This is a genomic window from Hylemonella gracilis ATCC 19624 (genome assembly GCF_000211835.1).
Lineage (GTDB): Bacteria > Pseudomonadota > Gammaproteobacteria > Burkholderiales > Burkholderiaceae_C > Hylemonella > Hylemonella gracilis.
On the sequence record NZ_AEGR01000018.1, the window covers coordinates 1 to 55,184 of the forward strand.

The following is a 55,184-nucleotide window of genomic DNA, read 5'->3' on the forward strand; positions in this document are numbered from 1 at the left end:
GTGCCCGCCAGTGGCTGGCGTGACACGATGCGCCAGCTCCAAGGCATGCCGTCCTTGGCCGGGAGGTCCACCATGCTGGTCAGATAGTCCTGACCGTCGTTCCAGCGCAGCACCTCGAAGGGCGCGGTGGGGTCCTGGCGCTGTGGCACTTGCAAGCTGCCGACGTGCTTGCGCGGGTAGACGATGTTGCCAGACAGGTCGGCCAACAGCACCTCGGCCTGGCGCTGCGCCATGTTCTGCGTGACCATTGTCTCCAGAGCGCGCGTCGCTTGGCTCCAGTCCGCGGATGTGGCCAGAACGCCTCGCACCCGGCCGCGTTCATCCAGGATGGGCATGGCCAGGTCCACGGAGTTCAGGTGTTCCTCGGGTTCGCGTCGTTCCGTCTGCTTGGCTCGCAGCACGGCCTTGTGCATGTCGCCAACGTAAGGGCCTTTGAGCGCGGCCTGGAACCAGGGTTGCTGAGCCACCTTGGCGCCCACCAGCATGCCCTGGCTGGCCTGCCGCACCGTGCCACTGGGGTCGACCACGCCGACCCAGGCGTACTCATCGTAGGTTTGCTGGCGCAGCGTGAACAGCTCGCTCAGCGCCGGATTGTCCAGGCCCCCGGGCATGGTGATCAGAATTCGCTGCAGCAGGTGTACTTCCTTGCCGCGTTCGGTCCCGTGGGTCATCAGCATGCCGGCCACCGAACGCGCATTGACCTGCAGGGCTTGGCCGCCGAAGTCGGCGATTTCCTGAGTGGCGATCCGGCCGATGTACAGGCCGACGCTCATGACCGTGGCCAGGGACAAGAGGCCGAACCAGAGAGTCAGGCGACCGCGAAAATTGCCGGGATGCAGGCGTCGGGTCCATGTTAACTTCATGGTGCTCGTTCCTCATGAGATAGGAGACAGGTGTTTTTCGAAGCGAGCAGTGTAGGTGCGAACCCAGCGCCGCATGCATCTGGCTGATGGAGTCCGCGCGGCATGCGGTCCTTGGGCGGCGGGCCTCGGGGATAATCGCGCCCATGAGCGGCAATACCTTCGGTCTACTTTTCAGCGTCACCAACTTCGGTGAATCCCACGGTCCGGCCATCGGCTGTGTCATCGACGGTTGCCCGCCCGGCATGGACCTTTCGGTCGAGGACATCCAGCCCGAGCTGGACCGTCGCCGACCCGGCACGAGCAAGTTCGTCACCCAGCGCAACGAGGCCGATCAGGTCGAAATCCTGTCGGGCGTCTACGAAGGCAAGACCACGGGCACCCCCATCGCCTTGCTGATCCGCAACACCGACCAGCGCAGCAAGGACTATGGCGACATCCTGCAGACTTTTCGTCCCGGGCATGCGGACTACAGCTATTGGCGCAAGTACGGCCTGCGTGATCCGCGTGGGGGCGGGCGCTCTTCCGCGCGCCTCACTGCGCCCACCGTGGCGGCTGGCGCCGTGGCCCGGAAATGGCTGCGCGAAAAGTTCGGCATCGAATTCCGCGGCTGCATGACCCAGATCGGCGAGCTTGAGATTCCCTTTGAGTCCTGGGAGCATGTGCCGAACAACCCCTTCTTCGCGCCCGTGGCCGACACGTCGGCGCTGGAGCGTTACATGGAAGCGCTGCGCAAATCGGGTGACTCCTGTGGCGCGCGTTTGCGCGTGACCGCCACCCACGTGCCCGCGGGTCTGGGCGAGCCGCTCTACGACAAGCTGGACGCGGATATTGCACACGCGATGATGGGGCTCAACGCCGTCAAGGGCGTGGAGATCGGGGCCGGGTTCGCGGCGGTGTCGGACAAGGGCAGCACGCATGGCGACACCTTGACGCCCGAGGGTTTCGTCGGCAACAAGGCGGGCGGCGTCCTGGGCGGCATCAGCACCGGGCAGGACATCGAGGTGTCCATCGCCATCAAGCCCACCAGTTCCATCCTGGTTCCGCGTGCGTCCATCGACACGGCCGGTCAAGCCACCGAGCTGATCACCAAGGGCCGGCACGACCCCTGCGTGGGCATCCGCGCCACGCCGATAGCCGAGGCCTTGTTGGCCCTGGTGCTGATGGACCACGCCCTGCGGCATCGCGCGCAATGCGGTGACGTGCACCTGTCCCAGCCGGCCATCCCCGGCCACGTCGCCTAGGCCCAGTGAGGGCCGACACCCTTCTTTGTTCCTCTGGAAGATTCCACCATGCCCATCCTTCACGTTGAGATGCTCGCGGGCCGCACGCCCGAGCAGAAGAAGCAATACGCCCAGGCTCTGACCGAGGCGACGATCCGCACCCTGGGAGTTGCGCCCGAAGCGGTCGATGTGCTGATCACCGAAGTGCAGCGCCCGGACTGGTTCGTGGGCGGCGTGCCCTTCAGCGAGAAGAAGTAAAGCTCAGATCAGGGTGCGCATGGCGCGCGCAGTGTCCTGCAACACCGGCAGCACGCGCGCCGCGGCGTCCTCGCCGCTTTCCTGGCCCATGGGCATGGTGACGTTGAGCGCGGCCACCAGATCGCCATGGTGGTCGATCAAGGGCACCGCGATGCCGCGGTAGTTCAGTTCGAGCTGCTGTTCCGAGAGGGCCCAGCCGCGTTGGCGGATGCGCGCCATTTCCTCGCGCAGGCTGTCTCGGCAGGTGATGGTGTGGGAGGTGTAGGCCTTCAGCTCCTGACGGGTCAGCCAATCTTCGGCCTCACCCTCATTGCCCAAGGCGAGCAACAGCATGCCCGCCGCCGTGACCTGCGCCTGCACGCGCGCGCCCAGCACATAGCCCGTGTTCATGTTGCGGTTCGGGCCGTTGCGCGCGATGCACACGATCTCGTCGCCGTCCAGCACGCTGACGTAGGCCGTCTCGCCGATGCCCGCGGTGGCGCGTTGCAGGAAGGGCTGCACGATGCGCGGCAGCCGGGCCGATTCCAGGTAAGAGCGTCCGAGGCGCAGCACGCGCGGCGTCAGCCAGAAGAGCTTGCCGTCCGTGGCGACATAACCCAGGTGGACCAAGGTCAGCAGGTAACGACGCGTCGCCGTGCGCGTCATCCCGCAGCGCTCACCGGCTTGTGTGCTGGTCAGGCGGGGATTGGCGTCATCGAACGCCTCGATGACCGCCAGGCCTTTTTCCAGGCCGGCGATCCAGTCGCGTTTGTCGAGCGGGGGAGGGGAGCTGTGGGCGCCGGGGATCACGGGCGGCATTGTGCGGAGCGGGCGCATGGCGGACAGTTCAGGTGAAACCCTGGATGCGTTCGATCAGCGCGCAATTTTGATCGATATTCGCGCAATGCTCGGGGCGCTGTGGAACGAGGCGCCGCGGAATCCACTAAATTCGCGCCGATTCCCAATCTTCCACCCTTGATGACCCCTTGGTGCCCGCATCCCCATGAACCTGTCCCCTGCGCTTGTTCCCCCCGTGAGCGGGAGCACCGATCTGTTCCTGATACCGGGCGATCCGGTCGAGCAGGTCCGAGCGCCCGAAGTCTTCAACCGGGTGTTCGCCGCCTTGGGCATCAACGCGGTGCTGGTCCCGGTGCATGTGGCGCCGACGGACATCGAGTCGTTCGTGCGGGCAGTGTTCCTCGCGCGCAATGTGCGCGGTCTGTTCCTGGCCATCCCGCACAAGGCGCTGGTGATGGACCTGCTGGACGACTGTTCCCCCCTGGGCCGTCTGGCCGGTGCGGTCAACGGCATCCGGCGCACGGCGTCGGGCCGGCTGGAAGGCGGGCTCTTCGACGGGGAAGGCTTGCGGGCCTCGCTGGACCATTTCGGCATGGCCTACGCCGGGCGGCGTGTGCTCATCCTCGGTGCGGGCGGCGGTGCCGCCGCCATCGGGGCGTCGCTGGCGGGGGTGGCGGCCGAGCTGGCGCTGTACGACCCGGTGCCCGGCAAGGCAGCGGGCGTGGCTGCCCGCCTCGCCGGGGCTCGTGGGCAAGGGCAGGGCGGTGCGGCACAGGTGCGGGCGGCTCAGGACAACGATCCCGCCGGGTTTGACCTCGTGATCCACGCCTCGCCGCTGGGTTTGAGGGCCGATGATCCGCTGCCGCTCGATGTCAGCCGCATGGCGCCGCACGCGGCCCTGGTGGACATCCTGATGAAGAACCAGCCCACGCCCCTGGTGCGCGCGGCCCGCGCGCGCGGTCTGCATGCCCAGCCCGGGTTCGAGATGCTGATTCAACAAGCCCCGCTCTACCTCGATTTTTTCGGCTACCCCGAGGCGGCGCAGGCCGTGCGGCAGGACGCCACGTTCCTGCGCGAGCTGATCTATCCGACCGTGCTGGCGCGGGAGATTCCGCGCCCCGGCGACTCGGCACAATCCTGGGTCGCGCAAGCGCGGCCCGTGGTCAACTGACCGCTTGCCTCGATGCCCCACAGCGTTACCTCACCCTCAACAACTTAGGAGACATTCATGCAAAAACGTCACGCCCTCCAACTGCTGGCGGCTTGCGCACTCGGCGCCGCCTGCGCCACCACCGCGCTGGCGCAGCAAGTCGTCAAGATCGCCAACATCGTGGAACTGTCCGGCGCGGGCGCCACGGCGGGCACCAACTTCAAGAACGGCGTTGAACTGGCCGTCAAGGAAATCAACGCCGCGGGCGGCATCCTGGGCCGCAAGATCCAGTCCGCGACCTACGACACGCAGAGCAACCCCGGCGTGGCCAAGGGCCTGACGCAGAAGGCGGTGGACGAGGAGGTGTTCGCCATCTTCGGGCCGGTGTTCTCGGGCTCCATCATGGTGAGCATGGCCGAGTCGCGCCGCGCCGAGGTTCCCAACTTCACGGGCGGTGAGGCGGCCTCCATCACGCAGCAGGGCAACCCCTATGTGTTCCGCACCAGCTTCGGCCAGTCCACGAGCTTTCCCAAGCTTGCGCGCTACATCAACGGCAAGGCCAAGACTTTGGCCGTGGTCTACGTGAACAATGACTTCGGCAAGGGCGGGCGTGACGCCATCGTCAAGCTGATGGAAGGCAGCCCGACCAAGGTGGTGGCCGACATTTCCACCAACCAGGGCCAGATCGACTTCTCCGCCGCCGTGCTGGCGGTCAAGCAAAGCAACGCCGACGCCGTGTTCGTCTACACGAACGAGGAAGAGTCGGCCCGCGCGCTGCGCGAGTTCCGCAAGCAGGGCTGGACCAAGCCCATCATCGGTGAAACCACGCTGACCGGCCAGAAGGTGATCGAGCTGGCGGGTGAGGCCGCCAATGGCGCCGTGGCCCACGTGGGCCTGAGCGTTGATGCGCCGCCGACCCAGGCCTTCGGCGCCAAGTTCCAGAAGGAATACAACTACGTCTCGGACCACAACGGCATCAAGGGCTACACCGGCGTGTACGTGCTCAAGGCCGCGATCGAGAAGGCCGGCAAGTTCGACCGCGTCGCCGTGGCTCAGGCGCTGAAGAACGTCACCTTCACCGCCAAGCAGCATCCGGGCGTGCTGATGGACGTGAGCTTTGACGACAAGGGCGACATCGACCGCGAGAGCTTCATGGTCGAGGTCAAGAACGGCAAGCAGGTCGTGGTGGCCACGCTGCCGCCGCTGGGCAAGAAGTAATAAGTAGGAAGGAATAAGTGGGGGATCGGTTCATGAAGACCACCGCGCGGACCGGCGTGGAGTGGGGTGGTTTTCAGACCCGATCTTTTCCCCCGTGTTTGATCTTTCCGCGGACCACCGAGTCGCGCGGTCGGCGGGAGCCGCAATCCCATGACTGACTTTCTGCAATTACTGATCAGCGGCCTTGCCACGGGCGGCATCTATGCCCTCGCGGCCCTGGGCTTCACCCTGCTGTGGCAGGCCAGCGGCACCATCAATTTCGCCCAGGGCGAGTTCGTGATGCTGCCAGCCTTCGTGATGTTGGCTTTCATGGCCTTGGGCGCGCCGTTGTGGCTGGGCTTCGTGCTGGCCGCCAGTGTTTCGGTGCTGGTGCTGGGCTGGGCCTTCAAGCGCGGCGTGGTGGACCCGCTGTTCAAGTACGGGATGATGCCCATCGTGGTCGCGACCATTGGCCTGGCGATCACGATGAGCAACGGCATCCGCGCGGGGTACAGCGCCGAGGCGCATCCGTTCCCCAACCCCTTCGGCGACCATGTGTTCAACATCGCCGGCGTGACCATCACTTCCGGCGGCATCGGCACCCTGGTGACCGCGCTGGCCCTGGTGTTTGCGACGCAGGCCTTCATGACCCGCACCGTCACGGGCCGCGCCATGCAGGCCGTGGCGCAGAACACCGAGAGCGCCACCGTGCTGGGCATCAATGTGCCGCGCATGATCTTCTACGCCTTTGCCATCAACGCGCTGCTGGCCTGCGCGGCGGCCCTGCTGGTCACGCCGACCTACCTGGCCAAGTTCGACATGGGCGAGGGCCTGGGCACCAAGGCCTTCTTCGCCGCCATCATCGGCGGCTTCAACAACTCGCGCGGCGCCTTGCTGGGCGGCTTGATCGTGGGCGTCGCCGAGAACCTGGCGGCTGCTTATGTGTCCCCTGCCTACAAGGATGCCGTGGCCCTGTTGATCTTCATGGTGGTCATCCTGTTCAAGCCGCAGGGCCTGCTGGGTAAAAAAGAAGAGCGCAAAGTCTGAGGTCACCACCATGAAACGCATTTCCATTGCCGTGGCGCTGATCGCCGCCCTGGGCCTGCTGATCGCGCCCCAGTTCCTCAAGAGCTATGGCGTCTACCTGTTGACGTACTGGCTGATCTTCATCATCGCCATCATGGGCCTGAACCTGACGGTGGGTTACGCCGGCCAAAAATCGCTGGGCCACGCGGCCTTCTTCGGCATCGGCGCCTACGCCTCGGCCATCCTCATGAAGGCGGGCGTGAGCTTCTGGTTCAGCCTGCCAGCTGCCGCGCTGATCTGCTTCGGCGTGGGCTTGATCCTGGGCTTTCCGGCCCTGCGGGTGCAGACCATCTACCTGGCCTTCGCCACCCTGGGTTTCAACACCGCCGTCTGGCTGGTGATGCGCAACGAGGAATGGCTGACCGGCGGCACTTTCGGCATCAACAACATCCCGCGGCCTGAACTGCTGGTCTGGTCGCTCGAGAACAACCGCTATTACTTCTATTTCACGCTCGCCGTGACGCTGCTGCTGGCCTGGCTGCAGTGGCGCCTGCTGCGGTCGCCCTGGGGCAAGGCCTTCATGGCCCTGCGTGACAACCCCATCCGCGCCGAAAGCCTGGGCGTGCACATCCGCAACTACACGCTGCTGAGCTTCGCCATCGGCGCGGCCTTCGCGGGCGTGGCGGGCGTGCTGTTCGCGTCCCTGGTGCAGTTCATCGAACCCGCGCCGTTCACGGTCGGCGCCTCGATCATGATGTACCTCATGGTCGTCGTTGGTGGCCCCGGTTATTTCCTCGGGCCGGTGGTGGGCGCGGCGGTGGGCGTGCTGCTGCCGGAATGGCTGCGCTTCGCCCAGGCCTGGTACCTGTTCATCTTCGGCGCGGCGGTGGTGCTGATGATGATCTGGCTGCCCGATGGGCTGCTCAGCATCCCGGACCGCATACGCGCGCGGCGCCAGGCCCGTGCTGCCTCGGCCGCACGGTCCCGCGCCGCCGCCGCGCAAGGAGGCCAGGCGTGAGCGCCGTGGCTTCCCCTCCCGTGCTCAAGGTCCAGGGCCTGAAGAAGTCCTATGGCGCCATTCAGGCCGTGGACGGCGTGAGCTTCGAGGTTCGCCCCGGCGAGATCTTCGGCGTGATCGGCCCCAATGGCTCGGGCAAGACCACCATGTTCAACAGCGTGCTGGGGCAGATCAGCCCCGATGCCGGTTCGATCGAGTTGAATGGCGAGTCCATCACCGGGCTGTCGCCGCTGGAACTGAACCGGCGCGGTGTCGGCCGCACCTTCCAGACCCTGCAGGTCTTCGGCAAGATGTCGGTGCGTGACAACCTGCTCGTGGCCGCGCAGGAACACCAGGGCAGCCTCTTCAGCCGCCTGTTCGCGCCCGGCGACTCGGGCCTGGGCGGCCAGGCCGACGCGCTGATCGACCTGTTCCGCATCCGGCATGTGGCCGAGCAGCCGGCGGGCAGCCTGAGCTATGGCCAGCAAAAGCTGGTGGACATCGCCATGGCCTTCATGAGCGAGCCCGACCTGGTGCTGCTGGACGAACCCTGCGCGGGGGTCAACCCCAGCCTCGTGGGCGGCATCTCGGTGCTGCTCAAGCAACTCAACCGCGAGCGACGAAGCTCCTTCGTCGTGATCGAGCACAACATGGACTTCGTGATGGACCTGTGCCACCGCATCCTGGTGATGGTCGAGGGCCGCGTGCTGGCCATCGGCACGCCGGACGAGATCCGCGCCAACAAGCAGGTGCTCGACGCCTACCTGGGGAACTGACCATGGCCACCACTTCGTGCATTGAATTCCAGGACGTGGTCGCGGGCTACAAGGATTTCATGATCCTCAACAAGCTGTCCTTGCAGGCGCGGCGCGGCGCGATCACGCTGCTGCTGGGCCCCAACGGGGCGGGCAAGTCCACCGTGCTCAAGACCCTGTTTGGATTGCTGAAGCCCCGCCAGGGCCGCATCCTGCTCGATGGCCAGGACATCACCGGCGCTAGCCCGAAGGAGCTGCTGGCGCGAGGCATTGCCTTCGTGCCCCAGGGGCGCAACCTCTTCGGCCAGCTCACGGTGCATCAAAACCTCGAACTCGGCGGCATCACCCTGGGCATGAAGACCACGCACGCGCGCATTCCCGAGGTGCTGGAGTTTTTCCCGCGCGTGCGGGAACGCCTGCACTCCCAGGCTTCGGCCCTGTCCGGCGGCGAGCAGAAGCAGCTCGAGATCGGCCGCGCGCTGTTGCTGCGCCCCCGCGTGCTGCTGATCGACGAACCGTCCATCGGCCTGTCGCCCCTGGTGGTGCAGGATGTTTTCAAGCTGCTGCGCCGCCTGGCGGAGCAGGGCACGACCGTGCTGATGGTCGAGCAGAACGTCAAGAGCGCGCTCAAGGTGTCGGACGAGGCCATCGCGCTCGAGTCCGGTCGCCGCGTGCTGCAGCGACCGGCGGCCGAACTGTTGGCCGATCCGCACATCGAGCGCCTCTTCCTCGGCGGTGCGCACGCGGCCACACCTGCCGCCGCCTGAGCGGGGAAACTGGGCGCGGCGACTCCCGCTGGAGGACAATGCGGGCCTCGGCACCTCAGCCGAGCCTGTCCGAATCTGAAGCGTCTGAATTGCTTGAATTGTCTGCAGCGCCCGTATCGCTGGAATCGCCTTAAGCGCCGGAATCTTCAGAATCTCTCCAAGCGATCGTGGCACCGCCACCCCGAACCCTGACCCCATGCGCCTTGCCTTGCCCGGAGGGACCTTCACGGTCCTGCTTTTGTTGCTCCTGGGCGCGCAGCCCATTGCCACCGACCTGCACCTGCCGGCTTTGCCCGCGATCACGCGCGACCTCGGCCCGGCCAGCACCAGCCTGACCGTCTTCGCGCTGGCCTTCGGCATCAGCCAGCTCTTCAGTGGTCCGCTGGCCGACCGTTGGGGCCGCCGCCCGTTGTTGCTTGCCGGACTGGCGCTGTACGCCCTGGGTGCGCTGGGGGCCACGTTCGCGGGCAGCATCACGGTGCTGGCCGGCTGGCGCGCCGTGCAGGGCGTGGCCATGGCGGCCATCCTGATTTGCGCGCGTGCCGCGGTGCGTGACCGCTACAGCGCCCTGGAAGGGCCGCGTGTGATGGCGCTGGGTTTGTCTGGCCTGGGCGTGGTGGCCTTGCTCGCGCCGCTGCTGGGCGCGGTGATGACGCAGTACGCCAGCTGGCGCTGGGCTCTGGCTTGCATGACGGCTTACGCCTTGGGGGTGCTGGTCTGGTGTGCCTTGCGCTTCACCGAGACCCGCCCCGCCCGTGTCCCGGGCGGGCAGGGCAGCGCGCGCGAGGTGCTGCGCAACGCCAACTTCTGGGCCTGGAGCAGCCTCACGGCGGCCACCTATGGCGGCGTCTTCTGCTTTCTCTTGCTGTCGCCCATGGTCTACGTCGAGCGCCTGGGCCTCAGTCCACTCGCGTATGGCTGGATCCCCGCCAGCGGCTCCCTGGTCTACACCTTCAGCACGGCCTGGTGCCGCCACCGGCTGCACCGGCGCTCGGCGCTGGCCTGCGTGCAGCTCGGGGCTGGCTTCAGTCTGGCGGGCGCCGCGCTGCAAATCGTCGGGGCGATCTGGTGGCCCGACCGGGTGGCACCGCTGCTGTTGGGGCACTGGATTTTCGTGATCGGTCATGGCTTTCACCAGCCGTGCTCGCAGGCGGGCGCGGTGAGTGAGCTGCCCCAGGCGGCGGGCCGCGCGGTGGCCTGGTCGGGCTTCATCACCATGGCCGTGGCCTTTGTCCTGGGTCAGAGCGTGGCGCATTTTTCGCACGGGGCCGAGGGTGCGAACGGCCTGCAAGGTCCCTTGACCGGTACCTGGCCCGTGGCACTGCCCATGGCCTTGGCGGCCTTGGGCATAGGGCTCATCACACGCTGGTGGTTGCCGCGCGCTCAGTCCGCCTGACAGGATAGCCCTGGGCCCCGGCGAGACCGCCGAGCCAGACATTGCCGCAGGCCATGCCACGGCTCGCGGGCGGATGCTTCAGCGGGAGAGCCGGAAGCTCGCGACCGTTTGCACCAGATCGTTGGCTTGCTCGCGCAGGCCCTGCGCGGCGGCGGCCGACTGCTCGACCAGCGCGGCGTTCTGCTGTGTCATCTGGTCCAGGTGCTGCACGGCCTGGCCGATTTCCCCCAGGGTGTGCGCCTGCGCGGCGCTGGAGCTGGAGATTTCGCTGATGATCTGCGTGACCTGGCTGACGCTGCGCACCAGCTCGCCCATGGTCTCGCCGGTGTCGCTGACCAGGCGGCTGCCCCCATCCACGCGCTCGATGGAGGCGGAGATCAGCGACTTGATCTCGCGCGCCGCCTCGGCCGAGCGTTGGGCGAGGGAACGCACCTCGCCGGCCACCACCGCGAAGCCACGCCCCTGTTCGCCCGCGCGGGCGGCTTCCACGGCGGCGTTCAGGGCCAGGATGTTGGTCTGGAACGCGATGCCATCGATCACGCCGATGATGTTGCCAATCTGATTGGACGCATTCTGGATGTCGCGCATGGCGCGCACCACTTCCTCGACCATCGAGCCGCCCCGGTGGGCCACCTGGGAGGCCGCCTGCGCCAAGGTGTCGGCCTGGCGGGCCGCTTCCGCGTTCTGACGCACGCCGTCGCCCAGCTGGGCCATGGCCGCGCCGGTTTGCTCCAGGCTGCTGGCCGCTTGTTCGGTGCGGTTGGAGAGATCCTGGTTGCCCGAGGCGATCTCGCTGGACGCCAGCCGCACCTGTTCGGCCGAGTTGCGCACCGACGCGATGGTGAGGGCCAGCCGTTCTTGCATCTCGGTCAGGCTGCGGCTGAGTTCCGCCAGTTCGTCACTGCCTTGGGCGTCGATGCGCTGCGTCAGGTCACCCTCGGCGATGTGCGCTGTTTGCTGGCGCGCCATCTCCAGGGGTTGCGTGACGGAGCGCGTGATCATCAGCGCCACCGCCACGCCCAGCACCGAGGCCAGGCCCAGCAGCGCGATGACCATGGCGCGGGTCAGGTGGGCCTGGTCTTCCATCTCGGCGGTGGCCTTGGCGACGCTGTCGTGGGTGTAGTCCGCGTAGGCGTTGATGGCTTCCAGATAGCTTTCCATGGACGGGATCAGATCGGCTGAAATCCCCGCGACCACGTTCTCACCGGCTTCCTTGCGTTTGATCAATCCTTCCCGCAGGTCCTGGTAGACCTTGCGCTTCTGATTGATGATCTCGACCAGGCGCAGGGCCTCGGGAGGCTGCTCGATGCCATTGAGTTCCTTCTGCACCGCGTCGATGCGGGCGGAGGTTTCCTTGGATTTGCGCGTGAAGGCCGTGACGAACACCGGGTCGTTCACGGCCATGCTGACCAGCCGACGCTGAATGCTGACCTCGGTCAGCCCGGCCCATTGCCGGGAAAGATCGAGCGCATGCATGTCCACCTCGACCAGGCGGTGGATGCGATCGTTGAGCTGGCCGACGCGCAGCACGCCGACGACCGAGGCGCCGATCAGCAGCACCATGACCAGCGTGAAACCCGCCAGCACGCGGTTGCGCAGCTTCCAATGATTCAGGAAATGCATGGCATGCCCCTTTGATGTGTCGTGGGAGGTTGGGAGGACGGATTCAGGTAACCGGCCCTGAAACAGGCGGGTTCGCCGTGATCGAGAAAGATGGGTGAAAAGTGCACAAAAACGCAGTACCTGATCATAGAGGCCACGCTTGACATTTCAATGTCAACAAAGTCTTGAACCTCCGGCACGGACGCTCCCCCTAACCAGGCCCGTGGTCCATGGGCCTGAGCCAGGTTAACCTCACCGCCGCCAGGCAACGGTGCCAAGTTGACGCTCGAATCGCTTAGACTCAAACGCATGAAAACCCTCTATGTCTTCAACGGTCCCAACCTCAACCTGCTGGGCACGCGCGAGCCGAGCATCTATGGCGCACAGACCCTGGCCGACGTGCAGGCCCTGTGCGAACGCGCGGCGGCCCAGCATGGGTTGAAGCTGGATTTTCGTCAAACCAACCACGAAGGCGCGCTGGTCGATTGGCTGCACGAAGCCGGCCGTGCCCAGGCCCAGGGCGCGGCCATTGGTGTGGTGTTCAACGCGGGGGCCTACACCCACACCAGCGTCGCCTTGCACGATGCGATCAAGGGTGCGGGTGTTCGTCTCATCGAACTGCACATCAGCAACGTCCACGCCCGTGAGGCTTTCCGCCACCACAGCTACATCAGCCCCGTCGCCTCGGCCGTCATGGCGGGCTTCGGCGTGGGCGGGTATGCCTTGGCCATCGACGGCTTGGTGATGCAGCATCGCGCCAGCGAGGGCGTGGTGCGCGACGGCCGCGCGCTCGAAGCCCCGGCCGCGTCGGAAGGCGTGGCCCGCCTGCCGTCCAAGGACTGAGCGCACCGGCTCGCCCCGCTCAGCGCCGTGCCGCCAGCGTGACCGAAGGCGGCACGCCATAACGCCGGCGGTAGGCCTGAGCGAAACGCCCGAGGTGGGTGAAGCCGCAATCGAAGGCGATCGCGGCGACCGAGGCCGTCTCCACGGGGGACGCGCCGTCGGCTTCGCCGCGGGCGGCGCACAGCATCGCGTGAGCACGTTCCAGGCGCAGGGCCTGCAGGTGCTGCATGGGGCTGGTGTCGCGAAAGCGCTTGAAGGCTTCCAGCAGCGTGCGCGTGGAGGTTCCGGCTGCGGCGGCGATGTCGGCCAGGCGCAGCGCCTCGCCCGCGCGCTCGGCCATGCAACGTTCGGCGCGCAACACGCAGGCCGGCGCGATGCCCGTGGTCTGCAGGTTGGCGTCGTGCGTGTCCGTCCCCCAGCCTTGGCCCTCGTGCAGCAGGTGCACCAGCAAGCGCTCCATCTCGACGGCCACCAGGGGATGGCGCCGCGCCGTGTCCAGCAGGGCGGGGGACCCGGCGATCAGGCGCAGTTGTTCGAGCCAGGCCTGCAAGCCGGGGCGCCGCAAATCCAGCGCGCCATGAAAGCGGGCCGCTGCGCCTTCCAAACCCAGATGGGCCTCGACCATGTGGCGGTCCAGCCGCAGCACGAACTGCTCGCAGTCGGGTGACAGGTCGGCGAGGAAGGAGTGACCCGGCGCGCAGACGACGCCGGTCCAGGGGCTGGCCGTGAAGGTGCGGCCCGCGCTGCGCACCTCGGCGTGGCCGCGCAGACAGAACATCAGCAAGTGGTAATCCTCCACCGCCTCCACGTCCACTTGCGTGGGTTGGCCGAAGAAGGCGATGGTGCCCAGGCCCAGTTCGCCCAGGCGCACGTAGTCCATGTGCGAACGCGAGGGGCGGCCCGTGCCCGCGCCCAAGGGGCGCAGCCGGTGCGGCTGCATGACCCGCGAGATGCGCTCGCGGGCCTCGTCCAGGTCGTCGGATTCGAACAGCCGGTGCGCGCGCAAGGCCCGGGGTTCGAAGGGGCCGACATCGGTGGCGACGGCTGCGGGACGGGGGGCGAGTTGCATGGCCGGTTCGGTGTTCCAGGAAACAGTCCGGAAGCGGGCAGCAAAGTGCAAGAAGCGCGCCAGGCCTCGCGCACCCTGCTTCACGCAGGTCAAGTTCCCGCGTGAAAGCCGCGCTAAATGGACAGCGCGCTGTCCGGTCTGCGGCAAACGGATAGCCGCGTGCCGCGAGTGTTCCAACAATGTGGCCATTCCCCGCCGCGCCGTCACGACGCGCACGGAGGGTTCAGTCACAAGGAGCACTTTGATGAATGACGTCGTTGACGTGGGCGCACCGAAAACGGGCGCGAACCCAGGGGCAGGTGCCTCGGCCGCCGCCACGGCCCAAGAAGCCGTGGTGCATTTCCCCCGGGCGGATGGTTCGCGCACGCCCTACAAGGTGTTCAGCTCCCAGGAGGTCTACGAGCGCGAGCAGGAGCGCATTTACCGTGGCCCGGTCTGGAGCTTCGTGGCGCTGGAGTGTGAGATCCCGAACCCCGGCGATTACAAGAGCACCTTCGTCGGCGACACGCCCGTGGTGGTGACGCGCACACCCGAGGGCGAGCTGGCCTGCTGGGTCAACCGCTGCGCGCACCGCGGCGCCATGGTCTGTCGCAACGCGCGCGGCAATGCCAAGGAACACACCTGCGTCTACCACCAGTGGAGTTTCGATTGCAAGGGCAATCTGCAGGGCGTGCCTTTCCGTCGCGGCAAGGACGGCGCGCCGGGCATGCCGGCGGATTTCAAGCCGGCCGAGCACGGCCTGAAGCAACTGCGCGTGGACAGCTACAGGGGCATCGTCTTCGCCACCTTCAGCGCGGAAACGCCGCCGCTGCCCGACTACCTGGGTGCTGAAATGCGGCCCTGGGTGGACCGCATCATGCACAAGCCCATCGTCTACCTGGGCTGCACGCGGCAATTCGCCAAGAGCAATTGGAAGCTCTATTACGAGAACGTGAAGGACCCGTACCACGCCAGCCTGCTGCACCTCTTTCACACCACCTTCAACATCTTCCGCGTGGGCATGAAGGCGCGCTCGCTGCCCGACGCCACGCACGGCCTGCACAGCATCATCACCGCGACCAAGCCCAAGGAAGAGAAGGAAGACACGGCCGATGCGTACAAGCAGCAGGCCATCCGTTCCATGGACGAGGGCTTCCACCTCGAAGACGACTCGGTGCTGGGTTTCGTCTCCGAGTACGAGGAAGACTGCACCAACCACATCCAGACGATCTTTCCGCAGCTCGTGCTGCAGCAAATTCACAACACCTTGGTTTGCCGCCAAGTGCTGCCCAAGGGGCCCGACCAGTTCGAGCTGGTGTTCCACTTCTTCGGCTACGCCGACGACACGCCCGAGCTGCGTGCCTTGCGCATCAAGCAGGCCAACCTCGTCGGGCCGGCGGGCTACATCTCGATGGAAGACACCGAAGCCACGGAACTGGTGCAGCGCGCCACCCTGCGCGATGGCGATGCCGCGTCCATCATGGCGCTGGGCTTGACGGACGGCGAGCCCAGGCAGGACACCATGATCACCGAGAACCTGATCCGCAAGTTCTGGGCGGGGTACCAGAAGCTCATGGGCTATTGAAGAGAACGGGAAGAGGAACACGACCATGACCACCCTGACGCTCAACAAACCGGTGAGCCCGACCACAACCGCACCTGCCGCGGCGACGCTGGAGTCCATCACCCTTTGGTTCGAGATCAGCCAGTTGCAGGAACGCTACTGCGCCGCGCTGGACAACAACCGCCTCGAAGACTGGGCGGCGATGTTCACGCCCGATTGCCTCTACGAGATCGTGCCCAAGGAAAACGCCGACCTGGGCTTGCCCATCGGCCTGATCTACTGCGACAACCAGAAGATGCTGCGCGACCGCGTGCTCTCGCTGCGCCACGCCAACATCTACGAAGACCACAGCAACCGCCACATGACCTCGGGCCTGACCATCCAGCCCGTCAGCGCGAACGAAGTGCAGGTCGAATCCAGTTACGTGGTCATCCAGACCCGCACCAATGGTGAGTCCTTCGTCTACCAGGCAGGCCGTTATCTGGACCGCATCGTTCGCACGCCCGAGGGCTGGCGCTACAAGAGCAAACGGGTGATCTACGACACCTCGCGTGTGATGACGCTGTTGGCTACGCCCATCTGATGCAGAGGCATTGACCATGAATGAAACCGTTGCAGACCTCCAGTGGCATGACGTGGGCGAGCCGGACGACTTTCCCGATGGCGCGGTCTGGCCCGTGGTGGCCGCTGGCATGCCGATTGCTGTATTCCGCGCGGGCGAGGCACTGCATGCGCTGCACGATTTGTGCACGCACGGTGCGGCCAAGCTGTCGGACGGCTATGTGGAGAACGGCTGCGTCGAATGCCCGCTGCACCAGGGCCTGTTCGACATCGCCACGGGCCAGCCCTGTGGCGGGCCGGTCACGCAGGCCGTGCGGAGTTTCCCGATCCGCGTCGTCACGAGGGACGGGGCAGGCCGGGTCGAGGTCGGAATCGGTTAAAACTCCGAGCTTTGTCGACGTTGGGTCGATGCCGGGTCGGATTTCCTTTGATTTTTCCAACATGGAGCATGCATGAAATCTTCTTTCTTTCCCACCGCTCTGGCGGCTTTGGCCCTGAGCTTCGGCCTGAATGCGCAGGCCGCTGATCCGGTCAAGGTCGGCTTGGCCCTGGACTTGTCCGGCCCCTTCGCGGTCGGCGGTGCCGAGGCGCGCGACGCGATCAACCTGGCCATCAAGCTGCTGGACAACAAGCTGGGCGGCTACCCGGCGGAGTTCATCCAGGCCGACACGGCCGGCAGCCCCGACCAGGCGCGCCAGATCGTGCAGCGCTTCGTGCAGCGCGACAACATCGATTTCTTCACCGGCCCCGTGCCGTCCAACATCGCGCTGGCCGTGGGCCCCGTGCTGTTCGGCGCCAAAGTGCCCTACATCAGCAGCAACCCCGGCCCCAGCCAGTACGCGGGCGAGCAGTGCAACCCCTATTTCTTCGGCCTGAGCTACCAGAACGACACCTGGGACGAAGCCGCGGGCCAGTGGGCCAGCGACCAGAAGGTCAAGAGCGCCTTCCTGATCGCGCCGAACTACCCGGCGGGGCGTGATCACCTGGGTGGCTTCAAGCGCACCTACAAGGGCGAGATCGTCGCCGAGGTCTATGGCAAGGTCGGCCAGATCGACTACGCGGCCGAGCTGGCGCAGATCCGCGCCGCCAAGCCGGCGGCCGTGTTCTTCTTCCTGCCCGGCGCCATGGGCATCAACTTCATCAAGCAGTTCGTCGCCGCCGGCCTGTCCAAGGACGTGCGCCTGATCACCGGCCCGGCCTCGGCCGAGGAGGACACCATCGCCGCCGTGGGCGAGCCCATCCTGGGCCTGTACTCCACCTCGCCCTGGTCGCATGACTTGCCCAACGCCGCCAACCAGAAGTTCGTGAGCGAGTTCCGCAAGGCCTACGGCCGTTACCCCACCTTCTACGCCGCGCACGCCTACGAGGCCATCATGGCCATGGACGCCGCCGTCAAGGACGTGAAGGGCAAGGTCGACGACAAGGAAGCGGTGCTCAAGGCCCTCAAGGCGGCCAACTTCGCGTCCATCAAGGGCAGCTTCAAGTACGGCAACAACCAGTTCCCGATCCAGGACTACTACCTGCGCGTGATCGAGAAGAACAAGGACGGTGTGCTGACCAACAAGACGCTTTCCACGCCGCTCAAGAGCTACCGCGACGCCTATTACTCGCAATGCAAGATGTGAATGTGCTCCCCCCCCGAGGCGCCTTCGGCGCCTCCCCCGGGCACGGCAGGGCCACTTGCGTGTCCGGGGCGCTCCCAGCGGCTCAGGCTTTGCCGGTTCCGCGGGAGCCCTGGGTTGGGTTTGTAGCGCGCGGACGTTGTTGGTTATGACCCCCATACTTTTTGTCGAGCAGATGCTCAACGGCATCGGCTATGGCCTGATGTTGTTCCTGCTGGCCGCCGGTTTGACACTGGTCTTCGGCATCATGGACGTGATGAACCTGGCCCACGGCTCGCTCTTCATGGGCGGGGCCTATGTGGCGGCCCAGGTGCACACCAGCAGCGGCTCCTTCCTCGCAGGACTGCTGGCCGCCCTGGCCGTGGTGCTGCTGGTTGCCCTGGCGCTGGAAGCTTTGCTGGTGCGGCACCTCTACGGGCGTGACCACCTCGCCCAGGTGCTGGCGACCTTCGGCATCATCCTGGTGGCCGACGACGCGGTGAAGATGATCTGGGGTCCGGCGCCGTTGATGGCGTCCTCGCCCACCGCCTTGGTCGAACCGATCGAGGTCCTGCCTGGCCTGCCTTACCCGTCCTACCGCTTGCTCATCCTGGGGGTGGGCCTGCTGGTCGCGCTGGGCCTGTACCTGCTGGTCAACCACACCCGCGTGGGCATGCTGGTGCGCGCAGGGGCCTCCAATCGAGCGATGGCCGAGTTCATGGGCGTGCGCGTGGGCCGGGTGTTCTCTGGCGTCTTCCTGCTGGGCGCGGCGCTGGCCGCCTTGGCCGGTGCGTTGATGGGGCCGATCACGGCGGTGCAGGTCGGCATGGGCGAGGAGATCCTGATTCCCGCCCTGGTGGTGTTGGTGATTGGCGGCATCGGTTCGGTGCGTGGCGCTTTCATCGCGGCGCTGCTGGTGGGGCTGGTCGACACCTGCGGGCGTGCCTTCGTGCCCATGGCCTTGCGCGCGGTGCTGCCCCCCGCGGCCGTGTCCGATGTCGCGCCGCTCGTCGCGGGGCTGGCCATGTATGCCTTGATGGCGACGGTGCTGGCGTTCAAGCCTGCTGGTCTGTTCCCTGCGCGAGGCTGAAATGAAACTGGCTCGTTGGCTGCCCTGGGTGGCGCTGTTGTTGCTGGCGGTGTTCCCGCTGGTGGCGCCCTCGCTGGGGCTGGACTTTTACGTGGGCTTTGTGCGGCGCGTGCTGATCTTTGCACTGGCTGCCGCGGGCTTGAACTTCATCCTCGGTTTCGGCGGTCTGGCTGCGCTGGGGCACTGCGGCTTTCTGGGCGTGGGCGCCTACACGCTGGTCGCGCTGGCGCACTCGGGTGTGCACAGCGCCTGGCTGCTTTGGCCCGCGGCCCTTCTGGTGGCGGCGCTGGCTGCCGCCCTGATCGGCCTGGTGGCGCTGCGCACGCGCGGCGTGTACTTCATCATGATCACGCTGGCCTTCGCGCAGATGCTGTACTACGTGGCCGTCTCGCTGCGGCCCTATGGCGGGGACGACGGCTACAACCTGGTGACGCCCACTTCCTTCGGTGTCGGTCTGAACACCCTGAACGACAGCGTTTTCTACGGGGTGGTGCTGGCCTTGTTCACGGGTGCCATGCTGCTGTTCAACCGTGCCACGCGCTCACGCTTCGGCCATGCGCTCATGGGCGTGCGCGACAACGAGACGCGCATGCGGGCGTTGGGCTTTCCGGTGGGGCGCATTCAACTCGCTGCCTTTGCCATCGCGGGGGGCGTGGCGGGTTTGGCCGGGGCCATGCTGGTCTCGCACAATAACTTCGCCAGCCCGTCCATGATGCACTGGACGCAATCGGCCACGCTGTTGGTGATGGTGGTCATCGGGGGCGTGGGGCAGCGCTGGGGCGGCCCGGTGGGTGCGGCGGTGTGGATCGGGCTCGAAGAAATCGTCAAGGCCTACACCGATTACTGGCATCTGCCGCTGGGCGTGCTGCTCGTCGCCATCGTCTTCCTCGCGCCGCGCGGCATCGCGGGCTTGCTGCAAGGCCGCGCGCGCACGACACGCGCCGCGACCAGCGCGGCAGCCCAGGAGGGTGCGGCATGAGCGCTACGACAGCCACAACGGCCCTGTTCCAGGTCCAGGGCCTGGTCAAGCACTTCGGTGCGTTGCGCGCCACGGACGATGTTTCCCTCGCCGTCAACGCGGGCGAGATCCACGCGCTGATCGGTCCCAATGGCGCGGGCAAGTCCACGCTGGTCAACCTCATCTCCGGACTGCATGCGCCGGACGCGGGCCGCATCACGCTCGATGGTGTGGACCTCACGCCCCTGCCCATGCATGCGCGCGTGCGCGCTGGCCTGTCGCGCTGCTTTCAGATCACCAGCATCTTTCCCAAGGTCACGGTGCTGGACAACCTGCTGCTGGCCGTGCAGTCCTCGGGCGGTCGTCATCCGGGCGGCTCGGGGCGCGGCTTGCCGCGTGTGCTGCACACCTTGCTGGCTGACCGCGCGCGCGACGACGCCCTGCATGCACAGGCCGTGTCATTGGCCGAGCGCGTGGGCCTGGGAGGCAGGCTGGAGCGCTTGGCCGGCACCTTGCCGCACGGGGCGCAGCGCCAGTTGGACGTGGCCCTGGCCCTGGCGGCGGAACCGAAGCTGCTATTGCTCGACGAACCCATGGCCGGCATGGGGCCGGAGGACAGTGAACGCATGACGGCATTGATCCAAACACTGAAGCAAGACATGGCCATCCTGCTGATCGAACACGACATGAAGGCCGTGTTCGCCTTGGCCGATCGCATCTCGGTGCTGGTCTACGGCAAGGTGCTCACCTCGGGCAGCGTGGACGAGATCCGCGGCAACCCGCAAGTGCAGGCGGTCTACCTGGGTACGGAGGATGTCGCATGAGCTTGGCGCAAGCGCTGCTGGACGCCGAAGGCATCGAGGCGGGTTATGGTGCCGCTGTGGGCTCGGGCGAGGGCGCCAGCCAGGTGCTCTTTGGCATCGACCTGAGCATTCGGGCCGGTGAAGTCGTGACCCTGCTGGGCCGCAACGGCATGGGCAAGAGCACGACCATCAAGACCCTGATCGGTGCCTTGCCGCTGCACCGGGGGCGCATCCGCTTCGGTGAAACGACGGTCGCGGCTGCGCAGGCTGGCGGCCCGCGCCAGGCCCTGCGGCCCGACGCCATCGCCCGCCTGGGCGTGGCCATCGTGCCCGAAGGGCGGCAATGCTTCCCCAACCTGACGGTGGAAGAGCACCTGATCGCCTTCGCCGATACCCGCAACGACCAGCGCGAAGCCTGGGATCTGGGCAAGCTCTACGCCCTGTTCCCGCGCCTGCGGGAACGCAAGCACCACATGGGCAACCAGCTCTCGGGCGGCGAGCAGCAGATGCTGGCCATCGCCCGTGCGCTCTCGACCAACCCGCGCTTGCTGATCCTCGACGAAGCCACCGAAGGCCTGGCCCCCGTGATCCGCGAGGAAATCTGGAAGTGCCTGCGCCAGCTCAAGGACCTGGGCCAGACCATCCTGGTGGTGGACAAGTACATCGAGCGCCTGTTGGACCTCGCCGACCGGCATCTGGTGCTGGAGCGGGGGCGGGTGGTATGGCAGGGGGATTCGGCGGCGCTGCGGGCGGACCGCAGCGTCTGGCAGGCCTACCTGGGCGTCTGAGTCGCCTCCAGGGCCGAGGCCCCAGCCCTCTCGCCGATGGCGGGTCAGTGCGTGGCGGTCTCGCGCAGCAGCAAGCCGCTCAGCCGGTTGGCGATGGGCCAGATCAGCGTGGTCATGACAAAGGCGATGGGCCAGGCGCAGACGAATTGCCGGGCCCAGACCCCGAGCCAGACCGCACCCGGCCCGAGCGCGATCAGGGACATGATGCCCGACATCGTCGCGGCCATCATGCCGGTCATCAGCACTTGGGTGAGCAGAATGCGTTTCTTGTTGATCATCGGGTTCTCCAAAAGATTGATTGCGCGCACCGGGGACCGAGCTGTGCGCTGGCATGAGATTTTTATTATATATTTATAATTATCAAAACATAATCATAGAGTGGGCCCGCCATGAGCAGCAAGAAGAAGGGGATCAGCGACGAACAGTTGGCCAGCCTGGCCGATGCCGTGCTCGAACTGGCGCGCAAGCTCGACATCCGTCATCCCGAATTGCACGGCCTGCCCCCTTTGACGGGGACTGAGGTGGCTGTAATCCGCGACGTGCATACCCGCCCGCATGCCACGCCCAGCCAGATTGCCGACGCGACGGGCCTGCAGCGCAGCAATGTCAGCACGGCCCTGCGCGCTCTGGAAACGCGGGGCCTGGTCCGGCGTGAGACGGTCGAGGGCAATGCACGCAGCGTCCAGGTCGTGCCGACCGACCTCGCGGTCGACGGCATCCGTCGCATCAAGGCCTACTGGAGCTTGCGCCTGCGTCAAGCCGACGAGGCAGACTTGGCTGCCGCCCTGGCGGCGCTGGAGACGCTGGCGCGAATCGCCGACGCGATCGACGTGGAGCCTTGAGTGCTGGGGCGCTGGATCCGGTCACCCAATCCCAGACACCATCACACTGAACTCAAGGAACCAACCACTTCTGCATGAACAGCGCCTGCCCCGCCGCCGGGTCCAGCTGGTATTGCGCGAAGCCGAAGCGCTGGTAGCTGGCTTGGGCCACCGCGTTGCCCGAGAGCACTTCCAGCGTGAGCTTGCAGCAGCCCAACTGCCGTGCGTGCTGCTCGACGGCGGCCAGCAGGGCCTGGCCGACGCCCCGGCCGCGGTGGTCCGGGTGCACGGCCATGTCGTGGATGTTGAGCAGGGGGCGTGACTTGAAGGTCGAAAACCCCAGGAAGGAGTTCGCCAGGCCCACGGCTTCTTCCCTGCCTTGATCGGAGCGCGCCCAGGCGATGACGCTGAACGCACCCGGCTGCGCCGCCAGGTCGCTGGGCAAGCGGCGTTTCACATCCTCGGGCAAGGGCTCGCCGCCGCCCATGGGGTCGCGTGCGTAGAGGTCCAGCAGGGCCACCAACGCGTCGGCATCACGCGCGTCGCGGTAGTTGACGTGACGGACTTGAAGGTGCGGGGTGGCGGGGCTGTGGCTCATGGGGTCGATCTTCGCCGTGGTCATTCGGGGGGTCGTGCGCTTCTGGGAGGTTGACGCAGCAGGCTGGCTGTGCCCGAGGCCAAGGCGAACATGGCGCCGATGGCCAGGGCCAAGGAGGGGCCGAAGGCGGTGTCTGCCGCGTCCGCGCCGCCGATCACGGTCAGAGGGTAGAAGCTGAAGACGGTGGCCAGCACCACGGCCCCCAGGGTCTGGCCGGTCAGGCGCGCGGTGCCCAGCATGCCGCCGGCCGCACCGGCGCGTTGCGCCGGCGGGGTGGTCAGGATGATGTGGTTGTTGGGCGACTGGAAGATGCCGAAGCCCGCGCCGCACAGCAGCAGACAGGCCACCACCCGGAGGTCGCTGGCGTGGGGCGGGAGCAGGGCCAGCAGGACCAGGCCCGTGGCCAGCAGCGCCATGCCCGCAGCACCCAGCCAGGCGCCGGGCACCTTGCCGATCACGCGGCCGACCAGGGGCGCGGCCACCACGATGGCCAGGGGCCAGGCGGTGAGCAGGGCACCGGCCTGCAGCGGCGTGCGCCCCTGCACTTCCAGCAGCAGGAAGGGCAAGCCGGCGAAGGCGATCATCTGCGCGCAGAAGGCGCCGACCGAGGCGCACATGGACAAGGCGAACACCGGTATGCGCAGCAGGTCCAGCGGCAACAGCGGGCGCGTCATGCGCCGCTGACGCGCCACGTACCAGACGCCCAGCAGCAGGCCCGCCAGCAACTGCAGCGCGGGCAGCAGCAGGTCAGGTGCGCCGAAGCCCGCCACACCCGTACCCTCCGCGTGGGCCGTGCCCGGCGCGGCGTCCAGGTGGGTGCCCAGCCCGTCCGCGCCCAGGAAGACCAGGGAAAAGACCAGCACGTTCAGCGCCGCGTCCAGCAGCGTCCATTCGGTGCGGTGCGTGGCCGGCGGGCTGTGCGGCAGCGAACGCCGCCCCAGCCACAGCGTGAGGAGGCCCAAGGGGATGTTGACAAGGAACAGCCAGGGCCAGGTGGCGATGGACAGGATGGCCGCGGCCACGGTCGGCCCGGCCACGGTGGAGGCGGCCACCACCATGGAATTGATGGCCAGGCCACGGCCCAGCAGGCGGCGCGGGTAGATCTGGCGCACCAGCGCGGCGTTCACGCTCATGATGCCGGCGGCACCCACGCCCTGGAGCGCGCGAGCGGCCGCGAGCTGGGGCAGGGTTTGCGCCAGGCCGCAGGCCAGCGAAGCCAGGGTGAAGATGGCCATGCCCACCAGGTAGACGCGGCGGTGGCCCAGTCGGTCACCCAGATTGGCCAGGGGCAGCAGCAGGCCCAGGGTGGTGAGCTGGTAGGCGTTGAGGATCCAGATCGAGCCGGCCGCGCTGGCGTTCAGGTCGCGCATGATCGGCGGCAGCGCCAGGTTGACGACGGAGGCGTCCAGCACCGAGACCACCAGTCCCAGGATGATCACGGCCAGCGCTTGCAGGCGTTGTTTGAAGGGCAGGCCGTCGGGAAGACCGTCGTTGGCCGGGGCCGGGGTCAGCACGGGGGGCGTCTGTTGCGCTTGGTCACCGATGTGTGCATCGGCTTGACCGGGAGTTGGGGCCGTCATGGCTATGATTATCCCGTTCCGGGGCATTCGCCGTCCGGCTTTGCCGCGAATCCCGCGGCCGGAGTGCAGTCATGAGCAGCAGCTTGCAGATCGATTTTGTGTCCGACGTGGCCTGCCCCTGGTGCGCCATCGGTCTGGGCGGACTGGAGCAAGCCTTGGACAAGCTGGTGGGTCGCGTGGATGCGCAGGTCACTTTCCAGCCCTTCGAGCTGAATCCGTCGATGGGCCCCGAGGGGCAGGACGTGGGTGAGCACTTGACGCAGAAGTACGGCTCCACCCCCGAGCAGCAGGCCGAGATCCGCGAGCGCATCCGGGAACGTGGCGCCGCGGTGGGCTTCGCCTTCAAGCCTGAAGGCCGAGGCCGCGTCTGGAACACCTTCGACGCCCACCGCCTGCTGGCCTGGGCGGCGGATGCCGAGGCCGGCAATGGCCCGGACAAACAATGGGCGCTCAAGAAAGAACTCATGGCGGCCTACCACGGCCGGGCCGAGAACGTCGCGGATGTCGAGGTGCTGGCTCAGGCAGCGCAGGCCGCCGGTCTGGACGCGACGCGCGCGCGCGCCATCCTTGCCGGGGAGGACTATGCCCTGGCCGTGCGCGAGAGTGAGCGTGAATGGCAGCAAGCGGGCATCAGCGCCGTGCCCGCCGTGGTGGTCAACCGCCGCTACCTCATCTCGGGCGGGCAGCCCGCGGCCATGTACGAAGAGGCCCTGCAGCGCATCGCGGCCGAAGCCGCCGCCGAGTCGCCGTCGGCCTGAATCCCCCGTCTTACTCGCTGCTCTTCACTGCGCGCCTGCCAGTCCACCGATACCGCTGCACCCTAAAAACGACAACGAGGTTCTATGGTTTCCTTCCTGGTTCGCTACATCCTGATTGCCGTGGCTTGCGTGTTCATGCTCCTGGGCATGCAGTTGCCCAACCTGGCCGACCAATACGCCAAGCGTGTCGACGCCAGCCTGCGCGAGGTCACGCTGAATTTCGAGCCCTTCCAGCGCATCGCCAACCAGCACACGGGCGGCAACATCGATGCCCTCATCAAGCTGCACCGCGACAGCGCCATCGCGCCCTTTCAGGCCGAGGGTGAGGCCATCGACCGCATGAACAAGCGCCGCTTGCGGCTGCTGGCCCAGCACAAGGCCATGCAAGGGCCGCTGCACGAACGCCTCTGGCACTTGGCCATGTTCGCCGACCCCAATCTGCGCGAGCAGACCTTGCTGCAGTACACCCCCACCGCCCCGCTCACGCAGGAGGCGTTGGTCGCCGGCGGGGTGGTCGCCCTCACCGCGCTGTTGCTGCTGGAGTTCGCCATGGCCCTGGGCCGCTGGATCGCCGACCTGGTGGTGAGCCAAGTGCGCCAGCTCTTCCAGCGCAAGCCGAAGCCGGCCCGCGCGGCGGAGTGATCGCGCCGATCACTCGCGTTGTGAATCCGGGCTTTGTGCCCGGGCGCTCAAACCGCTCCTAGACCGCCGTCGCTTGGGCCGGGGATGTCAGCGCGGCCAGCTCATCTTGCGGCGCGACCGTCACCGCCACATGCAGGCCGTGCGTGCCGCCGCCGTGGATGACGCCGCGCAAGGGCGGCACATCAGCGTAGTCCCGCCCGGTGGCCAGCGTCACGTAGTCTTCGCCGGGCGTGCCCCAGCCATCGCGGGCGTTCGTGGGGTCCAGGTCGTACCAGCCGCCGCGGGCGCTTTCCTCGTTCGCCTTGCTCACCTGGTCGTCTTCCTCGGACCGCAGGTCCGGCAGCCACAGGGACACCCAGGCGTGCGAGGCATCGCTCCCTATCAGGCGCGGCCGGCCGGGTGGCGGCGTCGTCAGCAGGTAGCCGCTGACATAACGCGCGGCCAGGCCCACGCTGCGCAGGCAGGCCAGCATGATGTGGGCGAAGTCCTGGCACACCCCCTGGCGCATCTCCAGCGCCGTGAGCGCGGGGGTGTGCACTTCGGTGCTGTGGGTCTGGTATTGAAAGTCCGCGTGGATGCGGGTCATCAGCTCACGCGCGGCCTGCAGGGCGGGCCTGCCTGGCGTGAAGCTGGGGCGCGCGTAGGCGGCAAAGGCCTCGTGGCGCGGCGCGCGCGGCGAGGAAAAACTGAACTCGGCGGCGGACTGCCAGGTCGCGCGGGCCTGGTAGCGGTACTGATCACGCAGCGCCTCCCAGGTCACGGTGCTAAGGGTGGATGCGGTGGGGTGTGGCGCGCGCGTGATCAGGGCGCTGAGCGCTGTCACGCGCAACAAGTTGTGCGGACGGTCCAGGGCGAAAAATGCGCGGTGGTTGCCGTAAACATCGACCGACCAGGCGTCGGGGCCTGTGGGCGTGGGGCGAGGCGAGTCTTCGCCCATCCCAGTCTCGACGGTCAATTGGTGCTCCAGCACGGTTTGCCAGGGTGTGTCGGGCGGACGCAGGTAGGCGATGTGCTGCGCGAGTTCAACCGTGCTGGCGTAGTCGTAGCGCGTTTCGTGGGTGATGTGCAGGTCCATGCCAGTCTTCGGTCTGAGGGGCGCGCTTGCCGTTGGGGACGTTCGGGTTCGTCGAGGGGCGAGACAGCTCAGAGCTCCAGGCTCTGGCTGGCCTGTCCGGCATGCGTGAAGTAGCGCTGGCTGATTTCATCGGAGATGCGCCAGGCCGCTTGTTCGCAATCGGCGAGCAGGGACTGCAGGGCCGTGGCGTTTTCGGCGGGCTCGCTCGTCGCTTCCTCGCTCGCCGCTGGGGTCCTCGGGCCCAGGGCCCAGGCTGGGTCAGCGGGCAGCAGGGCGGCCAGTGCGTCCTGGTCCACGGACAGGCCCGACAGGCGGGCCAGGTGCTTCTGCAGGTTCTGCACCACCCAGCGTAGGGAGCGCGGGTTCTCGGTGTCGCGCAGCAGCAGATCCAGCAGGGCCGTGGTGTCATGGCTGAGTTGGTGCTGAGCGCGGAAGGTGATGGTGCTGTCGAAGAGGGCGAGCAGGCTCTCGAACCCGCCGTCTTCTTCCTGCACCGCGCCACTGGCGAAGCTGCTGGACAACGCTGGCGCGAGGAAGCTCAGGCGCTCGATGTGCCGGCCGATGGAGAGCAGGCGCCAGCCATCGTCGCGCGTCATGCGATCGGTCTGGCCGCCCGTGATGGCCGCCAGGTGAATGCTGGTGGCGTCCAGCAGGCGCAGGGCCTCGGTGACGGCGTAGTCGTTGTGCGCGGCCATGCCCAAGGCACCGCCCTGACTGCTCAGGCGCGCGCTGCGCTGGGTGAATTCGGTTTCGGCCTCGGTGATGACCTTCCAGTGCTCCTGCGACAAACGCTCGCGCACGCCAAAGGCGGCGGTCTTGAGCGCGCGCAGGCTTTGGCCCACGCTGGCGGCGTGCTGGGTTCCGCCCAGGTTGGCGATCAAGGTGCGCGCGAAGACGCGCCGCGCCTGCGTCGCCGAGGGGGCACCCGGGGGTACCAGGCTGTTGCGCTGAGCCAGGTCGCTGAGCCAATCCAGCAGGGTGGTGGAGCGTGTTTCCTGTTCGCCAAAACCAGCTTGCAGGCCCATGCCCGCGCTCAGGCTGTCCAGGGCGAGCCGGGCCAGGCGCAAGGCGTTCTCGGCGCGCTCGGTGTAGCGGCCCAGCCAGTAGAGGTTTTCGCCCGCCCGGCTGGTGACGAGGCGCTTGCGCTTGTCGTGCGGCTCGTGCCGAGAGGCGGGCATGGCCGCGGGCGGCGCGCCAATCAGGGTGGTGCGGTCCACCTCACCCGAGGTCAGCACCCAGGTGTCGGCGCTGCTGCCGCCGCGCTGCATGGAGGCCATGCCGGCGCTGCCGTCGGACAGCCGCGTGGCCAGCCGGGTCAGGCCGCCGGGCAACACGCGCCAGCGGGGTTGTCCCGCGCGGGCGCCACTGGTTTCCAGGCCATCGCACATGGCGAAGACGCGCATCAGCGCTGGGCGCGGGGCGATGCGGTTGACGTGCCAGGTCGGCGTCTGCGACAGGGGCAGGTAGCTCTGCACCGTGTGCTTCTCGCCTTCGCGCAGCAGCCGGCCCATCCATTGGTCCAGCTCCTCGCGCTTCAATTGGCGGCACAGCACGGTCTCGGACGCACCCGAAGGCGCGGGGTAGGTGGGCTTGATGACGCACTCGGCCAGGCTTTCCTGCACGTCTCGCACGCTGGCTTCTTCGCCGCACCACCAGGTGGGCAGCGCGGGCAGGGACAGGGTCTCGCCCAGCAGCTCCCGGGACAGCGCCGGCAGGAAACCCAGCAAGGCGCCGGACTCGAGGAAGGCCGAGCCGGGCGCGTTGGCCACGATCACGTTGCCCGCGCGGATGGCCTGCAGCAGGCCGGGCACGCCCAGGGTCGAATCGGGGCGCAGTTCCAGCGGGTCGAGGAATTCATCGTCCAGGCGCTTGAGCAGCACGTGCACGGGCTCCAGCCCGCGCAGGGTCTTGAGGTAGAGCTTCTGGTCGCGCACGGTCAGGTCGTGGCCTTCGACCAGGGTCAGGCCCAGGTAACGCGCCAGGTAGGCGTGCTCGAAATACGTTTCGTTGTACGGGCCGGGCGTTAGCAGGGCGATGTGCGCGTCTTGGCCCGGGCTGACGTGGGCCGCGCTCATGCGCTTGAAGCCTTCGATCAGCGCGCGGTAGGTGGCCGCGAGATGCTGCACGCGCATGCCTTCGAAGGCTTGCGGGAACTGGCGCGAGATGGCGAGGCGGTTTTCCAGCAGATAGCCCAGGCCCGAGGGAGCCTGGGTGCGCTGCGAGACGATCCACCAATGGCCGTCCGGGCCGCGCGCCAGGTCGAAGGCGGCGATGTGCAGGTGCACCCCGCCCACCGGGGCCACGCCGTGCATGGCGCGCAGGTAGCCGGAGTGTCCTTGCACCAGGGCCGGCGGCAGCAGACCGTTCTTCAGCAGGCGTTGCGGGCCGTAGACGTCGGCCATCACCTGTTCCAGCAGCCGCGTGCGCTGCAGCACGCCAGCTTCGATGTGCTGCCATTGCTCGGGCGTGACGATGAAGGGGAAGAGGTCGAGTGACCAAGGCCGCTGCGGGCCGCTGGCGTCGGCGTAGACGTTGTAGCTGACCCCGTTGTCGCGGATCTGCCGCGCCAGGCTGGCCGCGCGGGGATTGAGGTCGGCGAAACCTTCCGCGCCCAGGTGTTCGAAAAATGCGGTCCAGTGGGGCGCAAGCGTGGGCCGGGGCGCACTGGATGCACTGGACGATGCGGGCGCCGCGGCGGTGGCCCGGGCGGTGGTCGGGTTGCCCGTGGACGGGGTGGTGCTCGCCGGCGGGATGTTCTGCGCGGCCGGATTGGCTTTGACGCCCGCGGCAAGGGAGAGGGCGGCAGGTCCCGCCGACGCGCCCGGGGCCGCGGCGGCTGGGCTGGCGGCCGGGGCCGTTGGCACTGCGGCTGACGGAGGCGTCTGGCTGGGCGTCTGGCCGCGCAACTCGTCGAAGTGCTCCAGGCCGGGCGGCAAGGCCAAGCGCAACACCTGCTGCGTGGTGGAGGGCAGGGTGTCGTCGTCGAAAAGGTCAGGGCTGGCTCGGTCCACCATGGCGCTATTGTGACATTGGCCCTCGCGGCCGGGACCGGAGTTCGGGGCGTGTCTCGGCGCCCCCACGCCGAGGCCCGGAGGCTTTACAGGAGCTGGCTACACTGACGGCCCTCCCGGGAGCTTCAAGAGTCTGTGTCGTCATGAGTTTGTTCAAAGCCGCTTCCACGGTCTCGCTGCTGACCCTGGTGTCGCGCGTCACCGGCCTGGCGAGGGAATTGCTGATTGCCACCGCGTTTGGTGCCAGCGCCCTGACCGATGCCTTCAACGTCGCGTTTCGCATTCCCAATCTGTTTCGCCGCTTGTTCGCCGAGGGCGCTTTCAGCCAGGCCTTCGTGCCCGTGCTGGCGACCGTCAAGGAGCGGGAAGGTGCGGATGCCGCGCGCCACCTGATCGACCGGGCAGCGACGGTGCTGGCCTGGGTGCTGCTGATCGTCAGCATTGCAGGCGTCTTGGCGGCGCCTGCCCTGGTCTGGCTGCTGGCCTCGGGCTTGCGTGAATCCACCGCCCTGGCAGCGGCAGGCTCAGGCGCGGTGACGGCCTACGACGCGGCGGTGTTCATGACGCGTTGGATGTTCCCCTACATCGCTTGCATGTCGCTGGTGGCCTTGGCCGCCGGCGTGTTGAACACCTGGCGGCGCTTTGCCGTGCCAGCGGCCACGCCGGTGCTGCTCAACGTCGCGATGATCGTGGCGGCGTTGTTCGGCGCTTACTGGGGCTCGCCCTGGTTGCTGGCGCATGGCATAGAGCCCATCTACACCTTAGCGGTCGGGGTGCTGGTGGGCGGACTGTTGCAATTGGGCGCGCAGGCCTGGGCCCTCAAGCGCATGCAACTGCTGCCCCGCATCGGATTGACGCCCAAGTCGCTGCGTGCGGCCTGGAGCGACCCGGGCACGCGCCGCGTGCTCACGTTGATGGCACCCGCTTTGCTGGGTGTGGGCGTGGCCCAGCTGTCGCTGCTGATCAACACCCAAATCGCTTCTTACCTCGCGCCGGGCAGCGTCAGCTGGCTGAGTTACGCCGACCGCCTGATGGAGTTTCCCGTGGCCTTGCTGGGCGTGGCCCTGGGCGTGGTGCTCATGCCGCAGTTGGCGGCCGCCAAGTCCATGAGCGATGCGCAGCAGGGCGCGTCGCGCTACTCCGAGCTGCTCGATTGGGGATTGCGCTTGGTCGTGCTGCTGGCCGTTCCCTGCTCACTCGCCCTGTTGCTGTTCGCCCAGCCTTTGACTGCGGCGCTTTACCACTACGGCGCCTTCACCGCGCGCGATGTCCAGATGACGGCCGCGGCCCTGATGGGCTGGGGGGCAGGTTTGCTGGGCGTGGTCGCGGTCAAGGTGCTCGCACCGGGGTATTACGCCAGCCAGGACATCCGGACGCCGGTGCGCATCGCCATCGTGGTGCTGGTGCTCACGCAGCTGCTCAACATCGTGCTGGTGCCGCTGTGGCAGCACGCGGCGCTGTCGTTGTCCATCGGCATTGGGGCGCTCGTGAACGCGCTCTGGCTCTTGCTGGGCCTGCGCAAGCGCGGCAGCTACCGGCCCTCGCCAGGCTGGTGGGCGTTCCTGGCGCGGGTGGTTCTGGCCTCAACGCTGCTCGCGGCTTATCTGTACTGGGCTGCCGGGGCGTGGGACTGGACGGGTTTGCGGGCCCAGCCCGGCTTGCGCATAGGTCTCTTGTGCGCGGTCGTGGCCGGTGCGGGCGTCATTTACCTGGGGGCGGCCTGGATGTCCGGATTGCGCCTGCGGGCCTTGATGCGACGTTGAGCCCCACGGGGCGTTGTGGCCTGCTATAAACCGGTGCACGGCGTCGGGCCGCGGCCGACCGCATGAAGGATTGCACAGGGGCTGGAGTCCATGAATTTCGTATTTCAAGCGCCCACACCGCTCGACTACTTTGCCGTGCTGGTGCAGGAGCACACCCAGGGCGCGAGCCCGTCCGGCCGGCTGCCCTTGCTGGAGGCCGCCGTGTGCCTGGGCCAGGACGAATACCCTCGGCTCGACGTGCAACAGGTGCTGGCGGAAGTCGACGCCTTGCTGGCCCGTGTGCGCGCACGCTTGCCCGCTGATGCGTCGGCCCTGCACAAGCTGCGCATGCTCAACCACTTCTTTTTCGAGGAGCTGGGCTTCGCGGGCAATCGCAACCATTACCACGACCCGGACAACAGCTACCTGCATCGCGTGCTGGAGCGCCGCCGGGGTATTCCCGTCTCGCTGGCCGTGCTATGGCTGGAACTGGCCCAGGGCCTGGGTCTGGAGGCCCAGGGCGTGGGATTTCCCGGTCACTTCCTGGTCAAGGTCCAGGTGCCAACGCCCGCTGGGCAAACCAGCCGTGAGGCCAAACCGCTCGCGCAGGTGGTCATCGATCCGTTCAGTGGTGAGTCTCTGAGCCGGGAAGAATTGCTGGAGCGGCTGGACACCTGGCGCTCCTCGGCGGCTGGTGATTTGCCTCACAGCCAGGTTGCGAATGATGCCGCCGCCGACTTCTCGCTCGCCTGGCACCTGCGCACCCTGCCACCGCGCGACATCCTGGCCCGCATGCTGCGCAACCTCAAGGAAATCCACCGGGGCCAGCGTGACTGGCAGCGCATGGTGGCCGTGGAGGACCGCTTGCTGGTGTTGTTGCCCGCGGCTTGGGAGGAGTACCGAGACCGCGGCCTCGCGCGTGCCGAACTGGGCCATGTGCCATCCGCCCTCAGCGATCTGGAAACCTATCTGGCGCGGGTGGAACACGGGGCGGGCGAAGACTGGGAGCAAAAGACCGGGGAGCGAAACCCGCCCAGCGCGGCGGCCCTGGCGGAGCGTCAAGCACTGACGGCACGCGTTGCTGCGCTGCGGCGTGCGATGGGCTGACTCCGCGCGGGCGGCGTCGGGCGTCGCGGTCTTCTGGCCTCGGACCGGCGGCCGAGGCGGTGGCTCTCAGGCCTTGACCAGTTTGAGGAAGGCGGGAATGTGCGCCAGATCGTCTTCCGCCGCGTCCTCGGCGCGCGCGACGTCATTCGCCTGGGGCGATGGAGCGGTAGCTTGTGCAGGCGTCGAGGGTGTTGCCGCCGAACCGCCGCGCAGAACACCGCTGCCAGCCACACGATCCAGCACGCGCGGTGAGCCGATGCGCGTCACTGGCGCGGGCTGGCGTGAGTTCATGAGGCGAGACGCCAGATTTGCCCCCGCATTCGTCGCCGCGGCGAGGACTTGGCTGGTCACATTGGTGGGCATCGCTTCGACCGAGGCATTCACCGCGGGCTCACGCGCCATTGAACCGGAAGAGCCCCCAGACTGCGGCGCTGCCGAGCGGGCTGGGGCCGTCGCGGCCGTTTGCGGCGCCAGATTGGGCGAACCATCGGCGGCGTCCATGCCCGCCACCGCAGGGCTCGCGCCCAAATAGGGTTGCAGCCAATCCAGGATGGGCCTCCACTGCTGCAGGTCGGTCTGCAGGTCATCGGTTTGGGCGTCGGCAATCTGGAAATGGCCGGCCTGCACGGCCGCGTTGGCCATGCTGTGGGCCATGTCGAACAGGGTCATCCCGCGCTCGGTGCTTTGCACGTACACGGCCGATTCACGCAGCACGCCGAGGAAAGGCAGGTTGAGCTTGGCGGCCCACTGGGCCAGCACTTCGCCCGAATCTGAGTCTTCGTCCACGCGCATGCCGATGCTCACCACCTTGCAGCGGCCCGAAATCACGCGCGGCAGGCTCATCAACTCGGCGTGGCAGGTGGCGGCGGATTCGCGGTCAAAGGCCGAGCTGCAGACCGGCATGATGACGGCGTCGGCGAACATGATCATGCGAGCCAAATCGAAGCCATGCAGGCCGCCCGGGGTGTCCAGGATCACGTGCGTGATGCCCGCGGGCACGCGCAGCACGTTCTGGTTGATGGCCCAGGGGGCGATGGGCGGAAGTGAGGTGCTGCGCTTGTGCAGCCAATTGCGGGAAGACTGCTGGCGATCAACGTCGCCCAGCATGACGGCGTGGCCTTGATGTGCGCACCAAGCCGCCAAATGCGTGGCGAGCGTGCTTTTGCCGCTTCCCCCCTTGCGATTGACGATGGCGATGACAGGCATGAATGCTCCAATAAGCTGTGCGCGCGAAGTCGGTCTGTCGCTCTTTTTGGCAGTTTGACCCTAAAGATGCGCAAAGTCCAGTGCTTTCAATGGACTTGGCTATGGATTTTGTAGCGAACAGCGTCTTTCGCGCCGGGAGAAACAGGAGTTTAGGGCTGTTTTTCGCGGTTTCGACTTCCCCTATTTCTTGTGGGTTTGCTCGGGCTGGGCCTGTCTTGCGATGGTGGCGCCGCTGGTTCAAGCCTCGCTCGCCAGCGCCAGCACCCCGGTGGCGGTGTTCGAAATGGGGATGTGGTAGTTGCCATGGACCTTGCGCACCGTCCCGCCGCCCGTGCTGAGCGCGCCGCGCATGGCGAGCCACATCAGCAGCTCCACGCCCTGGGTGCCGGTTTTCTCCACCAGTTCGTGGATGCTGAACTGCGTGGCCCACTCGGGATTGTTTTGCAGGCTGTCCATGAACTGGAGGTCGAAGGCCTTGTTGATGAAGCCCGCGCGTTCGCCGTCGAGTTGATGCGAGAGCCCACCCGTGCCGACCACCACGACCCGCTTGTCGCTGTCCCAACTCTGGATGGCCGCGCCGACCGCCTTGCCCAAGGCGTAAACCCGTTTGGCGCTGGGCAGGGGAAATTGCACGGTGTTGATGCAGATCGGGACCGTGGTGACGGGACAGTGCTCCTGAGGCCAGAGCAGCTTGAGCGGCACCGTGAAGGCATGGTCCACCAGCATCTCCTGGCACGTCACCAGGTCGAACTCGTGCTCGACCAGGTGGTTGATCAGGTGCCAGCTCAGATCCGGTTCGCCCACATGGGGCGGCAGCGTGGGAATGCCCCAGCCCTCGTCGGCGTTGCGGTACTCGGGGGCCGCGCCGATGGCGAAGGTGGGCATTTTGTCGAGGAAGAAGTTCAGGCCATGGTCGTTGTAGAAGACCACGGCCACGTCAGGCTTCTGCTCACCCAGCCATTGCCGGATCGGAGGGAAGCCGTCGAAGAAGGGCTTCCAGTACGGGTCTTGTTGCAAGCCCTTGGCAATCGCGTTGCCGATGGAGGGGATGTGGGAGGTGGCGACGCCGCCAATGAGTTGGGCCATGGTGAGGTTCCTGAAATCGTGGTGGGCTGATGCTCATGGCAAGGCGGCGGCCCGCAGCTTGGCCTTGAAGGCTTCCTTGCTCATGCCGGTCTGCAAGGCACCCAGGTCCTGCACGTCGAGCTTGAGGATGCCGGCGAACTTGGCCAAGTAGTAGATGTTGCCGCCGGCCGCCAGCAGGCCCAGCACATCGCGCTCGCGGATCGCCTGAGTCTGCTGCGCGTTCAGGTCGTAGCGCTGCATGTAGCCGGTTTCATCGGCCTGGAAGGCCGCGCGGTTCTCGGCCGTGTTGAAGGAGTAGCACATCTTGTTCAGGGCGTAACCCTTGCGGGCCTGCTCGCCGTCGAACACGACGGTGCCGGGGATGGACGGCCGCGGCGTCGTGGTGTGGGTGCTCATGGTGGTCTCCTGCTTGATCAAGATCAAAGGGGGTGCCTGCAAGTATTCCGCAGGCATTGACCGCGATAAATCGGGCGTTCAGCATGGAACCCATGAGCAAATTCGATCATTTGGACTTGGACGGCCGCTTGCTGCAACTCCTGCTCGCCGTGCTGGACAGCGGCTCGGTGACCGGCGCAGCCCAGCGTCTGGGCGTGACCCAGTCCGCCGTCAGCCATTTGCTGGACAAACTGCGTGCGGTCACCGGGGACCCGCTGTTCGTCAAGAGCGGACGCGGCATCGCGCCCACGGCGCGGGCCGAAGCCCTGGCCGCCCAAGCCCGGACCTTGCTGCGCCACATGGAGCACTTCGCCCGGGGGGATGACTTCGATCCTGCGCGCTGGCAGGCCACGGTGACCGTGGCGGCCAACGATTTCCAGCGAGACCTGCTGCTGCCAGCCCTGGCCTCGCGCCTTCGCGTGCAGGCGCCCGGGGTGGTGCTGCGCGTGATTCCCTCGACGATCCCCAGTCTGGAAATGCTGCGTGACGATGACTGCCAGCTCGTCCTCAGCCCGCGTCCGCCCGACGGCGCCGACATCGTGCAAAAGCGCCTGTTCGAGGACGCTTACCGTGTCTTCCACGACCCGGCCGTGCGCGCCGCGCCGCGCGACCTCGCCGACTACCTGGCCGCCGATCACGTCACCGTGGTCTATGAACCGCGTCGCGGCCTGGACCTCGACCAACACTTGGCGCAGCAGGGCGTGCTGCGCCGCTTCGCCGTCATGGTGCCCAGCCTGGGTGCCTTGCCCGCCTTTGTGCGCGGCACCCCTTTGCTGGCCACCGCGCCGGGGCTCATGGCCCACCAAGGTTTCCATGGCCTGGCCAGTGCCGTGCCGCCGCTGAGCTGCCCCAGCCTGCCCATGTACGCGATCTGGCATGTGCGCTACCAGCAGGATGCGGCCCACCGCTGGCTGCGAGCGGAGCTGGAGGCCGTGGTGCGTGCCTTACCTGATCTCAGCCGCGCGGCAGTCGCACCGTGACGCGCAGGCCGGGTGCGGCGTTGTGCAGCGTCAGACTGCCGCCATGGGCCTGGGCGACCAGCCGGCACAGGTAGAGCCCCAGCCCGACCCCGCCAGTGCCCCGGCTGCGTGCGGCGTCGGGGCGAAAAAACGGTTGGGCCAGCAGCTTCAATTGGTCCTCGGGCACGCCCGGGCCGTGGTCACGGACGTCGAGGACCAGATCCGGTCCTTCCTCCACGATGCGCAGTTCCGGGGGGCGCTGGGCTTGCGCGCCGTGGCGCAGCGCGTTGTCGAGCAGGTTGCGCAGCAAGAGGCGCAGGCGCACCGGGTCCAGCCGGCGCGGTGCCAAGCTTGCAGGAGCGTGCAACTCGATGTCGCGTGCACGGGGCTGCGTGAGCGCCAATTCATCGATCAAGGCGCGGGCCAACGCCACCACCTCGGTACTTTCCAGGTTCAGGGCCGCGTGGCGACTGGCCAGCCGTTCGCTCTCCAGCAGGTCGCTGATGAGACGGGCCATCTCGCCCAGGTCGCGCAGCAGGGCCGCACGCTGCGGCTGCACCTCGCCGGTCTCGGGCAGCAACTCGGTGTGCAGGCGGGCCCGGGTCAGCGGGCTGCGCAGTTCGTGGCTGATGGCCAGCAGCAGGGCGCGCTGGGCTTCCAGCATGCGTGCGATGTCCTGGCCCATGGTGTTGATGGTCTGGGCCAAGTGGCCGAGCTCGTCCGGTTTGTCGGGGTGGCGCACCGGAATCGGCGCGCCGAAATCGCCCGCGCCGAAGCGCTGGGCGCCGCGCCGGATGTCGTCCAGCGGACGCAGCAGGCGGCGCACGTACAGGTAGGCCAGCAGGGTCAGCGTCAGCAGGATGACCAAGGTGTAGCCGATCATGTGAGGGCGGCGCTCCAGCGCGGCTTCATTGAGCCCGAAGCGGATCACATGACCGTCTGCGGTGCGACGCTCCAGCAGGGAGCGCCAACGCCTTTCCTCGTCCTCATGGTCTACATCCCCGTCCCCGTCCCCGTCCACACCCGCGTGCCGGGGCCGTCGCCGGGCGCCGTCCGCAGTCTGTTCCGGATGGGAGCGCCAGTTCAGTTCCGGGCCCTGGATGTCCACGGTCACGGGCAGTTGCTGCACGAGGGCCCGGGCGCGCGCCACGTCGGGATGGCCGTCGACCGTGATCTCGGCCGCGAGTCGGTCGATGTAGTCCGTGAGCAGAGGTCGTGCCGTGTCGCGCCAACCCAGTGTGAAAGCCTCCTGCGCCCCGCGTATGAAGGTCAAGACCACGGCCAGCGCCAGCACCAGGAACAGCACCACCAGCCGCAGCTTGAGCGAACCGCGCGGAATCGGCCACAGCCTGCGGTGCCCGCGTGAGGCCGGCGCGGTGAGGGGCGGGCTCGGGGTGTCGGGTTTCATGGCGATAGACGGCGCAACGCCAGCGTGTACCCAGCGTTGCGCAGCGTTTTGATGCAGTCCAGCGGTTCGAGCTTTTTGCGCAGGCGGCTCACCACGATGTCCACGGCGCGCGTGTAGAGCTCGGCGTCATGCCCGCGCAGCTGGGTGAGGATGTCGTCGCGGCTGAAGACCCGGCCACTCTCGCGCGCCAGCAGGTGCAGCAGCTCGAATTCGGTACCGGTCAGCTCCACGGCCTGGCCCTGGCGCAGCACGCTGCGGCGGGCTGCGTCGAGGGTCAGCCCCTCGAAGCTCAACACACTCGGCTCGCCCGCCGTGACCATCACGGGCGGGCCGTTCTGGCCGTGGCGCCGGCGCAGCATCGTCTGCACGCGCGCCACCAACTCTCGGGGTTCGAAGGGCTTGGGCAGGTAATCGTCCGCGCCCAGTTCCAAGCCCACCACGCGGTCCATCACGTCGCCACGCGCGGTGAGCATGATGATGGGGATGTCGCTTTCCTTGCGCAGGGTGCGGCAGACTTCGAAGCCGTCCATGCCAGGCAGCATCACATCCAGGATCACGGCATCGAAATGCTCGGTGCGCAAGCGCGCCAGGCCCTCGTCCGGCCGCAGCGACTGAGCCAGCGCCAATTCGAAGCGCTGACAATAAACCGTCAGTGGCGGCCCCAGCTGTTCGTCGTCGTCAAGCAGCAGTACGCGGTGCATGCGGCATTGTCACATCAGGGCGCCGACGCTCGGACTTCCGTCGCGTCGGCGCTGAACTCGGGCGGGGCTGACCTCGCCCTCGATCCGTTCCCCAAGCCGCGCGATCAGTCGCGCGAGAACCAGCGCTTGCGCTCACCGAGGTGCTCGCGGACTTCGGCTTGCTGCTTGGCATTCAGGCTGTCGTAGAAATCCGCCAAGGCGGCGATCACCTGCGGACCTTGGGCCTGCACAGCGCGGGTTTTTTCGTCGAGCAGACCCAGGGCACGGGCGCGGTCGAACTTTTCACCGGCCACCAGGGCTTGCATGTCGGCGCGCGGGTTCGTCGACTGGCCCATCAAGGCCCCATGCTGCGCTTGCAGCTTGTCCGCTAGCGCATTGAGCTTCTGTTGTTGCTCGATCGTGAGGTCCAGCTCGCGGGTGACGCGCTGAATCACCTTGGCGCGCATCTCGGTCATGCGCGCGGCGTCCATGGGGCCGTGCTCGTGGGCGTCGCGTGCGCAGGCCGTGAGGCCGCCGATGACCACGGCGATGCCCGCGAAGGCTGTGAGAGAGCGCTTGATCCAGGGTTTCATGACATTTCCTTGTCGTCAGGGTTGAACATGACGGCATGGTGCCCGCGCGGCGCTGCCGCGTGGTGTCGGCGCGGTTTCGGTTTTTTTCGGTTTGTTTCAGCACTCGTCCGGCGCAGCGCGGCAGGTCTTCGCGCGTTCAATCGCCGCGCGGATCAAGGTCGGCTGGTTCAGCCGGCCGGCGCTGGCGCGCAGCCTTGCGGCTTGAACACCCGGGTGCTGGAGGGCGGGTTGTTGGCCAGTTTGGTCGCGGGGCGGCGCGGGCGCTGCACCAGTTCACCGCCGCAGTTGGGGCAGTGACCGCCCAGCCGTTCCTGGGCGCAGTCGGCGCAGAAGGTGCATTCGAAGGAGCAGATGCGTGCCTGGGTCGACTCCGGCGGCAGGTCCCGGTCACAGCATTCACAGTTGGGGCGCAGTTGCAACATGACGGGCTCCTTGAGACGTGTTGAGGTGGATGGTGCTGCTGCGTGCTTGCCGCGCCCTTTAGGCGCAGGCCTGTTTCACGTCGCAGATCTCGGCGAAGCGGTCCTTCAGCACGGTGGCGGTGCGCGCCTTGATCTGCGCCGCCGTCAAGGGTGTGCCGTCCGGCTGGGTCATGTCCCAGGTCAAGGTCGCGTCCAGCACATAGCGCACCTGAAAGCCCAGGTCGCTGGCATGACGCGCCGTGGTTTCGCAGCATTGCTCGGTGCGGATGCCGCTGATCAGCAGGCGCTGGATGCCGTTCTGGTGCAGCCAGACTTCGAGCCCCGTGCCGACGAGCGCGCTGTGGCGTGATTTGTGGAAAGTCGCCGCCGCCTCGAAGTCGGCGAGGCCTTCGATGGGGCGCACGTAACCCGATTCGAGCGCGAAGTGGTTGCTGCTTTGCTTCGGGCCATCGACATGGAAGACGCGCACGATGGGGATGTTGCGGGCCTGGGCCTCGGCGATCAGCGCGTTCTGCGCGGCCAGGTAAGCGGGCGTGTCTTGGGCAGTGTAGTAGGGGCGATGACGGAAGGATTCCTGGGCGTCGATCACGATCAGGCAGGTGTTCATGCGGATGTTCCCTGGAATGCTTAGGTCCGTCGTCTCAGCCCACGGTCACCTGCGCACCCGAACCCTGCGCTCCGATCACGCCGATCTCGTGCACCGTCTCACCCAGGCTGCGCAAGGTGGTGGCCACGGCCTGCGCGTCGGACGCCGCCGCGACCACCACCATGCCGATGCCGTTGTTGAAGGTGCGGTTCATCTCGTGGTCGTTGATGCCCGCCGTGCGTTGCAGCCAGGCGAACAGCTCGGTTTGCGGCCAGCTGCCCTTCTTGAGGTGGGCCGCCAAGCCGGGGGGTAGCACGCGCGGGATGTTCTCCAGCAGACCACCGCCGGTGATGTGGGCCAAGGCCTTGATGCCACCGCTCGAGGACGCGGGGTGCTGGGCCAGCGCGGCCAGCACGTTCTTGACGTACAGGCGCGTGGGCGTCATCAGGGCTTGCTTGAACAATTTGCCGTCCAGGGTCAGGGGCAGGTTCCAGCCCGCGCGGTCGATGCACTTGCGCACCAGGGAGTAGCCATTGGAGTGCACGCCGCTGGACGCCAGGCCCAGCACCACGTCGCCCGCCTGAACGTGCTGGCCCGCCAGGATCTTGGATTTCTCGACCGCGCCGACGCAGAAACCCGCGAGGTCGTACTCGCCGTCGGCGTACATGCCGGGCATTTCCGCCGTTTCACCGCCGATCAGGGCGCAGCCGGAGTCCTCGCAGCCCTTGGCGATGCCGCCCACCACGGCGGCGGCGGTTTCCACGTCCAGCTTGCCGCAGGCGAAGTAGTCGAGGAAGAACAGGGGCTCGGCGCCTTGCACCAGCACATCGTTGACGCTCATGGCCACGAGGTCGATGCCCACGGTGTCGTGCATGTTCCACTCAAACGCCAGCTTGAGCTTGGTGCCCACGCCATCGGTGCCGGAAACCAGCACCGGCTCCTTGTACTTCTTCGAGACCTCGAACAGCGCGCCAAAGCCGCCAATGCCGGCCAGCACCCCTTCGCGCATCGTCCGCTTGGCCAGCGGCTTGATGCGTTCAACCAGCGCGTCACCCGCGTCGATGTCAACGCCGGCGTCTTTGTACGAGAGGGGAGTGGTGCTCATGGGGGAGGGAAAAGGGTGAAATCGGGGGGCGGGGTGAGGCGAATAAAATTCGCGTTTCGTTCCGGACGACAGGCCGGTCACACGCAATTCTAAAGGTGCGCTGTCGCGACTCCCGTTTTCTTCATGCCGCTTTCCACCCCTGCCAAGAACACCCTGATCTGGGGCGCCATCGTGCTGGCTTTTGTCCTCGCGCTGTGGCTGCTGGGGCCGGTGCTCACGCCGTTCGCGTTGGCGGCGGTGCTGGCCTATGTGCTGGGGCCGGTGGTCGAGCGTCTCCATCGGGGCGCGCGCAAGCTGACGGGCCTGGACTTCCCGCGTTGGCTGCTGGTGCTGCTGGTCGAATTGCTGGCCTTGCTGCTGGTGCTGGGGCTGTTGCTGCTGCTCGTGCCGGTGCTCGTGCGGGAATGGCCCTTGCTGCGCGAGCAGCTGCCGGCGCTGCTGGACCGCCTCAATGTCGCGGTGCAACCCTGGCTCGGTCAACTCGGGGTGACGGTCTCCCTCGATCTGGCCGGGCTCAAATCCGTGCTGATGAAGCATCTGGGCGGCAACCTCGAGGATTCGATGGCCTCGCTGATGCGATCCCTGCAGATCGGGGGCAGCCTTGCGCTGACCCTGCTGGGCCATCTGGTGCTGATCCCGGTCGCCTTGTACTACCTGCTGCTGGATTGGCAGCGCCTGCTGCGCCTGATGCGCGAATGGGTGCCGCCGCGCCTGCACGCGGCGTGCGACAGCTTCGTGCACGAGGCGGACGAAGTGCTGGGCCATTACCTGCGTGGGCAGCTTTTGGTCATGATCGTGCTGGCCGTGTACTACAGCATCGGATTGTCCTTGTTCGGTCTGGACCTGGCGCTGCCCATCGGCATCTTCACCGGCCTGGCGGTGTGCATACCCTATGTGGGCTTCGGCGTGGGCTTGTTGTTGGCGCTGTTGGCGGGCCTGCTGGAGTTCGGTGGCATGGACGGCGGCTTGGGCCGGGTGACCTTGATGCTGACCGTGGTCTACGGCCTGGGGCAGTTGGTGGAGAGCTTCTACCTCACACCGCGTCTGGTGGGCGAGCGCATCGGCTTGCATCCGCTGGCGGTGATCTTCGCCCTGTTGGCATTTGGTCAGCTGTTTGGGTTCGTGGGCATCCTCGTGGCCTTGCCCGTCAGCGCCGTGCTGCTGGTGGCTGCGCGGCGCCTGCGGCGCAGTTACCACGGCAGCAGCCTGTACCGGGATGGGTCGGGCGCGGACAAGGCATGAAGCAAATCGCGCTGGACATCCGGGTGGCCGACGGGCCGACCTTCGCCAATTTCCTGCCCGGCCCCAACGAGGTGGTTCTGAGCCATCTGCGCGCGTGGGCCGAAAGCGCCGACGGCACGGAGGGGGCCCGCGCCGGCGCGCCCGTGCCCGACTACCTGTGGGGCCCAGCCGGCAGCGGCAAGACCCATTTGCTCAAGGCTGCTCGCGAGGCCCTGCAGGCTCGGGGTGCGGGCGTGGGCTGGCTGGACGCGGGCATGGAAGAGGCGCCGCCCTTTGACGAGGCGTGGTCGGCCGTGCTGATGGACGACGTGCACCTGTACACTGCGGGACTGCAGCATGTGGCCTTCAACTGGTTCGTGCATGCCCAGGCGTCCCGGATGGCGGTGCTGGCCGCGGGCGATGCGCCACCGGTCGGCCTGACGTTGCGCGAGGATTTGCGCACCCGCCTCGGATGGGGTCATGTGCACGGCTTGCAGCTGCTGGGCGAGGCCGAGTTGCGTGCCGTGCTGCGAGGGGCGGCGCAATGGCGCGGCTTGTCCCTGGGCGAGGAGGTCACCGATTTCATGCTGACGCGCTTTTCGCGCGACTTGGGCAGCTTGATGGAGCTGCTGAATCAGCTGGACGGCTATGCCTTGCGCGCCCAGCGCCCCATCACGATTCCCCTGTTGAAGGCCATGCTGGAAGAAACCTGATGGCTGCCCAAGCGGGCGGGCGCATGACCTTGGGCGCTGCCCGAAGAGAACCATGACGATGAAAGACAAGAAACGACTGGCGGTGTTCGACCTCGACCACACGCTGCTGCCGCTGGACTCCGATTTTTCCTGGGGCCAGTTCACGACCCGCCTGGGCTGGACCGACCCGCACGAGTTCATCCGCCGCAATGACGTCTTCTACGAGCAGTACAAGGCGGGCACGCTCAACATTCACGAGTACATCCGCTTCGCCACCGAGGCGGTCCGCCGGCAAGGACCCGCCCGCGCCTTGGCCGCGCGCGATCAGTACATGGAAGAAGTCATCGCCCCGGCCATCCTGCCGCAGGCCCTGGACTTGCTGCAGCGCCATCGGAGCGCCGGCGAGGAATTGCTGATCATCACCGCCACCAATGAGTTCGTGACCGCGCCCATCGCCGAGCGCCTGGGGGTTCAGCATTTGATCGCCGTGGGACTGGAACGCGACTCGCAGGGGCCAGAGGGCTGGATCACTGGCGAGATCCGAGGCGTGCCATCCTTCCGAGAAGGCAAGGTCACCCGCTTCAACGACTGGCTGACCGAGCGCGGTCTGGCCCGCGAGGCGGTGGAGGTGACCTTCTACTCCGACTCCATCAATGACCTGCCCCTGATGGACAATGCCGACCATCCGGTGGCGACCAATCCCGACGATCGGCTGCGCAATGTGGCGCGGACGCGGGGCTGGCCCATCCTTGAATTGTTCTGACCGCATGATCAAAAAACTCATCGACAAGCTCCTGGGCCGTGGCGACGCCAAGTCCACGGTCCCCGCGGCTTCGAAAAAGGCGGCGGCCAAGGAGGCGCGTGGCGCCACGGGCGCGCCCAGGCCTGATTTCGGCAAGCGCCACGAGATTCCCTATGCCAAGCACGGCATCGACCCCGACCTCGTCGACAAGCGCGCCCTGGACGTCGTGCGCACCCTGCAGGACGCGGGCCACGAGGCCTACATCGTGGGCGGCGCGGTGCGCGACCTGCTGCTGGGCCTGCGCCCGAAGGATTTCGATGTGGCCACCGATGCCACGCCCGAGCAGGTGAAAGCCTTGTTCCGTCGCGCCTTCATCATCGGGCGGCGCTTTCGCATCGTGCACGTGGTCTATGGCCGTGGGCGCCAGGACAAGGGCCTGAGCGAGGTGATCGAGGTCTCGACCTTCCGCGCCTACCTCGACAATGCCGCCGCCGAGCAGGTCAAGGGCAATGAGCGCACCAGCAAGAGTGAGCTCGCCGGCATGAAGCACGCGGTGGATTCCTCCGGCCGCGTGCTGCGCGACAACGTGTGGGGTCCGCAGGACGAGGACGCCACGCGGCGCGACTTCACCATCAACGCCATGTACTACGACCCCGAGACGGAGATCGTGGTGGACTACCACGGCGGTTTCAAGGACGCCAAGAAGCGCGTGCTGCGCATGATTGGCGACCCGGCCGCGCGTTACCGCGAAGACCCGGTACGCATCATCCGGGCCGTGCGTTTCGCCGCCAAGCTTTCCGGGCTCGGCTTCAAGCTGGAGGCGGGCACCGGCCGGCCGCTGAAGGACATGCGCAGCCTGTTGGCCGACGTGCCGCAAAGCCGCCTCTTCGACGAGATGCTCAAGCTGCTGCAGACCGGCCATGCGCTGGCCACGGTGGCGCAACTGGAAAAGCTGGGCCTGGCGCGCGGCATCTACCCCTTGCTGGACCTCGTCGTCGAGCGCGCGCAGCAGCCTTTCGTGCACGCTGCCCTGGAAGACACCGACCGCCGGGTGGGCGAGGGCAAACCGGTGGCGCCGAGCTTCCTACTGGCGAGCGTGCTCTGGGCCGACGTGCACGACGGCTGGTCCGCGCGTCTGAAGCGTCAAGCCCCGCAGGCCGCCTTGCAAGACGCGATCGACGAGGTGTTCGACGCGCGCATCGGCGACGTGTCGGGCCGTGGCAAGTTGGGCGCGGACATGCGCGAAATTTGGTTGATGCAGCCGCGCTTCGACAAGCGCGTGGGCAGCAGTCCCTATGGACTGGTCGAGCAGCCGCGCTTTCGCGCCGGTTTCGATTTCATGCGCTTGCGCGCCGAAGTGGGCGAGGTGCCCGTCGAGTTGGCCGATTGGTGGGAAGCCTTCAGCACCGCCAGCGACGCCGAGCGCGACGACCTGATCGCGCAGGCCAGGTCGCAGCAGCAAAAGAACTCCCAGGGCCGCGCCAGCGCCAAGTCGGCTGAGCCGCGCGGCGGCATGCGCCGCGCACCGCCGCCCGAAGGGACCTCGATCCCCGCGCGTCGGCACCCTGACGATGGGGACGACGACGAGGCGTCCGACGCAACGCCAGAAGGCGCTGCCTCCGACTTGGGGGATGCGGCCGACGCCACGGCTCCCGCGAAGAAGCGGCGCCGCCGCCGCAGGCGCCCCGCGGGTCGGCGCGAGGACGGCGGCCCTGATCCCGCCCCGGACGGCAGCGCGTGAACGCTGGGCCGGCGCACACCGCCTACGTTGGCGTGGGCGCCAATCTGGGCGACGCCCGTCAGACAGTGCAAGAGGCCTTGGCCCAGCTGGATCAACTGCCCGCCACCCGCGTGGTGCGGGCTTCCTCCCTCTACCGCAGCGCTCCGGTCGACGCGCAGGGGCCGGATTTCTGGAACGCCGTGGCCCGGCTCGACACGGCCCTGGCGCCGCTAGAACTGCTGGCCGAGCTGCAGCGGCTGGAACAGGCCGCGGGCCGGCAGCGCCCCTACCGCAACGCACCGCGCACCTTGGACCTGGATCTGCTGATGTACGGCACGCTGCGGCAGGACGATCCGGTGCTGACCTTGCCGCACCCGCGCATGCACGAACGCGCCTTTGTGCTGCTGCCCTTGGCCGAAATCGCGCCCGAGAGGGTCGATGCCGGTCAACTGGCCCGGGTCGCGGACCAGCGCATCGAGCGCTGGGCCTGAACTTTCGCACACCGCAGGCGCCTGACACCCCGGTTTGTAACGGTTGCGATACACATGCGGTGCAAAATTGGGACCATGGGGGGCGCTCTCGGCGCGCACATCACTATTTAGGATTGCCCAAGCCAGCGTGGCCTCATCGGAGGTCACGTTTCACGCAGGAGCTGTTGGATGAATTTCAAGAACATGCAGGTCGCCACCAAACTCTGGGTCAGCGTGGCGGTGACAATCGTGACCTTGTTGGCCCTCGTGTCCTTCGCGGCGGTGCGCTCGGCGCGCCTGCAGGCCGAGAGCGATGCCATGCAAAAAGCGCTGAACGAGCGCGGACGCGCCGCCAGTGCCTGGGCCGGCTTGACCGAAGCCAATGCCGTGCGGACCGTGGCCATGATCCAGACCTTCGACCCCAGCGTGGAGGAGCGCCTCTCCAAGGAGATCAAGGCCACATCGGAGCGCATTTCCCAGATCGAGAAGGTCATCGAAAGCGCTTCCCTCAGCACCGAGGAGAAGGCGCAGACTGACAGGATCATGGCCTTGCGCGCAGCCGTGCTGAAGGCACGCGAGGCCACCTTCGCCGCCAAGACCGGCGGGGACAGCTACGGGGCGCAGACCCTGCTGGATCAGCAGTACGTGCCCGCCGTCCAGAGCTACGTGGCGGCCTTGCGGGAGATGGTTGACGTCGAGCAACGGGCCGAACTCGCTTATGCCGAGGAAGTGAGCGCGTCGCGCGCCCTGACCCTCAAGATCGCGGGCGGGTTCATCGTGCTCTTCATCGTGCTCGTGCTGGTCGGCGCGGCCTGGCTGATCCGCTCCATCCGCCAGCCGCTTGAGGAAGCCAATGCCTTGGCCGCGCGCATCGCCGAGGGCGACCTCAGCACGCACATCAACGTGACGCGGGGCGACGAGTTTGGCAAGCTGATGCGCTCGCTGGCGCGCATGAACGAATCGCTGGCCAACATGGTCAGGCAGGTGCGCCAGAGCAGCGAGAGCATCAGCAGCGCCAGCGCCGAGATCGCCAACGGCAACAACGACCTGTCCATGCGGACCGAGCAGACCTCGACCGATTTGCAATCCACGGCCTCGGCCATGGCCCAGCTCACCAGCAATGTCCAGCACAGCGCGGACAACGCGCGCCAGGCGTCCTCGCTGGCCGCGCGGGCCTCCACCGTCGCCGAAAAGGGCGGCGCCGTGGTGCATGAGGTGGTCAGCACCATGGACGAGATCAACGCCAGCAGCCGGCGCATCAACGACATCATTGGCGTCATTGACGGCATCGCCTTCCAGACCAACATCCTCGCGCTGAATGCCGCGGTGGAAGCCGCGCGGGCGGGCGAGCAGGGCCGGGGCTTCGCGGTGGTGGCCGGCGAAGTCCGCAGCCTGGCCGGGCGCAGCGCGGAAGCCGCCAAGGAGATCAAGGCGCTGATTGGTGCTTCCGTGGAGCGCGTCGACGCCGGCGCGCGCCTGGTGGCTCAGGCGGGCGACACCATGAACGAAATCGTGCAGTCGGTGCGCAGCGTGACGGACGTGATCGGCGAGATCACCGCGGCGGCCAACGACCAGAGCGCGGGCATCGCCCAGGTGAATTCGGCCATCACCAACCTCGACCAGATGACGCAGCAGAACGCCGCGCTGGTCGAGGAAAGCGCCGCCGCCGCCCACAGCATGCACGAGCAAGCAGGGCAACTGGCCCGCGCGGTGGCGGTGTTCAAGTTGACGGGGGCGGGGTCAACCCAGGCCGCCCTGCCGGCGGTTGATCGCTCCGGCGGCCACCCAGGGGCGTTGCCTCCCGCGGCCAGACTGCCGGTGCTGCAAGCGCGCGTCGGGTCGTCTGTCTGAGGGGCGGCTGAGCCGCCCGGGGGCTCAGGCCTCAGGCCTCAGGCCAGCTCGGCGATCAGCTCGATCTCCACGCAGGCGCCCAGCGGAATCTGCGCCACGCCGAAGGCGCTGCGTGCGTGCGCGCCCTGGCTGCCAAAAATCTCCACGAACAGCTCGCTCGCGCCGTTGGTCACCAGGTGCTGCTCGGTGAAGTCTGGCGTGGAGTTGACCAGGGACATCACCTTGACGATGCGCGCGACGCGGCTCAGGTCGCCGCCGTTGGCCTGGCAGGCGGCCTGCAAGGTGCCCAGCAGGTCGATGGCGATGGCGCGCGCGGCGGCCTTGCCTTCCTCGGTGCCCATGGTCTTGCCCAGTTGCCCGACCCAGGGTTTGCCATCTTTCTTGGCGATGTGGCCGCTCAGGAAGACCAGCTTGCCGGTTTGCACATACGGCAGGTAGGCGGCGGCGGGAATTGCCAGGGGAGGGAGGGTGATGCCGAGTTGCTGCAGTTTGGCGGTGATGCTCATGGGACAAATCCGTGGGTGAGAAAAGACGGCTTGGAAAGACGTCCGGGATGCGAGGCTGGATTGTGCAAGATGCCTGCGCGGTCCAGCGCCGCGCTGCTAAATTTGCCCTGGAGACTGGCGGTGCGGCCGATTCCCGTCGACAATCGGGGGCCGCCCGTTCGCAGTGTTTCTTTGCCCGCTTTCCCCGTTTTTCTCGTTGTCCGTGCCGCTGTTGTCGTTCCTGTCGTACTCCAGTTTGCCCCCCCGGCCTGTGACGCCGCCGTGGCGGCTGGCCATCGCTGCTTGCCTCTGCGCCGCTGGGACACTCCAGGCGCAGGGCGTGGCTGGGGGAACACAGAAGCAGACAACCTCCACCCCCACCCCTATCCCCACCTCGATTCCTAGCCCCCACACGGCCTCCGCCTCGGTCGCGGGCACGGTCAGTGCGCCGCGCATCGCGCCGACCGTGCCGCTGCGGCGTTTGCCCTCCTGGGTGGATGGCAGTGGTCCCAGTTACGCCAAGCGCGCGGACGCGATGAAGCTGGCCGATGAGATCGCCGCCCAACATGGCTTGGACAAGACCTGGGTGCGCCGCCAGATCGCCCGGGTGCGCCAAGTGCCGCAGGCCATGGAGCGGGTGCTGCCGCCTTCTCCCGGCAGTCGGGCGCGCGACTGGCAGCAGTACCGCGGCAACTACCTGCAGGCCGACCGCATTGGTGCCGGGGTGGAGTTCTGGCGCAAGCACGAAGCCTTGCTCGCGCGCGCGCAGGCCCAGTACGGAGTGCCGGCAGAAATCATCGTCGGCATCCTCGGCGTCGAGACCTTTTACGGGCGCAACACGGGCAACTACCGCGTCATCGAGGCGCTGACCACCTTGTCGCTGGACTTCCCCGCGGCGCACCCCCGCGCCGCCGCCCGAACGGCCTTCTTCCGCGACGAGCTGGCGGCGTTTCTCAAGAAGTGCCATGCCGCCAAGCTGGACCCTTTCCAACTGCGCGGCAGCTTCGCGGGCGCTTTGGGCATTCCCCAGTTCATGCCTTCCAACTGGGCGCGCTACGGCGTTGATTTCGATGGGGACGGTCGGGTGGACCTGAGTGGCAGCGTGGCCGACGCGATTGGTTCGGTGGCCAACTACTTCAAGTCCTTCAACTGGAAACCCGGCATGCCCACGCATTACGCCGTCAGTTTCGACTACGCCTTGCTGGACCTTCCGCTCTTGCTGGCGCCGGACATCAAGCCCACCTTTGCCGTCGAGCAGTTCACCGCCATGGGGGTCTTGCTGGGGCACGACGCACGCCAGCACGAGGGGCCTTTGGCCTTGGTCGAACTGCAGAACGGCGACTACTCGCCCAGCTATGTGGCGGGCACCGAGAATTTCTACGCCGTGACCCGCTACAACTGGAGCAGCTACTACGCGCTGGCTGTGATCGAGCTGGGCGAGGCCGTCGGCCAGGCCATGGCGTCGAACCGTGTGCGGGGCCGGGAAAGTCCGGCCAGGGAAAGTCCGCTGAGGGAAAACGCGGCCCGCGAAGCCGCCAGCGAGGACAAATCCACCCGAATGTAGACGCAAGCGGGGCATACGAATCCCGCCAGGGCTTGCCATGAAGATTTGATTTGCATCAAATCACTTTCATGCCGCGCCCCTTACGCTTGCCGTCCATGACGTCAGCCTTTGCCGCCGAAGCTTCGCCTGCCGCGGCCTGTCCCCTGGATGCGTTCAACGCTTCCCACGCCTCGGCCGCTGCCGATGCCCCGCGCATCCCCGCTTCCCTTGAAAGTGCCGAGGGCGCCAACGCCCGCACCTTGGTGGACGACCCGCAGTTCTGGCCTGCCTTCGGGCGTGTCGTGTCCGGTGTCGTGTCCGATCAGTCGGGGAGCCCGGCGTCGCCGCACGGAGCAACCGCGCCTTTGTGGGAGTCTCGGCTCGCGATCGAGGGCATGTACTGCGCGGCCTGCGCGCTCAATGTGGAAGACGCCTTGCGCCGCTTGCCCGGCGTGGAGTCGGTGAGCGTCAGCGTGGGCAGCCAACGCGCGCAACTGCGGTGGCGCGAGGGCCTGGCCCGCCCGTCCCAGTGGCTGGAGGCGGTGCAGGACGCGGGCTACCGGGCCGTGCCCGCGCAGGATCTGTTCGCCAGCGAGCGCAGACGCCATGAATCGCGCGGCGCCTTGTGGCGCTGGCTGGTCGCGGGCTTTTGCATGATGCAAGTCATGATGTACGCGTGGCCCGCCTACGTGGCGGGACCGGGCGACGCCGCGGGAGGGCTCACCGGCGAGCAGGAGCAGCTGCTGCGCTGGGCCAGTTGGGTGCTCACCCTGCCGGTCATGCTGTTTTGCTGCGGCCCCTTTTTCTCCGCCGCCTGGCATGACTTGACCAGCGGCTTGCGCCAGGGCCGTCTCAGCGCGCGCATCGGCATGGACGTGCCCGTGGCCCTGGGCATGGCCATCACCTTCGTGGTCAGCACCCTGGGCACGTTCGAGCCTCAGGGCGTTTTCGGGCGGGAGGTTTATTTCGACTCGCTCACCATGTTCGTCTGTTTCCTGCTCACCGGGCGCTGGCTGGAGCTGCGCTTGCGCAACCGCACGGCCGGCGCCTTGGACGCGCTCATGAACCGCCTGCCCGAAAGCGTGTTGCGCCAGACGCCCGATGCGCTGCCCCCTGGCGGGCAGGCTCGCTACGAGCGCGTGGCCTTGCACCGCGTTCGAGTGGGCGATGTGCTGCGCGTGTTGCCGGGCGAGGCATTTCCCGCCGACGGCGTGTTGCTGGAGGGGCTGCCACGCAATGGCACGCAGGTGGACGAGGCCTTGCTGACGGGCGAGTCCCGCCCGCTCAAGCGTGGCGCGGGAGACGCCATCATCGCGGGCAGCCACAACCTCGCGGCGCCCGTGCTGATGCGGGTCGAGCGCCTGGGCCAGGACACCCGCTACGCGCAGATCGTGGCCCTGATGGAACAGGCCGAGGCCAGCCGACCGCGCATGGCCCAGCTGGTGGACCGTCTGGCGCGGCCCTTCCTGCTGATCGTGCTGCTCGCGGCCGCCGGGGCCGCCGCCTACTGGTGGCAGGCCGACGCGACGACGGGGCAGGGCGGCCCGGGGCATGCGCTGATGGTGGCCGTGGCCGTGCTCATCGTCACCTGCCCCTGCGCTCTCACCCTGGCCACGCCGGCCGCCTTGTTGGCGGCCGCGGGCAGGCTCGCGCGCCAGGGCGTGCTGGTGCGTCGCCTGTCCGCGCTGGAGGCATTGGCCAGTGTCGATACCGTCGTGTTCGACAAGACAGGCACCCTGACCAGCGATGCCCTGACCCTGCAGGCCGTGCGGACCCGAGAGGGCCTGACGCGCGGCCAGGCCTTGGCCTGGAGCGCGGCGCTGGCGCGCCAGTCCCTGCACCCGCTGTCGCGCGCTCTGGTGAAGGCCGCGGCCACGGTGGCCGGGGAGCCCTTGCAGGCCCAGAACGTGCAGGAGCTCAGCGGGCAAGGCCTCACGGCCACCGTGGACGGGCGGCCGCTGCGCCTGGGTTCACCCGCGCATTGCGGCGTGCCGGCCCAGGCCGTGTTCGGACCGCACGCCATGCTGGCGGACGAGCAGGGCTGGCTGGCCACTTTCGAATTCGGCGAGCAAATCCGCCCGGACGCGCGCACCACGATCAACACGCTGCGCGCGCGGGGGCTGGAGGTGAGGGTGCTCTCCGGCGATGCGCCCGCGCCGGTGGCGCGGGTGGCGCACGAATTGGGCTTGGACCCCGCGCAGGCCCGGGGCGCCTGCGCACCGGACGACAAACTCGAGGTCTTGCGGCAGCTGCAGGCCCAGGGCCGCAAGGTCGCCGTGGTGGGGGATGGCCTGAACGATGGCCCCGCGCTGGCGGGCGCGCAGGTGTCCTTCGCCTTCGGCCCTTCCGTGCCGCTGACCCGGGCCCGCGCTGACTTCGTCGTGCTCGGTGAACATTTGAGCAGCGTGGCCGAGGCCCAAGCCACCGCGCGGCGCACCTTGCGCGTCGTGCGGCAAAACATCGTCTGGGCCGTGGCCTACAACGCGGCCTGCATTCCCCTGGCCATCGCCGGACTGTTGCCGGCCTGGGCGGCGGGGTTGGGCATGGCGGCCAGTTCCCTGCTGGTGGTGCTCAACGCGCTGCGCCTCACGCGCCCGGCCCTGATCCCGCCTGCTCCCGCCTTGGAGGGCGTGTGATGGACATTCTTTATCTGTTGATTCCCCTGTCGGTCGCCTTGGTCTTTTTCATCCTGGGCGGCCTGTGGTGGGCGATCCAGCGCGGGCAGTTCGAGGATCTGGAAGCCGAGGGCGAGCGCATCTTGCGCGATGACTGACTGAATGCAGCCTGTTTGACATGCGTCAAACCGGCTGTTCGAGCAAGCAGGCAGACTGTGAAAAAGAGGTGAAACATGACAATACTCAAACAGGACGCCACGGTCTACAACGACACCGTGGTTCGGCAGTTCGCCATCATGACGGTGGTGTGGGGCGTGGTGGGCATGCTGGTGGGCGTCATCATCGCCGCCCAGCTGGCCTGGCCGGAACTGAACTTCGGCATACCGTGGCTGAGCTACGGGCGCTTGCGTCCCTTGCACACCAATGCGGTGATCTTCGCCTTCGGCGGTTGCGGCTTGTTCGCCTCGGCCTACTACGTGGTGCAGCGCACCAGCCAGGTCCGCCTGTTCGCGGGGCCGCTGGCGTCCTTCACCTTCTGGGGCTGGCAGCTGGTCATCGTGCTGGCGGCGATCACCTTGCCCCTGGGCTACACCAGCGGCAAGGAATACGCTGAACTTGAGTGGCCCATCGACATCCTGATCGCCCTGGTCTGGGTGGCCTTCGCGGTGGTGTTCTTCGGCACGGTCGGCACGCGCAAGGTGCGGCACATCTACGTGGCCAACTGGTTCTTCGGCGCCTTCATCATCGCCGTGGCCCTGCTGCACATCGTCAACAGCGCGGCGATCCCCGCGGGCCTGCTCAAGAGCTACTCGGCTTACGCCGGCGTGCAGGACGCCATGATCCAGTGGTGGTATGGCCACAACGCGGTGGGCTTCTTCCTGACGGCCGGCTTCCTGGGCATGATGTACTACTTCATTCCCAAGCAGGCTGAGCGGCCGGTCTACAGCTACCGCCTCTCCATCGTCCACTTCTGGGCGCTGATCTTCACCTACATGTGGGCGGGTCCGCACCACCTGCACTACACGGCCTTGCCGGACTGGACGCAGTCGGTCGGCATGCTGTTCTCGCTGATCCTGTTGGCGCCGTCCTGGGGCGGCATGATCAACGGCATCATGACCCTCAGCGGTGCCTGGCACAAGCTGCGCGATGACCCCATCCTGCGCTTCCTGATCGTCAGCCTGTCGTTCTACGGCATGAGCACCTTCGAAGGTCCGATGATGTCCATCAAGACCGTCAATGCCCTGAGCCACTACACGGACTGGACCATCGGCCACGTGCACAGCGGCGCCCTGGGCTGGGTGGGCCTGGTGACCATGGGCAGCATGTACTACCTGATTCCGCGCCTCTTTGGCCAGAAGCAGATGTTCAGCGTCAAGGCCATCGAAGTCCATTTCTGGGTCTCCACGATCGGCATCGTGATCTACATCGCGGCCATGTGGATCGCGGGCGTGATGCAGGGCCTGATGTGGCGCTCGGTCGACGCCGATGGCACGCTGACCTACACCTTCGTCGAGTCGGTCAAGGCCACCTATCCCTTCTACGTGCTGCGCCTGTTCGGTGGTCTGCTGTACCTGGCGGGCATGGTGCTGATGCTCTGGAACGTGGTCAAGACGGCCCTGGCCGGACGCGTGGAGCCGGTGCGCATTCCGAACGTTGCCGCGGCCCACGCCTGAGGAGAAAAGAACATGGCGCAACAGAAACCCACGGGTCACGAGAAGATCGAGACCAACAACTTCCTGATGATCGTGCTGATCCTGCTGGTGCTGCTGGTCGGCGGCCTGGTGGAAATCGTGCCGCTCTTCTTCCAGAAGTCCACCACCCAACCGCTGGAAGGCGTCAAGCCCTACACCGCGCTGCAGCTCGCCGGGCGCGATGTCTACATCCGCGAGGGTTGCTACAACTGCCACTCGCAGATGATTCGCCCCTTCCGCGCCGAGACGCTGCGCTACGGCCACTACTCGGTGGCGGGTGAGTCGGTTTACGACCACCCCTTCCAGTGGGGCAGCAAGCGCACCGGCCCTGACCTTGCGCGCGTCGGTGGACGCTACAGCGACGAGTGGCACCGCATCCACCTGAACAACCCGCGCGACATGGTGCCGGAGTCGAACATGCCGGCCTATCCCTGGCTGGGTAAGAACTTGGTGGATGCCGAGTCCTTGCCGACGCACATGAAGGCGCTGCGCGTGGTGGGCGTGCCCTACACGGACGAACAGATTGCCCAGGCGCCTGCGGACGTCAAGGGCAAGACCGAGCTGGACGCGCTGATCGCTTTCCTGCAGGTGCTGGGCACCGCGCTGAAATAAGGAGTACGGACATGGACATCAACACCCTGCGTTCCGTGGTCACCGTCGCGGGCCTGCTCTGCTTCATCGGCATCGTGGCCTGGGCCTGGTCCGCGCGCAAGCAACCGGACTTCGAGCAAGCCGCGCGCCTGCCCTTCGAAGAATGAAGACAAGACACTGAAGACGAGAACACATCATGAGCGACTTCACGCACAACTTCTGGTCGATCTTCATTGGCGCCGTCACCCTCATCAGCATCATCGCCTGCCTGGTGTTGCTGTGGGTTTCCGGCAAGGTCAAGGTCAAGAACGCGACCGCCGACAACAGCACCGGGCATGTCTGGGACGAAGACTTGCGCGAGATGAACAACCCACTGCCGCGCTGGTGGGTGGGTCTCTTCATCCTGACCATTGTTTTTGCCCTGGTCTACCTCTTCTTGTATCCGGGCCTGGGCAAGCACGCCGGCTCCCTGGGCTGGACGCAAA

General features: G+C 67.2%; 55 protein-coding genes and 1 pseudogene (1 of these 56 running past the window's edge). 37 read left to right on the forward strand and 19 right to left on the reverse strand.

Features of this window, described 5'->3' with window-relative positions; translation table 11 throughout:
- On the reverse strand, nt 1-863 hold an 863-nt coding region (locus tag HGR_RS01150), incomplete at its 3' end, for a PDC sensor domain-containing protein (protein WP_006296202.1).
- A 143-nt stretch (nt 864-1,006) separates the two neighbouring features.
- Between HGR_RS01150 and aroC the strand changes: the two genes are divergently transcribed.
- Together aroC and HGR_RS01160 are read left to right on the forward strand one after the other, a co-directional pair.
- Complete coding sequence (aroC, locus tag HGR_RS01155; protein ID WP_006296203.1) at nt 1,007-2,104, forward strand: chorismate synthase; 1,098 nt, start codon at nt 1,007-1,009, stop codon at nt 2,102-2,104.
- Between the two features lie 48 nt (nt 2,105-2,152).
- A complete protein-coding gene (locus HGR_RS01160; RefSeq protein ID WP_006296204.1) occupies nt 2,153-2,341 on the forward strand; it encodes a 4-oxalocrotonate tautomerase in 189 nt (62 codons plus the stop codon).
- A gap of 3 nt (nt 2,342-2,344) precedes the next feature.
- Here HGR_RS01160 and HGR_RS01165 read toward each other — a convergent pair whose 3' ends face one another.
- The gene (locus HGR_RS01165; RefSeq protein WP_006296205.1) at nt 2,345-3,139 is read right to left on the reverse strand and encodes an IclR family transcriptional regulator domain-containing protein; all 795 of its coding nucleotides are present in this window, start codon (nt 3,137-3,139) and stop codon (nt 2,345-2,347) included.
- 184 nt (nt 3,140-3,323) lie between these two features.
- Between HGR_RS01165 and HGR_RS01170 the strand changes: the two genes are divergently transcribed.
- The 7 genes from HGR_RS01170 to HGR_RS01200 all read left to right on the forward strand — a co-directional run bounded on the left by HGR_RS01170 (nt 3,324) and on the right by HGR_RS01200 (nt 10,406).
- Complete coding sequence (locus tag HGR_RS01170; protein ID WP_006296206.1) at nt 3,324-4,289, forward strand: shikimate dehydrogenase family protein; 966 nt, start codon at nt 3,324-3,326, stop codon at nt 4,287-4,289.
- 57 nt (nt 4,290-4,346) lie between these two features.
- Complete coding sequence (locus tag HGR_RS01175) at nt 4,347-5,486, forward strand: ABC transporter substrate-binding protein (RefSeq protein ID WP_006296207.1); 1,140 nt, start codon at nt 4,347-4,349, stop codon at nt 5,484-5,486.
- A 150-nt stretch (nt 5,487-5,636) separates the two neighbouring features.
- Entirely contained in the window at nt 5,637-6,512 is an 876-nt protein-coding gene (locus HGR_RS01180; RefSeq protein WP_006296208.1) for a branched-chain amino acid ABC transporter permease, read from the forward strand.
- A gap of 10 nt (nt 6,513-6,522) precedes the next feature.
- Nucleotides 6,523-7,509, forward strand: coding sequence for a branched-chain amino acid ABC transporter permease (locus HGR_RS01185; RefSeq protein WP_006296209.1), 987 nt, complete (start codon nt 6,523-6,525; stop codon nt 7,507-7,509).
- Nucleotides 7,506-8,264, forward strand: a complete 759-nt coding sequence (locus HGR_RS01190) for an ABC transporter ATP-binding protein (protein WP_006296210.1) — start codon at nt 7,506-7,508, stop codon at nt 8,262-8,264. The genes HGR_RS01185 and HGR_RS01190 overlap by 4 nt, the downstream gene beginning before the upstream one ends.
- 2 nt (nt 8,265-8,266) lie before the next feature.
- Nucleotides 8,267-9,010, forward strand: coding sequence for an ABC transporter ATP-binding protein (locus HGR_RS01195; protein ID WP_006296211.1), 744 nt, complete (start codon nt 8,267-8,269; stop codon nt 9,008-9,010).
- Between the two features lie 196 nt (nt 9,011-9,206).
- Nucleotides 9,207-10,406, forward strand: coding sequence for an MFS transporter (locus HGR_RS01200; protein WP_006296212.1), 1,200 nt, complete (start codon nt 9,207-9,209; stop codon nt 10,404-10,406).
- Nucleotides 10,407-10,484: 78 nt separating this feature from the next.
- Here HGR_RS01200 and HGR_RS01205 read toward each other — a convergent pair whose 3' ends face one another.
- Nucleotides 10,485-12,029 (reverse strand): methyl-accepting chemotaxis protein, encoded by a 1,545-nt coding sequence (locus tag HGR_RS01205; RefSeq protein WP_006296213.1) that lies wholly within the window; start codon nt 12,027-12,029, stop codon nt 10,485-10,487.
- Between the two features lie 288 nt (nt 12,030-12,317).
- On the opposite strand from HGR_RS01205, the pseudogene aroQ reads away from it, so the two are divergent.
- A pseudogene (gene aroQ / locus HGR_RS01210) lies at nt 12,318-12,749 on the forward strand (type II 3-dehydroquinate dehydratase); the annotation flags it as partial.
- Between the two features lie 121 nt (nt 12,750-12,870).
- On the opposite strand, the gene andR reads toward aroQ, so the two are convergent.
- Nucleotides 12,871-13,920, reverse strand: coding sequence for an anthranilate 1,2-dioxygenase regulatory protein AndR (gene andR, locus HGR_RS01215; RefSeq protein ID WP_050797355.1), 1,050 nt, complete (start codon nt 13,918-13,920; stop codon nt 12,871-12,873).
- Nucleotides 13,921-14,164: 244 nt separating this feature from the next.
- On the opposite strand from andR, the gene andAc reads away from it, so the two are divergent.
- The 8 genes from andAc to HGR_RS01255 all read left to right on the forward strand — a co-directional run bounded on the left by andAc (nt 14,165) and on the right by HGR_RS01255 (nt 21,264).
- Nucleotides 14,165-15,484: an anthranilate 1,2-dioxygenase large subunit AndAc gene (andAc, locus tag HGR_RS01220; RefSeq protein ID WP_006296221.1), complete on the forward strand. Its 1,320-nt coding sequence runs from the start codon at nt 14,165-14,167 to the stop codon at nt 15,482-15,484.
- Nucleotides 15,485-15,509: 25 nt separating this feature from the next.
- Nucleotides 15,510-16,046 carry an anthranilate 1,2-dioxygenase small subunit AndAd gene (gene andAd / locus HGR_RS01225; protein ID WP_006296222.1) on the forward strand — a complete coding sequence of 179 codons (537 nt, stop codon included), beginning with the start codon at nt 15,510-15,512 and terminating at the stop codon, nt 16,044-16,046.
- Between the two features lie 16 nt (nt 16,047-16,062).
- Nucleotides 16,063-16,404: a non-heme iron oxygenase ferredoxin subunit gene (locus tag HGR_RS01230; protein ID WP_006296223.1), complete on the forward strand. Its 342-nt coding sequence runs from the start codon at nt 16,063-16,065 to the stop codon at nt 16,402-16,404.
- 72 nt (nt 16,405-16,476) lie between these two features.
- Nucleotides 16,477-17,649 carry an ABC transporter substrate-binding protein gene (locus HGR_RS01235; RefSeq protein ID WP_006296224.1) on the forward strand — a complete coding sequence of 391 codons (1,173 nt, stop codon included), beginning with the start codon at nt 16,477-16,479 and terminating at the stop codon, nt 17,647-17,649.
- 145 nt (nt 17,650-17,794) lie between these two features.
- Nucleotides 17,795-18,715 carry a branched-chain amino acid ABC transporter permease gene (locus HGR_RS01240; RefSeq protein ID WP_039851932.1) on the forward strand — a complete coding sequence of 307 codons (921 nt, stop codon included), beginning with the start codon at nt 17,795-17,797 and terminating at the stop codon, nt 18,713-18,715.
- A gap of 1 nt (nt 18,716) precedes the next feature.
- On the forward strand, nt 18,717-19,694 hold the full coding sequence (locus HGR_RS01245; protein WP_006296226.1) for a branched-chain amino acid ABC transporter permease: 978 nt from the start codon (nt 18,717-18,719) through the stop codon (nt 19,692-19,694).
- Complete coding sequence (locus HGR_RS01250) at nt 19,691-20,497, forward strand: ABC transporter ATP-binding protein (RefSeq protein ID WP_006296227.1); 807 nt, start codon at nt 19,691-19,693, stop codon at nt 20,495-20,497. The genes HGR_RS01245 and HGR_RS01250 overlap by 4 nt, the downstream gene beginning before the upstream one ends.
- Entirely contained in the window at nt 20,494-21,264 is a 771-nt protein-coding gene (locus HGR_RS01255) for an ABC transporter ATP-binding protein (RefSeq protein WP_006296228.1), read from the forward strand. The genes HGR_RS01250 and HGR_RS01255 overlap by 4 nt, the downstream gene beginning before the upstream one ends.
- Before the next feature lie 44 nt (nt 21,265-21,308).
- Here the strand turns inward: HGR_RS01255 and HGR_RS01260 are convergent, their stop codons facing one another.
- Nucleotides 21,309-21,542: a DUF2798 domain-containing protein gene (locus HGR_RS01260; RefSeq protein WP_006296229.1), complete on the reverse strand. Its 234-nt coding sequence runs from the start codon at nt 21,540-21,542 to the stop codon at nt 21,309-21,311.
- A gap of 111 nt (nt 21,543-21,653) precedes the next feature.
- Here HGR_RS01260 and HGR_RS01265 point away from each other — a divergent pair, with 111 nt between their 5' ends.
- Nucleotides 21,654-22,106, forward strand: coding sequence for a MarR family winged helix-turn-helix transcriptional regulator (locus HGR_RS01265; protein WP_006296230.1), 453 nt, complete (start codon nt 21,654-21,656; stop codon nt 22,104-22,106).
- Between the two features lie 52 nt (nt 22,107-22,158).
- On the opposite strand, the gene HGR_RS01270 is transcribed toward HGR_RS01265, so the two are convergent.
- Both HGR_RS01270 and HGR_RS01275 read right to left on the reverse strand, forming a co-directional pair.
- Entirely contained in the window at nt 22,159-22,683 is a 525-nt protein-coding gene (locus HGR_RS01270; protein ID WP_039851961.1) for a GNAT family N-acetyltransferase, read from the reverse strand.
- Between the two features lie 20 nt (nt 22,684-22,703).
- A complete protein-coding gene (locus tag HGR_RS01275; protein ID WP_006296232.1) occupies nt 22,704-24,263 on the reverse strand; it encodes an MFS transporter in 1,560 nt (519 codons plus the stop codon).
- A 71-nt stretch (nt 24,264-24,334) separates the two neighbouring features.
- Between HGR_RS01275 and HGR_RS01280 the strand changes: the two genes are divergently transcribed.
- Together HGR_RS01280 and HGR_RS01285 are read left to right on the forward strand one after the other, a co-directional pair.
- The gene (locus HGR_RS01280; protein WP_006296233.1) at nt 24,335-25,021 is read left to right on the forward strand and encodes a DsbA family oxidoreductase; all 687 of its coding nucleotides are present in this window, start codon (nt 24,335-24,337) and stop codon (nt 25,019-25,021) included.
- An 84-nt stretch (nt 25,022-25,105) separates the two neighbouring features.
- Entirely contained in the window at nt 25,106-25,663 is a 558-nt protein-coding gene (locus tag HGR_RS01285) for a DUF2937 family protein (protein WP_006296234.1), read from the forward strand.
- Nucleotides 25,664-25,721: 58 nt separating this feature from the next.
- Here HGR_RS01285 and HGR_RS01290 read toward each other — a convergent pair whose 3' ends face one another.
- Complete coding sequence (locus HGR_RS01290; RefSeq protein WP_006296235.1) at nt 25,722-26,738, reverse strand: transglutaminase family protein; 1,017 nt, start codon at nt 26,736-26,738, stop codon at nt 25,722-25,724.
- A gap of 68 nt (nt 26,739-26,806) precedes the next feature.
- The gene (locus HGR_RS01295) at nt 26,807-29,752 is read right to left on the reverse strand and encodes a circularly permuted type 2 ATP-grasp protein (protein ID WP_006296236.1); all 2,946 of its coding nucleotides are present in this window, start codon (nt 29,750-29,752) and stop codon (nt 26,807-26,809) included.
- A 140-nt stretch (nt 29,753-29,892) separates the two neighbouring features.
- On the opposite strand from HGR_RS01295, the gene murJ reads away from it, so the two are divergent.
- Entirely contained in the window at nt 29,893-31,512 is a 1,620-nt protein-coding gene (murJ, locus tag HGR_RS01300) for a murein biosynthesis integral membrane protein MurJ (protein ID WP_006296237.1), read from the forward strand.
- 90 nt (nt 31,513-31,602) lie between these two features.
- Complete coding sequence (locus tag HGR_RS01305) at nt 31,603-32,598, forward strand: SirB1 family protein (protein ID WP_006296238.1); 996 nt, start codon at nt 31,603-31,605, stop codon at nt 32,596-32,598.
- A 66-nt stretch (nt 32,599-32,664) separates the two neighbouring features.
- On the opposite strand, the gene HGR_RS16670 is transcribed toward HGR_RS01305, so the two are convergent.
- The 3 genes from HGR_RS16670 to HGR_RS01320 form a co-directional block, all read right to left on the reverse strand.
- A complete protein-coding gene (locus HGR_RS16670; RefSeq protein ID WP_006296239.1) occupies nt 32,665-33,804 on the reverse strand; it encodes a ParA family protein in 1,140 nt (379 codons plus the stop codon).
- A gap of 237 nt (nt 33,805-34,041) precedes the next feature.
- Nucleotides 34,042-34,890: a class III extradiol dioxygenase family protein gene (locus HGR_RS01315; protein ID WP_006296240.1), complete on the reverse strand. Its 849-nt coding sequence runs from the start codon at nt 34,888-34,890 to the stop codon at nt 34,042-34,044.
- Nucleotides 34,891-34,923: 33 nt separating this feature from the next.
- Nucleotides 34,924-35,286, reverse strand: coding sequence for a protocatechuate 4,5-dioxygenase subunit alpha (locus HGR_RS01320; protein WP_039851971.1), 363 nt, complete (start codon nt 35,284-35,286; stop codon nt 34,924-34,926).
- 83 nt (nt 35,287-35,369) lie between these two features.
- On the opposite strand from HGR_RS01320, the gene HGR_RS01325 reads away from it, so the two are divergent.
- Nucleotides 35,370-36,305 carry a LysR family transcriptional regulator gene (locus tag HGR_RS01325; protein ID WP_006296242.1) on the forward strand — a complete coding sequence of 312 codons (936 nt, stop codon included), beginning with the start codon at nt 35,370-35,372 and terminating at the stop codon, nt 36,303-36,305.
- Here the strand turns inward: HGR_RS01325 and HGR_RS01330 are convergent.
- From HGR_RS01330 to purM, 6 genes are all read right to left on the reverse strand, one after another.
- Nucleotides 36,280-37,692 (reverse strand): HAMP domain-containing sensor histidine kinase, encoded by a 1,413-nt coding sequence (locus HGR_RS01330; RefSeq protein ID WP_006296243.1) that lies wholly within the window; start codon nt 37,690-37,692, stop codon nt 36,280-36,282. The genes HGR_RS01325 and HGR_RS01330 overlap by 26 nt on opposite strands.
- The gene (locus HGR_RS01335; protein ID WP_006296244.1) at nt 37,689-38,393 is read right to left on the reverse strand and encodes a response regulator transcription factor; all 705 of its coding nucleotides are present in this window, start codon (nt 38,391-38,393) and stop codon (nt 37,689-37,691) included. The genes HGR_RS01330 and HGR_RS01335 overlap by 4 nt, the downstream gene beginning before the upstream one ends.
- Before the next feature lie 104 nt (nt 38,394-38,497).
- Nucleotides 38,498-38,965: a Spy/CpxP family protein refolding chaperone gene (locus tag HGR_RS01340; protein WP_006296245.1), complete on the reverse strand. Its 468-nt coding sequence runs from the start codon at nt 38,963-38,965 to the stop codon at nt 38,498-38,500.
- A 167-nt stretch (nt 38,966-39,132) separates the two neighbouring features.
- Entirely contained in the window at nt 39,133-39,387 is a 255-nt protein-coding gene (locus tag HGR_RS01345; RefSeq protein WP_006296246.1) for a DUF1272 domain-containing protein, read from the reverse strand.
- 58 nt (nt 39,388-39,445) lie between these two features.
- Entirely contained in the window at nt 39,446-39,994 is a 549-nt protein-coding gene (locus HGR_RS01350; RefSeq protein WP_006296247.1) for a cysteine hydrolase family protein, read from the reverse strand.
- Between the two features lie 34 nt (nt 39,995-40,028).
- On the reverse strand, nt 40,029-41,078 hold the full coding sequence (gene purM / locus HGR_RS01355) for a phosphoribosylformylglycinamidine cyclo-ligase (protein WP_006296248.1): 1,050 nt from the start codon (nt 41,076-41,078) through the stop codon (nt 40,029-40,031).
- A gap of 123 nt (nt 41,079-41,201) precedes the next feature.
- On the opposite strand from purM, the gene HGR_RS01360 reads away from it, so the two are divergent.
- From HGR_RS01360 to HGR_RS17930, 6 genes are all read left to right on the forward strand, one after another.
- On the forward strand, nt 41,202-42,320 hold the full coding sequence (locus HGR_RS01360) for an AI-2E family transporter (protein ID WP_006296249.1): 1,119 nt from the start codon (nt 41,202-41,204) through the stop codon (nt 42,318-42,320).
- The gene (gene hda, locus HGR_RS01365) at nt 42,317-43,012 is read left to right on the forward strand and encodes a DnaA regulatory inactivator Hda (protein ID WP_006296250.1); all 696 of its coding nucleotides are present in this window, start codon (nt 42,317-42,319) and stop codon (nt 43,010-43,012) included. Before HGR_RS01360 ends, hda begins: the two co-directional genes overlap by 4 nt.
- 58 nt (nt 43,013-43,070) lie before the next feature.
- Nucleotides 43,071-43,754, forward strand: a complete 684-nt coding sequence (locus HGR_RS01370) for an HAD family hydrolase (protein WP_006296251.1) — start codon at nt 43,071-43,073, stop codon at nt 43,752-43,754.
- A gap of 4 nt (nt 43,755-43,758) precedes the next feature.
- Nucleotides 43,759-45,474, forward strand: coding sequence for a polynucleotide adenylyltransferase PcnB (gene pcnB / locus HGR_RS01375; RefSeq protein ID WP_006296252.1), 1,716 nt, complete (start codon nt 43,759-43,761; stop codon nt 45,472-45,474).
- The gene (folK, locus tag HGR_RS01380) at nt 45,471-45,944 is read left to right on the forward strand and encodes a 2-amino-4-hydroxy-6-hydroxymethyldihydropteridine diphosphokinase (protein ID WP_006296253.1); all 474 of its coding nucleotides are present in this window, start codon (nt 45,471-45,473) and stop codon (nt 45,942-45,944) included. Before pcnB ends, folK begins: the two co-directional genes overlap by 4 nt.
- 168 nt (nt 45,945-46,112) lie before the next feature.
- A complete protein-coding gene (locus HGR_RS17930; RefSeq protein ID WP_006296255.1) occupies nt 46,113-47,774 on the forward strand; it encodes a methyl-accepting chemotaxis protein in 1,662 nt (553 codons plus the stop codon).
- 38 nt (nt 47,775-47,812) lie between these two features.
- Here HGR_RS17930 and HGR_RS01390 read toward each other — a convergent pair whose 3' ends face one another.
- Complete coding sequence (locus HGR_RS01390; protein WP_006296256.1) at nt 47,813-48,280, reverse strand: RidA family protein; 468 nt, start codon at nt 48,278-48,280, stop codon at nt 47,813-47,815.
- Between the two features lie 445 nt (nt 48,281-48,725).
- On the opposite strand from HGR_RS01390, the gene mltB reads away from it, so the two are divergent.
- From mltB to ccoP, 7 genes are all read left to right on the forward strand, one after another.
- The gene (gene mltB, locus HGR_RS01400; protein ID WP_006296258.1) at nt 48,726-49,823 is read left to right on the forward strand and encodes a lytic murein transglycosylase B; all 1,098 of its coding nucleotides are present in this window, start codon (nt 48,726-48,728) and stop codon (nt 49,821-49,823) included.
- Between the two features lie 68 nt (nt 49,824-49,891).
- A complete protein-coding gene (locus HGR_RS01405) occupies nt 49,892-52,438 on the forward strand; it encodes a heavy metal translocating P-type ATPase (protein ID WP_237701347.1) in 2,547 nt (848 codons plus the stop codon).
- Nucleotides 52,438-52,575: a cbb3-type cytochrome oxidase assembly protein CcoS gene (gene ccoS / locus HGR_RS01410; protein WP_006296260.1), complete on the forward strand. Its 138-nt coding sequence runs from the start codon at nt 52,438-52,440 to the stop codon at nt 52,573-52,575. The genes HGR_RS01405 and ccoS overlap by 1 nt, the downstream gene beginning before the upstream one ends.
- Before the next feature lie 75 nt (nt 52,576-52,650).
- Nucleotides 52,651-54,090 carry a cytochrome-c oxidase, cbb3-type subunit I gene (gene ccoN, locus HGR_RS01415; RefSeq protein WP_006296261.1) on the forward strand — a complete coding sequence of 480 codons (1,440 nt, stop codon included), beginning with the start codon at nt 52,651-52,653 and terminating at the stop codon, nt 54,088-54,090.
- Nucleotides 54,091-54,102: 12 nt separating this feature from the next.
- Nucleotides 54,103-54,720: a cytochrome-c oxidase, cbb3-type subunit II gene (gene ccoO / locus HGR_RS01420; RefSeq protein WP_006296262.1), complete on the forward strand. Its 618-nt coding sequence runs from the start codon at nt 54,103-54,105 to the stop codon at nt 54,718-54,720.
- A gap of 11 nt (nt 54,721-54,731) precedes the next feature.
- A complete protein-coding gene (locus HGR_RS01425; protein WP_006296263.1) occupies nt 54,732-54,866 on the forward strand; it encodes a CcoQ/FixQ family Cbb3-type cytochrome c oxidase assembly chaperone in 135 nt (44 codons plus the stop codon).
- A gap of 29 nt (nt 54,867-54,895) precedes the next feature.
- Nucleotides 54,896-55,184: the beginning of a cytochrome-c oxidase, cbb3-type subunit III gene (ccoP, locus tag HGR_RS01430; protein WP_006296264.1), read on the forward strand. Its footprint extends 635 nt past the window's final position; the window shows 289 of its 924 coding nt (coding positions 1-289); its start codon is at nt 54,896-54,898; its stop codon lies beyond the right edge, outside the window.

Coding starts and splice junctions, on each gene's coding strand:
- aroC (WP_006296203.1), top strand. CDS start 1,007: ATGAGCGGCAATACCTTCGGTCTACTTTTCAGCGTCACCAACTTCGGT.
- HGR_RS01160 (WP_006296204.1), top strand. CDS start 2,153: ATGCCCATCCTTCACGTTGAGATGCTCGCGGGCCGCACGCCCGAGCAG.
- HGR_RS01165 (WP_006296205.1), bottom strand. CDS start 3,139: ATGCCGCCCGTGATCCCCGGCGCCCACAGCTCCCCTCCCCCGCTCGAC.
- HGR_RS01170 (WP_006296206.1), top strand. CDS start 3,324: ATGAACCTGTCCCCTGCGCTTGTTCCCCCCGTGAGCGGGAGCACCGAT.
- HGR_RS01175 (WP_006296207.1), top strand. CDS start 4,347: ATGCAAAAACGTCACGCCCTCCAACTGCTGGCGGCTTGCGCACTCGGC.
- HGR_RS01180 (WP_006296208.1), top strand. CDS start 5,637: ATGACTGACTTTCTGCAATTACTGATCAGCGGCCTTGCCACGGGCGGC.
- HGR_RS01185 (WP_006296209.1), top strand. CDS start 6,523: ATGAAACGCATTTCCATTGCCGTGGCGCTGATCGCCGCCCTGGGCCTG.
- HGR_RS01195 (WP_006296211.1), top strand. CDS start 8,267: ATGGCCACCACTTCGTGCATTGAATTCCAGGACGTGGTCGCGGGCTAC.
- HGR_RS01200 (WP_006296212.1), top strand. CDS start 9,207: ATGCGCCTTGCCTTGCCCGGAGGGACCTTCACGGTCCTGCTTTTGTTG.
- HGR_RS01205 (WP_006296213.1), bottom strand. CDS start 12,029: ATGCATTTCCTGAATCATTGGAAGCTGCGCAACCGCGTGCTGGCGGGT.
- andR (WP_050797355.1), bottom strand. CDS start 13,920: ATGCAACTCGCCCCCCGTCCCGCAGCCGTCGCCACCGATGTCGGCCCC.
- andAc (WP_006296221.1), top strand. CDS start 14,165: ATGAATGACGTCGTTGACGTGGGCGCACCGAAAACGGGCGCGAACCCA.
- andAd (WP_006296222.1), top strand. CDS start 15,510: ATGACCACCCTGACGCTCAACAAACCGGTGAGCCCGACCACAACCGCA.
- HGR_RS01230 (WP_006296223.1), top strand. CDS start 16,063: ATGAATGAAACCGTTGCAGACCTCCAGTGGCATGACGTGGGCGAGCCG.
- HGR_RS01235 (WP_006296224.1), top strand. CDS start 16,477: ATGAAATCTTCTTTCTTTCCCACCGCTCTGGCGGCTTTGGCCCTGAGC.
- HGR_RS01240 (WP_039851932.1), top strand. CDS start 17,795: ATGACCCCCATACTTTTTGTCGAGCAGATGCTCAACGGCATCGGCTAT.
- HGR_RS01245 (WP_006296226.1), top strand. CDS start 18,717: ATGAAACTGGCTCGTTGGCTGCCCTGGGTGGCGCTGTTGTTGCTGGCG.
- HGR_RS01250 (WP_006296227.1), top strand. CDS start 19,691: ATGAGCGCTACGACAGCCACAACGGCCCTGTTCCAGGTCCAGGGCCTG.
- HGR_RS01255 (WP_006296228.1), top strand. CDS start 20,494: ATGAGCTTGGCGCAAGCGCTGCTGGACGCCGAAGGCATCGAGGCGGGT.
- HGR_RS01260 (WP_006296229.1), bottom strand. CDS start 21,542: ATGATCAACAAGAAACGCATTCTGCTCACCCAAGTGCTGATGACCGGC.
- HGR_RS01265 (WP_006296230.1), top strand. CDS start 21,654: ATGAGCAGCAAGAAGAAGGGGATCAGCGACGAACAGTTGGCCAGCCTG.
- HGR_RS01270 (WP_039851961.1), bottom strand. CDS start 22,683: ATGAGCCACAGCCCCGCCACCCCGCACCTTCAAGTCCGTCACGTCAAC.
- HGR_RS01275 (WP_006296232.1), bottom strand. CDS start 24,263: ATGACGGCCCCAACTCCCGGTCAAGCCGATGCACACATCGGTGACCAA.
- HGR_RS01280 (WP_006296233.1), top strand. CDS start 24,335: ATGAGCAGCAGCTTGCAGATCGATTTTGTGTCCGACGTGGCCTGCCCC.
- HGR_RS01285 (WP_006296234.1), top strand. CDS start 25,106: ATGGTTTCCTTCCTGGTTCGCTACATCCTGATTGCCGTGGCTTGCGTG.
- HGR_RS01290 (WP_006296235.1), bottom strand. CDS start 26,738: ATGGACCTGCACATCACCCACGAAACGCGCTACGACTACGCCAGCACG.
- HGR_RS01295 (WP_006296236.1), bottom strand. CDS start 29,752: ATGGTGGACCGAGCCAGCCCTGACCTTTTCGACGACGACACCCTGCCC.
- murJ (WP_006296237.1), top strand. CDS start 29,893: ATGAGTTTGTTCAAAGCCGCTTCCACGGTCTCGCTGCTGACCCTGGTG.
- HGR_RS01305 (WP_006296238.1), top strand. CDS start 31,603: ATGAATTTCGTATTTCAAGCGCCCACACCGCTCGACTACTTTGCCGTG.
- HGR_RS16670 (WP_006296239.1), bottom strand. CDS start 33,804: ATGCCTGTCATCGCCATCGTCAATCGCAAGGGGGGAAGCGGCAAAAGC.
- HGR_RS01315 (WP_006296240.1), bottom strand. CDS start 34,890: ATGGCCCAACTCATTGGCGGCGTCGCCACCTCCCACATCCCCTCCATC.
- HGR_RS01320 (WP_039851971.1), bottom strand. CDS start 35,286: ATGAGCACCCACACCACGACGCCGCGGCCGTCCATCCCCGGCACCGTC.
- HGR_RS01325 (WP_006296242.1), top strand. CDS start 35,370: ATGGAACCCATGAGCAAATTCGATCATTTGGACTTGGACGGCCGCTTG.
- HGR_RS01330 (WP_006296243.1), bottom strand. CDS start 37,692: ATGAAACCCGACACCCCGAGCCCGCCCCTCACCGCGCCGGCCTCACGC.
- HGR_RS01335 (WP_006296244.1), bottom strand. CDS start 38,393: ATGCACCGCGTACTGCTGCTTGACGACGACGAACAGCTGGGGCCGCCA.
- HGR_RS01340 (WP_006296245.1), bottom strand. CDS start 38,965: ATGAAACCCTGGATCAAGCGCTCTCTCACAGCCTTCGCGGGCATCGCC.
- HGR_RS01345 (WP_006296246.1), bottom strand. CDS start 39,387: ATGTTGCAACTGCGCCCCAACTGTGAATGCTGTGACCGGGACCTGCCG.
- HGR_RS01350 (WP_006296247.1), bottom strand. CDS start 39,994: ATGAACACCTGCCTGATCGTGATCGACGCCCAGGAATCCTTCCGTCAT.
- purM (WP_006296248.1), bottom strand. CDS start 41,078: ATGAGCACCACTCCCCTCTCGTACAAAGACGCCGGCGTTGACATCGAC.
- HGR_RS01360 (WP_006296249.1), top strand. CDS start 41,202: ATGCCGCTTTCCACCCCTGCCAAGAACACCCTGATCTGGGGCGCCATC.
- hda (WP_006296250.1), top strand. CDS start 42,317: ATGAAGCAAATCGCGCTGGACATCCGGGTGGCCGACGGGCCGACCTTC.
- HGR_RS01370 (WP_006296251.1), top strand. CDS start 43,071: ATGAAAGACAAGAAACGACTGGCGGTGTTCGACCTCGACCACACGCTG.
- pcnB (WP_006296252.1), top strand. CDS start 43,759: ATGATCAAAAAACTCATCGACAAGCTCCTGGGCCGTGGCGACGCCAAG.
- HGR_RS17930 (WP_006296255.1), top strand. CDS start 46,113: ATGAATTTCAAGAACATGCAGGTCGCCACCAAACTCTGGGTCAGCGTG.
- HGR_RS01390 (WP_006296256.1), bottom strand. CDS start 48,280: ATGAGCATCACCGCCAAACTGCAGCAACTCGGCATCACCCTCCCTCCC.
- HGR_RS01405 (WP_237701347.1), top strand. CDS start 49,892: ATGCCGCGCCCCTTACGCTTGCCGTCCATGACGTCAGCCTTTGCCGCC.
- ccoS (WP_006296260.1), top strand. CDS start 52,438: ATGGACATTCTTTATCTGTTGATTCCCCTGTCGGTCGCCTTGGTCTTT.
- ccoN (WP_006296261.1), top strand. CDS start 52,651: ATGACAATACTCAAACAGGACGCCACGGTCTACAACGACACCGTGGTT.
- ccoO (WP_006296262.1), top strand. CDS start 54,103: ATGGCGCAACAGAAACCCACGGGTCACGAGAAGATCGAGACCAACAAC.
- HGR_RS01425 (WP_006296263.1), top strand. CDS start 54,732: ATGGACATCAACACCCTGCGTTCCGTGGTCACCGTCGCGGGCCTGCTC.